At 68.6% G+C, this 55,878-nt stretch carries 55 protein-coding genes and 1 pseudogene; 27 read left to right on the top strand and 29 right to left on the bottom strand.

The features are described 5' to 3' along the window. The 6 genes and pseudogenes from KW83_RS21030 to KW83_RS16415 form a co-directional block, all read left to right on the top strand. Nucleotides 1-508: pseudogene (locus tag KW83_RS21030) on the top strand (hypothetical protein); the annotation flags it as partial. Then, entirely contained in the window at nt 505-1,203 is a 699-nt protein-coding gene (locus tag KW83_RS16435; RefSeq protein ID WP_051928595.1) for a PIG-L deacetylase family protein, read from the top strand. The pseudogene KW83_RS21030 and the gene KW83_RS16435, both read left to right, overlap by 4 nt. Continuing rightward, the gene (locus tag KW83_RS16430) at nt 1,200-1,781 is read left to right on the top strand and encodes an SAM-dependent methyltransferase (protein WP_081904662.1); all 582 of its coding nucleotides are present in this window, start codon (nt 1,200-1,202) and stop codon (nt 1,779-1,781) included. Before KW83_RS16435 ends, KW83_RS16430 begins: the two co-directional genes overlap by 4 nt. Then, the gene (locus KW83_RS16425; protein ID WP_051928594.1) at nt 1,778-2,602 is read left to right on the top strand and encodes a glycosyltransferase family 2 protein; all 825 of its coding nucleotides are present in this window, start codon (nt 1,778-1,780) and stop codon (nt 2,600-2,602) included. The genes KW83_RS16430 and KW83_RS16425 overlap by 4 nt, the downstream gene beginning before the upstream one ends. Then, nucleotides 2,571-3,398 (top strand): manganese catalase family protein, encoded by an 828-nt coding sequence (locus tag KW83_RS16420; protein WP_036181126.1) that lies wholly within the window; start codon nt 2,571-2,573, stop codon nt 3,396-3,398. Before KW83_RS16425 ends, KW83_RS16420 begins: the two co-directional genes overlap by 32 nt. A gap of 52 nt (nt 3,399-3,450) precedes the next feature. Further along, a complete protein-coding gene (locus tag KW83_RS16415; RefSeq protein WP_036181124.1) occupies nt 3,451-4,629 on the top strand; it encodes a zinc-dependent alcohol dehydrogenase in 1,179 nt (392 codons plus the stop codon). A 184-nt stretch (nt 4,630-4,813) separates the two neighbouring features. On the opposite strand, the gene KW83_RS16410 is transcribed toward KW83_RS16415, so the two are convergent. Beyond that, a complete protein-coding gene (locus KW83_RS16410; protein ID WP_051928593.1) occupies nt 4,814-5,437 on the bottom strand; it encodes a recombinase family protein in 624 nt (207 codons plus the stop codon). 71 nt (nt 5,438-5,508) lie between these two features. Between KW83_RS16410 and KW83_RS16405 the strand changes: the two genes are divergently transcribed. Next, entirely contained in the window at nt 5,509-5,850 is a 342-nt protein-coding gene (locus KW83_RS16405; protein WP_036181122.1) for a type II toxin-antitoxin system RelE/ParE family toxin, read from the top strand. Further along, nucleotides 5,847-6,143 (top strand): helix-turn-helix domain-containing protein, encoded by a 297-nt coding sequence (locus KW83_RS16400; RefSeq protein ID WP_200879701.1) that lies wholly within the window; start codon nt 5,847-5,849, stop codon nt 6,141-6,143. Before KW83_RS16405 ends, KW83_RS16400 begins: the two co-directional genes overlap by 4 nt. 310 nt (nt 6,144-6,453) lie before the next feature. On the opposite strand, the gene KW83_RS16395 is transcribed toward KW83_RS16400, so the two are convergent. The 12 genes from KW83_RS16395 to KW83_RS16340 all read right to left on the bottom strand — a co-directional run bounded on the left by KW83_RS16395 (nt 6,454) and on the right by KW83_RS16340 (nt 20,689). Then, nucleotides 6,454-7,659: an amino acid ABC transporter permease gene (locus KW83_RS16395; RefSeq protein ID WP_036181120.1), complete on the bottom strand. Its 1,206-nt coding sequence runs from the start codon at nt 7,657-7,659 to the stop codon at nt 6,454-6,456. A 36-nt stretch (nt 7,660-7,695) separates the two neighbouring features. Next, nucleotides 7,696-9,120 (bottom strand): hypothetical protein, encoded by a 1,425-nt coding sequence (locus KW83_RS16390; protein ID WP_051928592.1) that lies wholly within the window; start codon nt 9,118-9,120, stop codon nt 7,696-7,698. 79 nt (nt 9,121-9,199) lie between these two features. Beyond that, a complete protein-coding gene (locus tag KW83_RS16385; protein ID WP_036181118.1) occupies nt 9,200-11,107 on the bottom strand; it encodes a TRAP transporter permease in 1,908 nt (635 codons plus the stop codon). Continuing rightward, entirely contained in the window at nt 11,104-12,084 is a 981-nt protein-coding gene (locus tag KW83_RS16380) for a TAXI family TRAP transporter solute-binding subunit (protein WP_036181116.1), read from the bottom strand. Before KW83_RS16380 ends, KW83_RS16385 begins: the two co-directional genes overlap by 4 nt. A gap of 317 nt (nt 12,085-12,401) precedes the next feature. Further along, a complete protein-coding gene (locus KW83_RS16375) occupies nt 12,402-12,929 on the bottom strand; it encodes a MarR family winged helix-turn-helix transcriptional regulator (RefSeq protein WP_051928591.1) in 528 nt (175 codons plus the stop codon). A gap of 73 nt (nt 12,930-13,002) precedes the next feature. Beyond that, entirely contained in the window at nt 13,003-14,736 is a 1,734-nt protein-coding gene (locus tag KW83_RS16370) for a thiamine pyrophosphate-binding protein (protein WP_036181114.1), read from the bottom strand. Next, nucleotides 14,733-16,208 carry an aldehyde dehydrogenase family protein gene (locus tag KW83_RS16365; RefSeq protein ID WP_036181113.1) on the bottom strand — a complete coding sequence of 492 codons (1,476 nt, stop codon included), beginning with the start codon at nt 16,206-16,208 and terminating at the stop codon, nt 14,733-14,735. The genes KW83_RS16370 and KW83_RS16365 overlap by 4 nt, the downstream gene beginning before the upstream one ends. Nucleotides 16,209-16,265: 57 nt before the next feature. Then, nucleotides 16,266-17,141, bottom strand: a complete 876-nt coding sequence (locus tag KW83_RS16360) for a DMT family transporter (RefSeq protein ID WP_036181111.1) — start codon at nt 17,139-17,141, stop codon at nt 16,266-16,268. Further along, nucleotides 17,142-17,579 carry a hypothetical protein gene (locus KW83_RS16355; RefSeq protein ID WP_036181109.1) on the bottom strand — a complete coding sequence of 146 codons (438 nt, stop codon included), beginning with the start codon at nt 17,577-17,579 and terminating at the stop codon, nt 17,142-17,144. An 11-nt stretch (nt 17,580-17,590) separates the two neighbouring features. Then, the gene (locus tag KW83_RS16350; RefSeq protein ID WP_235191452.1) at nt 17,591-18,583 is read right to left on the bottom strand and encodes an ABC transporter substrate-binding protein; all 993 of its coding nucleotides are present in this window, start codon (nt 18,581-18,583) and stop codon (nt 17,591-17,593) included. Next, nucleotides 18,580-19,761, bottom strand: a complete 1,182-nt coding sequence (locus tag KW83_RS16345) for a Gfo/Idh/MocA family oxidoreductase (RefSeq protein WP_081904661.1) — start codon at nt 19,759-19,761, stop codon at nt 18,580-18,582. Before KW83_RS16345 ends, KW83_RS16350 begins: the two co-directional genes overlap by 4 nt. Next, the gene (locus tag KW83_RS16340; protein ID WP_036181107.1) at nt 19,751-20,689 is read right to left on the bottom strand and encodes a PDR/VanB family oxidoreductase; all 939 of its coding nucleotides are present in this window, start codon (nt 20,687-20,689) and stop codon (nt 19,751-19,753) included. The genes KW83_RS16345 and KW83_RS16340 overlap by 11 nt, the downstream gene beginning before the upstream one ends. Nucleotides 20,690-20,859: 170 nt before the next feature. On the opposite strand from KW83_RS16340, the gene KW83_RS16335 reads away from it, so the two are divergent. The 7 genes from KW83_RS16335 (at nt 20,860) to KW83_RS16305 (ending at nt 26,641) form a co-directional block, all read left to right on the top strand. Then, entirely contained in the window at nt 20,860-22,143 is a 1,284-nt protein-coding gene (locus KW83_RS16335; protein WP_036181105.1) for a Rieske 2Fe-2S domain-containing protein, read from the top strand. Nucleotides 22,144-22,222: 79 nt separating this feature from the next. Continuing rightward, on the top strand, nt 22,223-22,597 hold the full coding sequence (gene pcaC / locus KW83_RS16330) for a 4-carboxymuconolactone decarboxylase (protein WP_036181103.1): 375 nt from the start codon (nt 22,223-22,225) through the stop codon (nt 22,595-22,597). 8 nt (nt 22,598-22,605) lie between these two features. Then, complete coding sequence (gene pcaH / locus KW83_RS16325) at nt 22,606-23,340, top strand: protocatechuate 3,4-dioxygenase subunit beta (RefSeq protein WP_200879702.1); 735 nt, start codon at nt 22,606-22,608, stop codon at nt 23,338-23,340. Further along, on the top strand, nt 23,337-23,930 hold the full coding sequence (gene pcaG / locus KW83_RS16320) for a protocatechuate 3,4-dioxygenase subunit alpha (protein WP_036181099.1): 594 nt from the start codon (nt 23,337-23,339) through the stop codon (nt 23,928-23,930). Before pcaH ends, pcaG begins: the two co-directional genes overlap by 4 nt. Further along, nucleotides 23,923-24,783: a BKACE family enzyme gene (locus tag KW83_RS16315; protein ID WP_036181097.1), complete on the top strand. Its 861-nt coding sequence runs from the start codon at nt 23,923-23,925 to the stop codon at nt 24,781-24,783. The genes pcaG and KW83_RS16315 overlap by 8 nt, the downstream gene beginning before the upstream one ends. Before the next feature lie 8 nt (nt 24,784-24,791). Next, complete coding sequence (gene pcaD, locus KW83_RS16310) at nt 24,792-25,571, top strand: 3-oxoadipate enol-lactonase (protein WP_036181095.1); 780 nt, start codon at nt 24,792-24,794, stop codon at nt 25,569-25,571. Next, on the top strand, nt 25,568-26,641 hold the full coding sequence (locus tag KW83_RS16305; protein WP_036181093.1) for a 3-carboxy-cis,cis-muconate cycloisomerase: 1,074 nt from the start codon (nt 25,568-25,570) through the stop codon (nt 26,639-26,641). The genes pcaD and KW83_RS16305 overlap by 4 nt, the downstream gene beginning before the upstream one ends. On the opposite strand, the gene KW83_RS16300 is transcribed toward KW83_RS16305, so the two are convergent. Together KW83_RS16300 and KW83_RS16295 are read right to left on the bottom strand one after the other, a co-directional pair. Next, nucleotides 26,629-27,123 carry a YbhB/YbcL family Raf kinase inhibitor-like protein gene (locus KW83_RS16300; RefSeq protein WP_036181092.1) on the bottom strand — a complete coding sequence of 165 codons (495 nt, stop codon included), beginning with the start codon at nt 27,121-27,123 and terminating at the stop codon, nt 26,629-26,631. The genes KW83_RS16305 and KW83_RS16300 overlap by 13 nt on opposite strands. A gap of 88 nt (nt 27,124-27,211) precedes the next feature. Next, nucleotides 27,212-28,666, bottom strand: coding sequence for an amidase (locus KW83_RS16295; RefSeq protein ID WP_036181090.1), 1,455 nt, complete (start codon nt 28,664-28,666; stop codon nt 27,212-27,214). Between the two features lie 85 nt (nt 28,667-28,751). On the opposite strand from KW83_RS16295, the gene KW83_RS16290 reads away from it, so the two are divergent. After that, nucleotides 28,752-30,143 carry a M20/M25/M40 family metallo-hydrolase gene (locus KW83_RS16290; RefSeq protein ID WP_036181088.1) on the top strand — a complete coding sequence of 464 codons (1,392 nt, stop codon included), beginning with the start codon at nt 28,752-28,754 and terminating at the stop codon, nt 30,141-30,143. Nucleotides 30,144-30,182: 39 nt separating this feature from the next. On the opposite strand, the gene KW83_RS16285 is transcribed toward KW83_RS16290, so the two are convergent. The 6 genes from KW83_RS16285 to KW83_RS16260 form a co-directional block, all read right to left on the bottom strand. Continuing rightward, complete coding sequence (locus KW83_RS16285; RefSeq protein WP_268745550.1) at nt 30,183-31,301, bottom strand: MFS transporter; 1,119 nt, start codon at nt 31,299-31,301, stop codon at nt 30,183-30,185. 134 nt (nt 31,302-31,435) lie between these two features. Then, nucleotides 31,436-32,434, bottom strand: a complete 999-nt coding sequence (locus tag KW83_RS16280) for an LLM class flavin-dependent oxidoreductase (protein WP_036181086.1) — start codon at nt 32,432-32,434, stop codon at nt 31,436-31,438. Between the two features lie 86 nt (nt 32,435-32,520). Next, entirely contained in the window at nt 32,521-32,961 is a 441-nt protein-coding gene (locus KW83_RS16275; protein WP_200879700.1) for a pyridoxamine 5'-phosphate oxidase family protein, read from the bottom strand. A gap of 383 nt (nt 32,962-33,344) precedes the next feature. Further along, complete coding sequence (locus tag KW83_RS16270; protein ID WP_051928589.1) at nt 33,345-35,591, bottom strand: type IV secretory system conjugative DNA transfer family protein; 2,247 nt, start codon at nt 35,589-35,591, stop codon at nt 33,345-33,347. 17 nt (nt 35,592-35,608) lie between these two features. Beyond that, the gene (locus tag KW83_RS16265; protein WP_036181082.1) at nt 35,609-37,498 is read right to left on the bottom strand and encodes a relaxase/mobilization nuclease domain-containing protein; all 1,890 of its coding nucleotides are present in this window, start codon (nt 37,496-37,498) and stop codon (nt 35,609-35,611) included. Then, complete coding sequence (locus KW83_RS16260) at nt 37,491-38,027, bottom strand: helix-turn-helix domain-containing protein (RefSeq protein WP_036181073.1); 537 nt, start codon at nt 38,025-38,027, stop codon at nt 37,491-37,493. The genes KW83_RS16265 and KW83_RS16260 overlap by 8 nt, the downstream gene beginning before the upstream one ends. Nucleotides 38,028-38,783: 756 nt before the next feature. Here KW83_RS16260 and KW83_RS16255 point away from each other — a divergent pair. Continuing rightward, nucleotides 38,784-39,602, top strand: a complete 819-nt coding sequence (locus KW83_RS16255; protein ID WP_036181071.1) for a nucleotide-binding protein — start codon at nt 38,784-38,786, stop codon at nt 39,600-39,602. 103 nt (nt 39,603-39,705) lie between these two features. Then, entirely contained in the window at nt 39,706-40,347 is a 642-nt protein-coding gene (locus KW83_RS20735; protein WP_152563628.1) for a hypothetical protein, read from the top strand. Here the strand turns inward: KW83_RS20735 and KW83_RS16245 are convergent. Next, nucleotides 40,344-40,760 (bottom strand): hypothetical protein, encoded by a 417-nt coding sequence (locus tag KW83_RS16245; protein ID WP_036181068.1) that lies wholly within the window; start codon nt 40,758-40,760, stop codon nt 40,344-40,346. The genes KW83_RS20735 and KW83_RS16245 overlap by 4 nt on opposite strands. A gap of 416 nt (nt 40,761-41,176) precedes the next feature. Between KW83_RS16245 and KW83_RS21025 the strand changes: the two genes are divergently transcribed. Further along, nucleotides 41,177-41,338: a hypothetical protein gene (locus KW83_RS21025; protein ID WP_161785520.1), complete on the top strand. Its 162-nt coding sequence runs from the start codon at nt 41,177-41,179 to the stop codon at nt 41,336-41,338. A gap of 20 nt (nt 41,339-41,358) precedes the next feature. Here KW83_RS21025 and KW83_RS20730 read toward each other — a convergent pair whose 3' ends face one another. The 3 genes from KW83_RS20730 to KW83_RS16230 form a co-directional block, all read right to left on the bottom strand. Beyond that, nucleotides 41,359-41,586, bottom strand: a complete 228-nt coding sequence (locus KW83_RS20730; protein WP_152563627.1) for a hypothetical protein — start codon at nt 41,584-41,586, stop codon at nt 41,359-41,361. A 146-nt stretch (nt 41,587-41,732) separates the two neighbouring features. Further along, entirely contained in the window at nt 41,733-42,251 is a 519-nt protein-coding gene (locus KW83_RS16235; RefSeq protein WP_081904663.1) for a hypothetical protein, read from the bottom strand. Between the two features lie 163 nt (nt 42,252-42,414). After that, the gene (locus tag KW83_RS16230; RefSeq protein ID WP_036181063.1) at nt 42,415-43,326 is read right to left on the bottom strand and encodes an ArdC family protein; all 912 of its coding nucleotides are present in this window, start codon (nt 43,324-43,326) and stop codon (nt 42,415-42,417) included. A gap of 571 nt (nt 43,327-43,897) precedes the next feature. On the opposite strand from KW83_RS16230, the gene KW83_RS16225 reads away from it, so the two are divergent. The 8 genes from KW83_RS16225 (at nt 43,898) to KW83_RS16195 (ending at nt 50,714) form a co-directional block, all read left to right on the top strand. Beyond that, entirely contained in the window at nt 43,898-44,590 is a 693-nt protein-coding gene (locus tag KW83_RS16225) for an SOS response-associated peptidase (protein WP_036181061.1), read from the top strand. A gap of 75 nt (nt 44,591-44,665) precedes the next feature. Then, nucleotides 44,666-45,127, top strand: a complete 462-nt coding sequence (locus KW83_RS16220) for a thermonuclease family protein (protein ID WP_152563626.1) — start codon at nt 44,666-44,668, stop codon at nt 45,125-45,127. Further along, nucleotides 45,121-45,339, top strand: coding sequence for a BrnA antitoxin family protein (locus KW83_RS20135; protein ID WP_235191451.1), 219 nt, complete (start codon nt 45,121-45,123; stop codon nt 45,337-45,339). The genes KW83_RS16220 and KW83_RS20135 overlap by 7 nt, the downstream gene beginning before the upstream one ends. Nucleotides 45,340-45,843: 504 nt before the next feature. Continuing rightward, on the top strand, nt 45,844-46,086 hold the full coding sequence (locus tag KW83_RS16215) for a hypothetical protein (protein WP_036181059.1): 243 nt from the start codon (nt 45,844-45,846) through the stop codon (nt 46,084-46,086). Nucleotides 46,087-46,097: 11 nt separating this feature from the next. Next, nucleotides 46,098-47,882, top strand: a complete 1,785-nt coding sequence (locus KW83_RS16210) for an L-lactate permease (RefSeq protein ID WP_051928586.1) — start codon at nt 46,098-46,100, stop codon at nt 47,880-47,882. After that, nucleotides 47,879-48,646: a (Fe-S)-binding protein gene (locus KW83_RS16205; protein ID WP_036181057.1), complete on the top strand. Its 768-nt coding sequence runs from the start codon at nt 47,879-47,881 to the stop codon at nt 48,644-48,646. Before KW83_RS16210 ends, KW83_RS16205 begins: the two co-directional genes overlap by 4 nt. Next, nucleotides 48,643-50,070, top strand: a complete 1,428-nt coding sequence (locus KW83_RS16200) for a lactate utilization protein B (protein WP_036181055.1) — start codon at nt 48,643-48,645, stop codon at nt 50,068-50,070. The genes KW83_RS16205 and KW83_RS16200 overlap by 4 nt, the downstream gene beginning before the upstream one ends. After that, nucleotides 50,067-50,714, top strand: a complete 648-nt coding sequence (locus tag KW83_RS16195) for a LutC/YkgG family protein (RefSeq protein ID WP_036181053.1) — start codon at nt 50,067-50,069, stop codon at nt 50,712-50,714. Before KW83_RS16200 ends, KW83_RS16195 begins: the two co-directional genes overlap by 4 nt. A gap of 592 nt (nt 50,715-51,306) precedes the next feature. Here KW83_RS16195 and KW83_RS16190 read toward each other — a convergent pair. The 4 genes from KW83_RS16190 to KW83_RS21020 form a co-directional block, all read right to left on the bottom strand. After that, nucleotides 51,307-51,960, bottom strand: a complete 654-nt coding sequence (locus tag KW83_RS16190; RefSeq protein ID WP_235191450.1) for a GNAT family N-acetyltransferase — start codon at nt 51,958-51,960, stop codon at nt 51,307-51,309. Nucleotides 51,961-52,119: 159 nt separating this feature from the next. Continuing rightward, a complete protein-coding gene (locus KW83_RS16185) occupies nt 52,120-52,752 on the bottom strand; it encodes a tyrosine-type recombinase/integrase (protein ID WP_036181051.1) in 633 nt (210 codons plus the stop codon). A gap of 311 nt (nt 52,753-53,063) precedes the next feature. Next, nucleotides 53,064-53,774 (bottom strand): hypothetical protein, encoded by a 711-nt coding sequence (locus KW83_RS16180; RefSeq protein ID WP_036181049.1) that lies wholly within the window; start codon nt 53,772-53,774, stop codon nt 53,064-53,066. A gap of 3 nt (nt 53,775-53,777) precedes the next feature. After that, nucleotides 53,778-55,878: hypothetical protein (locus KW83_RS21020; RefSeq protein WP_036181047.1), on the bottom strand; the 2,101-nt coding region annotated here is incomplete at its 5' end.

Here is a 55,878-nt window from a genome sequence, read left to right as displayed (position 1 = left end):
GGTGGGGGGGGGGGGGGTGGTCGGCCCGGCCGGCGGGCTGATGGTCGGGCCGTGGTTCGGGGGGGGCGGCTGGCGCTATTGCGCCGCGCATGTGGGCGGCGCGGAAGGGCTGRTCGGGSGCTGGACCGACCKCTTGGGCCGCATGGACCGCCTGGACGACCCGGTGCAGCGCGACCGGCTGGGCCGCGCCACGGCCGAGGCCGTCGCCGCGCGCGCCGCAGTGGAGGCCGCCGCTGAGGCCGTCGCCGCGGCCGCCGAGGCGCCCCCCGACGCGGTCGAGCGCGCGGTGGCGCACGGTCTGATGGTGCGCGAAGCCGTGGAGGGCGCCTGCACGCGTATCCTGACCCTTTGCGAGCGTAGCCTGGGGATGGCCGCCCATGACGGGCGCGGGCCGGTCGACGCGATGCGCCGCGACCTGTCGCTGTTCCTGCGCCAGGCGGCGCCGGACGCCAAGTTGGACCGGGCGCTTCGCTGCGCGGAGACCGTCGGGCCGGGGGGGCTCAGATGACCGGCGACCTGGCGCCCCTGATCGAGGGCCGCGCACCCGTCCTGGTGCTGGCGCCCCATGCCGACGACGAGTCGCTGGCCTGCGGGCTGATGCTGGCGGCGCGGTGGGGCAAGGGCCTGCCCGCGCATGTCGCCTGCCTGACCGACGGCGCGGCGTCGCATCCCCGCTCTCGCCGATGGCCCGCCCCCCGTCTCGCCGCGCTGCGCCGCGCCGAGCTGGAGGCGGCCGTGACCCGCCTGGGCGGCCTCCCCGCGCGCGATCTGACCTGGCTGAGCCATCCGGATGCCGGACTGCACCGCGTGCACGGGCCGGGCGCCGACCTCGGCCGCGACGTGGCGCGGCTGGTCGACCGGCTGGGCGCGCGCGTGCTGGTCGCGGCCTCGGGCGCGGACCCGCATTGCGACCACGAGGCCTGCGCCGCGGCGGCGCGCCGCGTGGCCGCCGCGCGGCCGGGCCTCGCGCTTTACGATTACCCGGTCTGGTCGCGCTGGCAGGGATGGAGCGCGGGTCGCCGCGTGCCGGGGCTGCGTTTGGACCTGCCCGAATGGCGCGCCGCCAAGACCGATGCCGTCGCCGCGCATCGCAGCCAGATGGGGCTGGTGGTCGACGACGACCCGGACGGCTTCGCCATGCCGCCGGGCTTCGCCGCGCGCTTCTGCACCGCGCCCGAGGCCTACCTGCCGGTGCCCGCATGAGGGCCGCGGACCTGGCCCACCTCGAAGGCCTCTATGCCGGAACGGACGACCCCTGGAACTTCCGCACCGCGCCCTACGAGGCGGAGCGCCTCGACGCCGTCGCCCGCGCCCTGCCGCGCCCGCGCTACGCCGCCGCGCTGGAGCTGGGATGCGGCAACGGCGAGCTGGCTCGCCGCGTCGCGCCGCGCTGCGACACCTACACCGGGCTGGACGCGGTCCCGACCGCGCTCGCCGTCGCGCGTCGGGCCGTGCCGAAGGGACGGTTCGCCCAGGGCTTCCTGCCCTGCGCGCTGCCGCCCGCGCCGTCGCAAGCGGGCTACGACCTCGTGCTGCTGAGCGAAGTGCTCTACTTCCTCGACGCGGACGGCGTGGCCGAGATCGCCGCGCGCATCGACCGGGGTCATCCCGACGCGGACGTCGTCACCGTCACCTGGCGCGGTCCGACCGGCCACGCGCTCGACGGCGAGGGCGCGCTGGCGGCCTTCATGCGCGCCACGACCCGGTCCTGGCGCACGGCGCGCCTGACCGAGGGCTATCGCATCGTCGTCTTCTCCCCGCTCTGCCGGGCCGCCCGATGACCCGTCCGATCGCCGTCGTCCCCGCCCGCGACGAGGCCGCGCGCCTGCCCGCCGCGCTGGCCGCGCTGCGCCGCTCGGGGCTGGCCGCGATCGTGGTCGCCAATGGCTGCACCGACGCGACGGCCGAGGTCGCCCGCGCCCACGGCGCGACGGTGATCGAGACGCCCGCGCTGCCGGGCGGCGTGGGCGCGGCCCGGCGGATCGGACTGGCCGCGGCGATGGCGGCGCGCCCCGACTGGCTGATGACCACCGATGCCGACTGCGTGCTGGCCCCCGGCGCGGCGGAGGCGGTGGCGCTCGGCCTCGCCCGCGCCGACGCCGTCTTCGGCCGCGTCGAGCCCGACCCGGACGAGTTCGCGGCCCTGCCCGAGGCGGTCCGCGTCCACGGCGCGCTGGAGGACCGCCGCGACGCGTTGCGGGCCGCCCTCGCGGCCCGGCGGGCCAGCCTGCCCTGGAACCCCGCCCCCTGTCACGACCAGTCGCCAGGCGCGCTGATCGCCTGGCGGCCCGGGGCCTATGCCGCCACGGGCGGCATCGCGCCGATGCCCTGCCACGAGGACAGGCGCATGGCCGCCGCCCTCGTCGCGACCGGCGCCCGCGTGGCGCGACCGTGGGACGCGGTCGTCCACGCCTCCTGCCGTCTGACGGGCCGCGCGCCCGGCGGCATGGCCGACACCATCGCGGCACGGACGGCCATGGACCTGCGCGCCGAGACCGCCGCGCTGGCCACCGAGGTGCGCGCGCTCGCGCGGGACCTCTCCAACCCCAACCTGCGAACGGGAGAAACCCATGTTCCTGCACCAGTCCAAGCTTCAGTATGAGGTCCGCGTCGATACCCCCGACCCGGTCTTCGCCAAGTACCTCCAGCAGGCCATCGGCGGCGTCGAGGGCGAGATCCGCGTGGCCATGCAGTACATGTTCCAGGCCATGGGCGCGCGGGGCGACAAGCGCTTCCGCGACATGCTGATGATGACCGCCACCGAGGAGCTGTCCCATATCGAGTTCCTGGGACACGCCGTCGCGCTGAACCTCGACAAGGCGCCCCTGGATGCGCAGGAGGCCGCGGCCGAGGACCTCGTGGTCGGCGCCATCATGGGCGGGATGAACCCGCGCCACGTCCTGTCCTCGGGGCTGGCGGCGATGCCGGTCAATTCGAACGGCGTGCCCTTCGACATGAGCCACGTCTACGCGACCGGGAACATCGGCGCCGACATGCTGGCCAACGCGATGGCCGAGTCCTCGGGCCGGGTGCTGGCGTCCAGGCTCTACAACATGACGGACGATGCCGGGATGAAGGACATGCTGTCCTTCCTGATCGCGCGCGACACCATGCACCAGCAGCAATGGCTCGCCGTCATCGAGGAGCTGGGCGGGGTCGAGGCGGTCATGCCCATCCCCAACTCCACCCCCGAGGATCACGAGGCGATGGCGCACAGCTACTACTTCCTGAACACCTCCGTGGACGAGCCCACGCCCCAGGGCGTCTGGACCAATGGCGGCCCGGCCATGGACGGGCGCGGGACCTACACCGCGAAGGACAGGGTCGAGCCCGAGGGCCAGGCGCCCGATCTGGGCAAGGCGCGCGAGAAGTCCGGCGCCCAGACCCAGCAAATGTGACCCTCGCGCGGGGGCTCCGGCCCCCGCGCCCAGTGGCAAAAGGAGCCGACCCATGCGCGCCGTTACCTATCACGGGACCCACGACTTCCGCGTCGACGAACACCCCGATCCCGGCATCGAGCACCCCCGCGACGCCGTCATCCGCGTCACCACCACCGCGATCTGCGGCTCGGACCTGCACCTCTACGACGGCTTCGTGCCGGGCATGGAGAAGGGCGACATCCTGGGCCACGAGTTCATGGGCGTGGTCGAGGAGGTCGGCCCCGAGGCCGCCGCGCGTGGCGGACTGAAGAAGGGCGACCGCATCCTGGTCCCCTTCACCATCGCCTGCGGCTCCTGCCTGTGGTGCCGCAACAAGGAATACTCGCTCTGCGACGAGACCAACCGAGAGCCCGAGAAGCTTCGGACCCTGGCCGGGCAGGCGGGCGCCGGCCTCTTCGGCTTCTCGCACCTCTACGGCGGCTACGACGGCGGCCAGGCCGAGTACGTGCGCATCCCCTATGCCGACTCTACCCACATGAAGGTGCCCGAGGGGATGGCGGACGAGCAGGTCATCTTTTTAACCGACATCTTCCCGACCGGCTGGCAGGCGGCGATCAACGCCGAGGTCGGCCCCGGCGACACCGTCGCGATCTGGGGCGCGGGGCCCGTGGGCCTGTTCACCCTGGAATCGTGCAAGCTGCTGGGCGCCGAACGCATCTTCGTCATCGAGAACGTGCCGGAGCGGCGCGCACTGGCCGCCGAGCGGGGCGCCGAGGTGATCGACCCCTCGGAGACGAAGCCCTACGACGCGCTCATGGAGGCCACGAAGGGCTTGCTTCCGGGCAAGTGCATCGACGCCGTGGGCATGGAGGCGCACGGATCGGGGCTGATCGACACGGTCTACGATCGCGTCAAGACCGCCACCTTTCAAGAGACCGACCGCGGCCACGTCGTGCGCGAGGCGATCATGTGCTGCTCCAAGGGCGGGATCGTCTCGGTGCCCGGCGTCTATGCCGCGATCATGGACAAGTTCCCGATCGGCGCCGCCTTCGCCAAGGCGCTGACCTTCCGCATGGGCCAGACCCACGTGCTCCAGCACACCGACACCTTGCTGAACCACATCCGCGAGGGCGACGTCGATCCGACCTTCCTCATCACCCATCGCGGCACGCTCGCGGACGCCCCCGCCCTCTACGACACCTTCCGCGACAAGAAGGACGACTGCATCAAGTGCGTGCTCACGCCGTGACGGCCCCGTCCGGGCGCGACCGTCGCACGCCCCGACGCCCGTTCGGGTTCGCATGCCGGCCCGGGCTTGGCTGTTTCATCGTCTCGCAAACGTGCACTTCGGAAACGGCTCAGCACCGTTCCCTACGGGTCTCATCCCGTGACGCGGCCAGGACCGACCCCTGCGGAACGGTCCCGGCTTTCGATCAGGTCGCGGGCGTCGCTTCGATTGGAGCGTCGGCCGAGACAGGTCGGCTCACCCGCCAAACGCTCGTTCGGCTGATGCCGAGCTGCCGTGCGACTGCGCTCGGCCGGACGCCCTCGGCCAGCAGGCGGCGGACCTCCTCGACGTTGATCGATGCTTTCCGGCCCTTATAGACGCCCCGGGCCTTCGCTTTGGCGATACCCTCCATCTGGCGTTCGCGGCGCAGGTTGGTCTCGAACTCGGCGAAGACACCCAGCATGTCGAGGAACGCCTTGCCGGCAGGCGTGGATGTGTCGATCGGCTGCTCTGTCGCCCTGAGCGTCGCGCCCTTCGCCTTCAGCTCGCGGATGATGTCCTGCAGATCACCCATCGACCGCGCCAGCCGATCCACGCGCGTGACGACCAGTTCGTCTCCGGGCCGGATGAAGTCGAGGAGCGTGCGCAGTTCGTCCCTGCCCCGCACCGAGGTGCCGGAGACCTTCTCGGCGCGGATCACGCGACATCCCGCTTTTTCCAACGCATCGTACTGCACATCGAGATCCTGGTCCGTGGTCGACACCCTGGCGTAGCCGTAGCTGCTGCCTGGCGGGACGGGGGCATTCTCGCCGTTCCATGAAATGCTCATCGTCGGGTTCTCCTCTGGGGTTGAACCCGGATCAGCTTGCCTGATTATATCTGATTCGATATAGAGACTGCATGAAGCAGATCGTGTTCCTCGGCGACGCCCTCGACCAGGTGCGATCCTTTCCCGAAGGCGCGCGGAAGGAAGCAGGCGTGCAGCTGCACAAGGTCCAGCAGGGTCTGGAGCCAAGCGACTGGAAGCCGATGGCCACGGTCGGGTCTGGCGTCCGGGAGATCCGCATCCGCGAGGACGGCGGAGCCTTCCGCATCCTGTACGTAGCTCAGCTCGCCGACGCCGTCGTCGTGCTGCACGCGTTCGAGAAGAAGGCGCAGAAGACCCCGAAGCGCGACCTTGATCTGGCGAACGATCGGCTACGAATGTTCACCGCAATGCGGATGAAGGAGAAGAAGCGATGACTGACAACGATATGGAAGTGCAGTCCTTCAACTCCGTTTGGGATGCCATCGAAGACACGCCCGAGGAAGCGGCCAACATGCGGTTGCGCTCCGAACTCCTGACCGTCGTCGAACAGGAGGTCCGATCCTGGGGCCTGACGCAGGCGAAGGCCGCCGAGCGGCTCGGGGTCACCCAGCCGCGGCTGAACGACCTGCTGCGCGGGAAGATCGCCAAGTTTAGCCTCGACGCCCTCGTCGACCTGTCGGCTCGCGCCGGGCTCGCCGTGAAGCTCGGCGTCGAGAAGGCCGCATAGGCGTAGCGGCGGCATACTTATAGAACCGTTCCACGATACGCGTAGTCCTTCCACCTTAATGGAGGTTCCCAATCATTGCTCCTGCGGAGCGGGCGTGCGCGCCAACCTGGGTAACCTGGATGATCGGCCGGCGAACCGCGACCCGTTCGGTGCTTGCATACAATCGGTAGACTAGTCCTAGTCTATCTGATCGCCTGCCGTTCGATTACCCTATCTGCGATCCAGGGAATTGGCGATTACAAGGCGTTGACGGAATGGCTGCGCTCGGAGGTGTCGGACGCGAGCTGCCCGACCGACCCTATTTCGGCGATCAGCGCTCTGGCAGCGCAACGGACCGGCCGTAGAGGTTCATCACAGCACTGATTGCGAGGCTGACGGTCAGGTAGAAGGCCATCAACAGCAGCACGCATTCCAGCGCCCGGCCCGTCTGGTTCAGCGTGATGCCACCCAGCGTGCCTGTGATGTCGAGATACCCGACGGCCACCGCGAGAGACGAGTTCTTGACCACGTTCAGGTAGGCCGAGATCAGCGGCGGCACGATCACGCGCAGCGCCTGCGGCAGGATCACGACGCGCATGGTCCGTCGCGGGGTCAGCCCGAGCGCGGTCGCGGCCTCCGCCTGGCCGCGATCGACGGCGAGGATGCCTGCCCGCACGTTCTCGGCGATGAAGGCCCCGGTATAGAGCGACAACGCGAGCCAGAGCGCGATGAGCGAGTTGCGGAGCTGCAGGCCGCCGACGAAGTTGAAGCCCCGGAGCGCAGGCAGGTCCCAGGACAGGCCGAGCGCCCAGAGCGCGGCCGCGAGCGGCAGGGCCCAGATGGCGAGGATCGCGGGCCACGTCCGCGGGCGGAGGCCCGACACCGCCTGCCGCCTCGCGGCCCAAAGGCCGAGCGCGCGGGTCAGGAGGGCGGAGCCTGCCAGCACGCCCAGCACGACCATCCAGCCCCACCCCTGGGACTCGACCGCCGCAAGGACGGGCAGGGGCACGTAGACGCCGCGGTTGGTGACGGCGATGAGGCCCAGCAGCATGTCGGCCGCCGGGTCGTCGCCGCGAAAGGCGCTCGGGGCGGGGAGGACGTTGGCGATCACCGTGAAGACCACGATGATCCAGATCAGCAGCGGGACGTTGCGGAAGGCCTCGACGTAGACCGCCATCAGGCGCGCCACGATCCAGCTGCCCGACAGGCGCAGGACGCCGCCCACGACGCCCAACATGGTTGCGGTCGCGCAAGCCAGGACGGCGACGATCATCGTGTTGACCGCGCCGACCAGGGCCGCGCGCAGATGCGTGTCCGCCGCGTCGTAGGGGATTGGCCGCTGGTTGATGTCGTAGCCCGTCGGCCTTCCGAGGAAGTCGAAGGAGAAGCCGAGCCCCGAGCGCGCGAGGTTCTCGGTCAGGTTGGACAGCAGCCAGCCCAGGACGAGCGTCAGCCCGGCAAGCGCGAGCGCTTGGATCATCCAGCCTCGCCAGCGCTTGTCGGAGAGGAGTCGCGCCGCGCGCGCCGCCGCCGTCATCCAGGGCGGTAGGAATCGCGGGCGCGGTCGTCCGGCTCAGCCACCAGGCGTCCAGGGACGGTTATACGCCTCGACCGCCCAGGCCCCCATCTCCACGAAGCGCGGCTCGGTGCCGGTCTCGAGCGCGGCGCCGCGTGCGTTGAGCGCCTCGGGCGTGGTCTCGGGCCAGGCGCCGGTATCGAGCCGCTCCACGAGCGCTTCGACTGCGGCGCTGCTCTCGGCGGGCATGAACTCGCAATGGCCCGTGCCCTGCACGAGCGCCTGGCGGTAGAGGTCGTCCGTCCCGACCTCCTCCACGAGCATGCCGTATCCCTGCATGAGCGTGTACGGGATGGCCCAGTCGCCCAGCATGTGCAGCCGGATCGCGGGAACCTCCAGCGCGCCGGTCGTCGTGCGGCCCGGCTCGGCCCACCAGTCGAGCGCGTAATCCGAGGCGGCGATTCGGGGATGGGCGTCGACGCGCGCGATCTCGGCGGCGAGGTCGAGCCCGGCCTCCGCCATCAGCGCCTCGACCACGCCCTTCATCGCGGGCGCGGCGTTGTCGTAGAAGGCGGCGTAGTCCATGCCCTCGTTGCCCGAGAGCTGCTGGCCCGAGGCCGCGTTCTCGAACAGGAGCCGCGAGCTGCCGCCGACATTGCCCGCGATGCGCAGCGCCGAGGCGACGATCATGTCCGCCATCGCCTGCGTGTCGGCGGCATCGGGCAGTTCGGTCCCCTCCACCATCCAGGGCGACCACTGGCCGAGCGCGAAGGCAAGCGCCAGGCGCGCGCGCCCCTCGGGCGTCTCGCCCGCCGCCTCTATGGCCGCGCGCCAGGCGGCCTGGATGTCGGGCAAGGACGGGTCGCCCGCGCCCGCGTTCGGCAGGCCGACGATCCGCAGGTCGTCCGCCGCGCCCTGCCCCGAACCGACATAGGTGTCGGTCAGCAGGGCCTGCATCGCGAACCAGCCGTCGAGGAAGCTGCTCATGATCCAGACCGGCGTGTGCGCCGCCAGGACCACGGCGCCGTCGATCGGGCCGGCGAAGGCCTCGGCCGAGGCCAGCCCGTCCAGCCCGCCGCCCGAGCAGCCGTATTGCAGCACCCGGTCGGGCGCGCGCTCGGTCTCGGCGAAGATCTCCTGCACGCGCTCCAGGTTGGCGATCTCGCGCGCGGGGTCGTACTGCCAGGTGCGCAGCGGATGGCGGGCGAGCCCGGCGAAGGCGTAGCCGCGGCCCAGGAGGTCGTCGTAGCGCGGCCCGGCATTGCCGGAATCCGCGTTGCTGACGAAGTCGAGGTCGCGCAGCAGCACGCCGTTCCACTCCCCGGGCACGCGGATCATCCAGGCCGTGCCGTCCGGCAGCACGCCATCATGCTGACGGATCGCGGGGTCGTCCTGCGCGGCGGCCGCGCCGGACAGCAGGGCAAGGGTCGAGAGCGTGGCGCAGAGCCTGCGCGCCGGTCTCCGTGTGATGGGTCCGTTCATGGCATCCTCCCTTCGGATTGGCCCGACCGTCGGGCCGTGCGTCGTCGGTCTCCTCCAGCGGGCCGCCCGGCCGAAGCGGTCAGCCCATCGTCTTCGCCTGCCCCGCCTCCGCCCGCATCCGCATCGCGTGCCGCCCAAACACGGCCAGGATCGCCACGACGCCCAGGGGCGCGAGCCACGGGACCGGCGCGATGGCGGCGACGGCGGCGACGGCCAGCAGCGCCCGCTCCCATGCCGGGACGGCGCGGCCGAGATGGCCCTCGATGGCGGCGGCCACTGCGCAGGTGGCGAGCAGGCCGCAGACCACCGCCGCCACGTTGGCGAGCGGCCCGCCGAGCAGCAGCAGCGCCGGGTTCCAGACGAAGGCGAAGGGCAGGAAGAAGCCGATGGCGGCCAGCCGCACGGCGGTGAAGGCGATGCGGAACGGGTCCTCGTCGGCGATGGCGGCGGCGGCCAGCGCCGCGACCGCGATAGGCGGCGTGAGCGCCGAGAGGACCGCGAAGTAGAGCAGGAACATGTGCGCCTGCAGGATCGGGAAGCCCAGCTGCGCCAGCGCCGGGCCGACCAGCACCGCGGCCAGGATGTAGGCCGAGGGCGTCGGCATACCCAGGCCGAGCACGATGGTGACGATGGCGGCGATCAACAGCGTCACCAGCGGCTCCGCGTCCGAGATCACCAGGATGACGTTCGCGGCCTTCATGCCGAGCCCGGTCATCGACAGCCCGCCGATCACGAGGCCGGCCGCCGCGCAGGCGCCCGCGACGGGCAGGATGCGCAGCGTCGTCTCCCCCAGCCCCTCGATCCACTGCCAGAGCGTGAGCCGCGTGCGCTTGGTCAGCATCGACGCCAGCAGCATGACCAGCACCCCGATCCCGGCGGTGAAGGTCGGCGAGTAGCCCGAGAGCAGCGCCCAGACGATACCGACGATCGGGATGACGAAGACCCAGCCCTCGCGGAAGGTCTCGAGCGCGGAGGGCACCTCGTCCTCCGACGGGCGCAGGTCGTCCTTGACGGCGCGCAGATGGACCTGACCGAAGACGCCCACGTAGTAGAGGAGCGCGGGCACGATGGCGGCGAGGACGACCTCGTTGTAGGCGGTGCCCGTGTACTCGGCGAGGATGAAGGCGGCGGAGCCCATGATGGGCGGCATCGCGCTGCCGCCGGTGGAGGCCGCGACCTCGACCCCCGCGGCGAAGCGGGGCGTGTAGCCCAGGCGCTTCATCACGGGGATGGTGATCGAGCCGGTCGCCACCACGTCCGAGGTCGGGCTGCCCGACATCGTGCCGTAGAGGCCCGAGGAGATCACGGCGATCTTGGCGGGTCCGCCGCGCGCGCGTCCGGTGACGAGGGCGGCGAGATTGAAGAAGAAGTCCCCGCCCCCGGCCTTCGCGAGGAAGGTGCCGAACATGACGAAGAGGAAGACGTAGCTGGCCACGACCTGCACCGGCACGCCGAAGATGCCGTCGGTGGTGAAGACCAGGATGTCGAGCAGGTAGCTGAAATCGCTGACCCCGTGCCCGAAAGGCGGCGGCAGCAGGTAGCCGAACCAGTTGTAGGCGAGAAAGGCGAGCACGACGCCGGTCAGCCCCATGCCGGTCGAACGACGCGTGGCCTCGAGCGTGAGGAGCATCAGGGCAGTGCCAAAGGCGAACTGCGCGGGCGTGAACGGGTCGAGAAGGCTGATTCGGTCGGCGATGGCGGTCGCGTTGACGAAGAAGAAGACGCCGCAGGCGAGGCTCAGCGCGCTGAGCGCCCAGTCGTAGAACGGCACGCGGTCGGGGGCGCCCGGCGTCGCGCCGATGGCCACGAACATGATCGCGTAGACGCCGGAGACGAACAGGATCCCCAGGACGAGTGGGTCGGAGATCGTGAACAGGTTCGCGTAGATGACCCAAGCGGAGAAGGCCGCCGCCGCCAGGGTGACGCCGACCTTGGTTCCGGCCGCAAGCTTGCGCCTGCGGCCGGTGGCGACGAGCGATCCGATCAATTCAGCAAACCGGCGTCGCGGTAGACCTGGGCCGCGCCCGGGTGGATCTCCAGCACGTCGACCGAGGTCAGCAGCTCCGGCGTCAGGGACGCCATCGAGCCGTGCACGGCGCGCACCTCGTCGATGTTGTTGACGAGCGAGGTCGCGAGGGAAGCAGCCGTCGCGTCGTCCATCGCGTCCGTGGCGACCAGCACCGCACCGAGCGCGACCGAGGCCACGTCGGCTTCCTGATTGCTGTAGCTGCCCGCCGGGATCGTCATCGTGCCGGTACCGAACATCTCGTTGGTGGCGTCGATCACCTCCTGTGGGACGCTCAGCAGCACGACGTTCGAATTCTCGTCGACGGCCCGGAACGAGGAGTGGTTGATGAAGATGCCGTTGGTGATCATGTCGAGACGGCCGTCCTGGATCAGCTCGCCCTGCTCGTTGGCGCCCGCGCGCACGAACTGGCCGCCCGCCTCCGACAGCGACTCCTCGGTGATGCCGACCTGCTCCAGCATGGCGAGCGCGACGTTCGAGGTGATGTTGCCCGAGCGGTTGATGCCGATGCGGATCGGCGCGCCGGAGCCCGCGATGTCGTCGAGGCTGTCGATGCCGTATTCCTCGGCCATGCCGGCATCGAGGAAGAAGTGCATCGGCGCCCAGTTGTACATGTAGCCGATGGCCCGCATGTTCTCGATCGGCGCGTTGAACGGCTCGCCCCCTTGCAGCGCGATCTGCGCCTCGGCGTCGTGGACGAGGCCCAGGTCGGTGGCGTTGCGGCCCAGAAGCGCGATGTTGGCGAAGCCGCCCCCGGTCGCCTGATAGGTCACGACGGAGCCTTCGTCGTCGGCCTTGGCCGCACGGTCGATCCCGGCTCCGAGAAGGGACCAGAGCCCGCCGGGGTTGCCGCCGGAGAGCGTCAGGTTGACTGGCTCCGCCTGAGCGGGTGCGGCGAGTGCGGCGCCGAGCGTCGCGGCGAGAAAGAAATGTCTCATCGAGTTCCTCCCAGAACGTGGACGCGCCGGGCCTCCCGCCCTTGCGACCCGCGCGTCGAGAACCCGCGAGCGGCACATCCTTAGATAGCTACGTTTCTTAGGATGCCGGATAGGGGCCGTCAATAAATTAGATGTCTCATAATCCTTGGCGGCAGCGGCGTTCGGACCCTGCCGAGACGCTCATGGGTCTGGGTTCGTCACCGGAGGCGACCTGGCGCATCACAGGCCGGATGCACCGGTCGACCATGCAATCGATCGCCATGGGAAGCCCGTCGAGGTCGAAAGCCTTCAGGATCGTCGACCGGGTGGAGGATCGCCTAGACCGCGTTCTGCACGCGCGTTGGCGGCACGCGCTGGCCGCGGGCGGCGGCCTCGGCCTCGTCACGCTCAAGGTTGTGGATCATGACGGTGAGGGCATGGCGCAGCACCGCCTGCTCCTCGGCGTCGAGACCCTCGACTGCGAGGTCGTTGGCCTCGATCGCGAGCGGCTCAAGCACGTCCCGGAGCCGCCAGCCCTCGTCGGTCAGGAAGGCGTGCTGGCGGCGGCGGTTGCCCTCGACGTTGCGCCGGGTGATCAGTCCCATCTGCTCCAGACGCGACAACGCGGTATGCGTCGTCGGCTCCGTGAGATGGGCCCGGTCGCTCAGCTCGCGTTGCGACAGCCCGTCCTCGCGCCAGAGGATGCGCAAGAAGATCCACTGGCCGAAGGTCACGCCCTCGGTGGACAGGCGCAGCGTCAGCGACCGGTTGAAGGCGCGCGCGGCGAGACGGATCAGCCGCGCGAGCCGCTCCTCGTGCAGACGCGGATCGACGGGCTCGCCGTCCGTCCCTTGCCCGTCGCTCATGTCCCGCTCCGTCCTGCCTGCCTCCGGCAGACCGTAGCGGGAAGGCGGCCGTGTCGCAAAGGATTGCGACGGCTCAGCCCTCGGTCATGCCTTCCGACATCTCTTCCGAATAGCCGCTCGCGACGCGGATGTCGGCGACGACGACGCAGCCCGCGCGGGCCTGCGCCACGGCGTCGGCCAGCAGCGCGGGCACCTCGCCCGCCGTCATCGCGGGGCCCAGGCCCACCGCGCCCTGCGCGCGGGCCAGTGCGGCGATGTCGATGTCCGGGTCGGCGATGGCCTGGCCGACATGCTTGTTGGCGACGGGGCGGCCGCGGTCGCGGGCGACCCGCTCCTGATGGACCTCGTCGTTGAAGTAGGAGCGGTTGTTGGCGACGACGATCAGAAGGGGGACGTCGTGCCGCGCAGCCGTCCAGATCGCGGTGGCGCCCATGACGAAGTCCCCGTCCCCCAGCACTGCGAGTGGCAGGCGCCCCGAACCGTTCAGCGCCAGCGCCGCGCCGACCGACATGCCGGGACCGGACGCGATGCCCGCGCCCCCGTCGTAGCCCAGATAGTCCATCGGCCCCCGCCAGCCGCACTTGGCGCCGTCCCAGCTCAGCGGGACGCGCAGCCAGGTGACGTCTTCGCCTGCGGCGTCGGCCAGCGCGTCGGCCAGGGCCGGGATCGGGATGGGCCGGTCCGGCGCGGGGTCGGGGGAGCGGTCGGGCGCGGGGATCGTTGCCTCGGGCGCACCGACGCCGGCGGACGCGCAGAGCGCGGCGACCACGGCGTCCGGGTCGGCCAATAGGTTCAGGTCTGAGGGTGGCAGCGCCTGGTGATCCAGCGACCAGCCGTTCTGCAGCAGCGGGTCGAGCGAGACGAGCGCGACCTTGCGGTCCCCCGGCCCCATCGTGCCCGCCGGGTCGACGAAGTCGAACGAGACGATCAGGTCCGCCTCTTCCATCGCCTGCTTGGCGCCGGGAGACGGGAAGTAGCCCGGCACCCCCGCATGCAGCGGATGCTGGGGCGGGAAGGCGGCGGCGGTCTTGATGTCGGTGACGACGCGCGCGCCGAAATGCTCGGCCAAGGCAACGCGGCGGTCCCAGTCGGCCTGCTCCCGCGACATCCGGCCCATGAGGAAAACGGGCCGCTCCGCGGCGCGGAGCATGTCGAGCAGGGTGGCCACGTCCGCCGCCGCGACCTCGGGGAAGCGCGCCGGGGCGTGGCGGTCCGGGGCGGGCAGCACCGGCATGGCGTCGAGCGGCGCCTCCTGCACGGTCACGTCGAAGCAGACATAGGTCGGCGCCATCGGGGCCGTCGCCGTGATCCGCGCGGCGCGCATCATTGCGCTCAGCGAGGCCTCCAGCGAGGCGGGCTGGTCGTCCCACTTGACGTAGGGCCGAACAATGGCCCCCTGGTCGCGTGAGGTGTGAAGCCAGTCGATCCAGGGCCGTCGCTTGGCCGCGTCCACGGGCCCCGTCGCGCCCAGCACCAACATCGGCACCCGGTCGCACCACGCGTTGTAGAGCGCCATGGCCGCATGCATCAGCCCGACATTGGCATGCAGGATCACCGCCAGAGGCTTGCCCGTCACCTTGGCCCAGCCATGCGCGATGGCGACCGCGTGTTCCTCGTGCAGACACAGCAATATCTGCGGGTCGCGGTTGCCGAGGTGGTTGACCAGGCTGTCGTGCAGGCCCCGGAAGCTGCTGCCGGGGTTCAGCGCGACGAAAGGAACGCCCAGCGACCGCAGCATCTCGGCCAGCGCATCGCTGCCGTAGAGGGTCTCGTGGCCGCTCGGCTCCGGCCGGTCGATCTCGGTCATGGCTGCCCCGCTAGGTTCAGGTGGACGTTCTTCTCGTGGGTGAAGGCCAGCAGCTCCCCGATCCCTTCCTCGCGCCCGATGCCGGACTGCTTCACCCCGCCGAACGGCGCGCCGAGGAAGTGGCGTCCGACCTCGTTGACCCAGACGAAGCCCGCCTCGACGTGCATCGCGGCGCGGTGCGCGGTGGCCAGGTCGCGCGTCCAGATCGAGCAGGTGAGGCCGACATCGAGCCCGTCCACCTCGGCCAGCATCTCCGCCTCGTCGGTCCAGCGGCGGACGGCGAGGACGGGGCCGAAGATTTCCTCGCGCGCGATGGTCATCTCGGGCGTGACGTCCGCGAAGATGGTGGGCGCGACGAAGCAGCCCTGCGCCAAAGCGCCGTCTGAGACCGCGTGCCCGCCCGCGACCACGCGCGCGCCCTCGGCCTTGGCGGTCTCGATGTAGCCCATCACCCGGTCGCGATGCTCCCGGCTCACCAGCGCGCCCATCGTCGTCGCGGGGTCGGTCGGGAGGCCGGGGCGAAAACGCTGCACCGCCTCCGCCAGCCGCTCCACCACCGCATCGTGGATGTCCGCATGCAGGAAGGCCCTGCTGGTCGAGCCGCAGGACTGCCCGCACCAGCCGAAGTTCATGCCCGCCACCACCGCGTTCGCCACCGCGTCGGGGTCGCTGTCGGGATAGGCGACGAGGGCGTTCTTGCCGCCGAGCTCCAACAGCACCAGCTTCACCGTGTCGGCAGCGGCCTTCATCACGGCCTTCCCCGCGCCGACCGAGCCGATCAGCGTGACCTTGGCCACGCCGGAATGTGAGGCCAGCGCAGCCCCCGCCTCGGTCCCGCCCGGCAGGACGGAGAAGACGCCTGCGGGCAGCAGCCCACCGACCAGCTCCGCCAGGCGTAGCGCGGAAAGGGGCGCCTGCACGGGCGGCTTCACGATCACCGCGTTTCCTGCGGCCAGCGGCGCGGCCATCTTGCCGCCGCAGAACATGAAGGGATGGTTGAAGGCGAGGATGCGCGCCACGACGCCCATCGGCTGGCGGACGGTCATGTTGACCCGGTCCGGGCCCATCGGGATCGTGTCGCCCTTCATCTCGGTGACGAGGCCCGCGAAGAACTCCATCTGCGCGGCGGCAATGGTGGCGTCTCCCTTCATCTCGGTGACCGGGTTGCCGCAGTTGGCGGCGTCGATCAGGGCGAGCTCGTCGCCATGCTTGCGCAGGATCGAGGCGATCTCCCTGAGGACGCGCGCCCGCTCCAGCGGCGCGACCTCGCGCCATTCAAGGAAGCCCGCCCGGGCAGCCTTCACGGCTTCGTCGACATCCACCGCACGCGCCTCGGCCACGTGAGCGAGAACCGACCCGTCGGCGGGGTTGACCGTCTCGGCGTAGCCGCCGTCCCGCGGCGGCGTCCAGGCGCCGCCGATGTAGAGGTCGCGATGCTCGGGCAGCACCTCGCCCAGCTCCGTGTCACGCATTCGATCCTCCCTCTGCTCGCTCAGAACGTAAGACATCTAAGAACATTGCCGCAACCGCTATCCGACCGCGATGGCCGCCGCGCCAGCGAGTGCCAGCAGGGAGGACAGCACGAAGGCCGGGCCGGGCCAGGGCTCCGTCCGCAATAGGAAGGCGGCCAGGTAGGCCGAGAAGAACATCTCGCAGGCGCCGATCACGGCGACGGCGGTCACGGTGGTGAAGCTCAGCGCGAAGAACAGCGCGATCTGGCCGAGCGAGATCGCGACCGCCGCCGCGACTTGCCAGCCCGACGGCAGGCCGCGCGCCATGCCGCCCCGGAGCGCGAGCGGGAGGTAGGCCAGCGCTCCCGTCGCCGCCCCGACCAGCGTGCCGAGCAACGGATCGGGCAGCGCGGCGAGCCCCGCCTTGCGCGCGACGAAGGCGCCGCCGAAGCCCGCCGCCGATACCGTGGCCAGAACGCGCCCCCGGCCCCGCGCGGGGCCGCCCTTCTCGGGCAGGCCGCGGCGCAGGACCGTGATCGCCACGGCGGCGAAGACGAGCGCGACCCCGACGGCGGTGGCCGGGGTGATCCGCTCGCCCAGCAGCAGAATCGCGAGGATCGCGGCGAAAACCGGGATAAGGCGGCGCAGGATGCCGGTCTCGATGGCACCCGCGAGCGCGACGGAGCGGAACATCAGGGCACGGCCGATGAGGTTGGCCAACACGCCGGCCAGGACGAAGAAGGCCACGCCCCGCCAGGCCATTCCGTCCCACCCGGGCACCTCCGGCCCGAGGAGCAGCCATAGCCCGCCTGCTAGCGCCCCGGTCACGACGACCGACAGAAGCGCCGCGCCCCCGTCGTCGGGCCGCGTCTCGGAACCCTTGGCGATGGCGACGGCGCTCGCCGCGTAGAGGAAGGCCGAGGCGAGGGCGAGCGCCTCGCCGAGGAAGGGCACTTAGACGCTCTCGTCCAACTTTTCCTTGAAGCGGGCGGCGGACATGACCTCGCGCAGCGGCAGCGCGTCCCGCTCGGTGGACGGGTCGACCTCGTAGGTCAGGCCCTGCCCGTCCCAGAACCACCAGTAGACGATCTCGCCCTGCTTGTCGCGGATCGGCATCTTGAAGGTCGGGAAGTCCTCCTCCGCCGGATCGACGCGACCCGCCACCTCGTGATCGAGCCCGAGCTTCTCCAGCACGCCGCGCAGGGGGATCATGGCGGTGACGGCGGCCTCACCACCCGCGACCTCCGACAGGTCCCCGGGCCGCGCGTCCCGCGCCCCGGCGATCAGGCACACCACGACCGGATAGCTCGGATGGCGGTGGGTGACGACGGCGTAGCGCAGGCCCGCCTCGGTGCGGATCTCGACGACCTCTCCGGGTTCGAATTCGGACATCGGGGGCTCCTTCAAAGACTGTAGGCTTCGACGGTGGACGGGTGGAACAGCTCGTCCACCGTCACGCGGCGCGGCGAGAGGCGCTGCGCGGCGTGGTAGCCGAGGAAGGTGTCGAGCACGCGGGCATTCGCGTCGGTCACGCCGTAGGTCCAGGGGTCGGGGCCCATCATCGCCTGGGCACGGTTCAGATTGTCCTCGACGAAGGGCATCGTGACCTTGGTGGCGGACGTATCCTGCAAGGCTTCCTGCGCCAGCCTCTTGGCCTCGGTGAAGGCCTTGAGCAGCGCGCCGGGCAGCCACGGGTGTTCGTCGGCCAAGGTCCGGCGGACGCCGAGGACATGCATGATCGGGAAGATGCCGGTGCGGCGGTAGTAGTCCTCCGCAGCAGCGACGCTGTCGCGGAAGAGGCGGTCGACATGGGGGTGGCCCTCGGCGAAGCAGCGTGGCCATCTCGGGCCGATGAAGCCGTCGATCTCGCCGTCCATGAGCATCTGGTTCAACGTCGCGCCCTCCGGTGCCGCCTCGACGGTCACGTCGGTGGGCAGGTCGACCTTGATCTTTTCGGGCCGCCCCGGCGTGTCCATGCCGCCGCGCACCCAGGTCACGTCGGAGGGCTTCACGCCGTGGTCGTCCTCGAGGATGCCGCGCAGCCAGACGTTGGCCGACAATTGATACTCCGCGATGCCGATCCGCCGCCCCTTCAAGTCCTCCGGCCGGTCGATGCCCCGGTCGGTGCGGACATAGGCCGAGGTGTGGCGGAAGGCGCGGGAGAGGAAGACCGGCACGGCGACGTAGTGCGGATCGCCGCGGGCGACTGAGATCGCGTAGGAGCTGAGCGACAGCTCCGAGATGTCGTAGGCCTGGTGCCGGAAGGCGCGGAAGAACATCTCCTCCGGCGTCTGGAGCATCGGGATCGGATCGACTCCGTCGATCTGCACCCGCCCGTCGACGATGGCCGCCGTCCGGTCGTAACGGCCCATGGCCAGGGACAGGTTCAGGCTCATCGGGTCCTCCCTTCGGTATCGGATTGCTTGTGGAGCGCCACCGGCTGCCCCGTCTCGGCCGAGGCCAGGATCGCGTGGCAGAGCTCCAGGCTGGCCCGCCCCCAGGCGCCGGACTGGACGGGCGCGCGGTCCTCGCGCACCGCGTCGACCAGCGCGTCGACCACCTCGGCGCGGGGAACGCCCAGCGGCGCCTCCTCGAACCACCGCTCCGTGTCGGCGGAGACCTCGACGCCCGACGGCATCAGCCGCAGGTCGGCCCGGTCGCAGAGCGCAATGACGGGTCCGAAATGCTCGTGATGCGTGGCGGGCGCCGGGTCGGCCCCCTGCCCGAAGGTGCGGGTCGTCTTGAGCCGCGCCTCCGCTTCGGGGTCGAGACCCGCCAGCGCCTTGCGGGCCTTGCCGTAGGCGGTCGGGTCCTTCGGCGCGCCCAGCTCGCCCACGCCGTCCATCCAGACGTCGCTGTCGAAATGCGCGTAGCCCGAATAGGTCAGCGTCGCGAAGGCCCCGCCTTCGAAGGCGACCAGCGCGGAATAGGCACCCTCGGTCGGACGCTCCGGGTCCCAGGCGCCGGTCATCGCGAAGACGCTCCTGGCCAGCCCTCCGCATAGCAGGCGCACCACGTCGATCTGGTGGACCCCTTGGCTGAACAGCACGCCGCCCCCCTCCTCGGTCCGAAGTTCCTCGGGGCGGCGGGGACGGTAGAGGAAGTCCGTGTAGTTCAGCGCCTGGACCATCCGCACCGCGCCGTGATCGCCGCCTTCGACCAGGCGGCGGGCGAGGGCCACGGGCGCGTCGAAGCTGTGGGACGGCCCGACGATCAGATGGCGTCCGGTCCGTTCGGCGGTGTCGACCATCCGGTCCGCGTCCGCCATCGACACGGCGAGCGGCTTGTCGACGAGGACGTGCTTGCCGCCCTCGAGCGCGGCGCAGACGTGGTCGGCATGCATCTGGTGCGGCGTGGCGACGTAGATCGCCTCGACCTCCGGATCGGTGGCCAGCGCCTCGACGGTCTCGTGCCCCCGCCCACCGAACTCGGCGGCGAAGGCCTCCCGGCTCTCGGCGCGCGGCGCGGCGGCCGCGATGAGACGCACGCGCGGATCCTGGCGGAACGTGGGCAGCATCAGCATGAAGGCGCGGCCGAGACCGGCCACGCCCAGGCGAACCGGCTCAGAGGTCAAGGACCAGCTTCTCCGACTTCGCCCGAGACACGCAGATCATGATCCGGTCCGACTTCTCCTCGTCCATCAGCACCATGTCGCGGTGGTCGGCCTCGCCCTCCAGCAGGACGGTCTTGCAGGTCCCACAGGTCCCGCTCTCGCAGGAGGAGACTGTGGCGTGGCCCGCGTCGCGCAACGCCTCGAGGATCGAGCGGTCGTCGGGCACGGTGACCGTCTCGCCCGACTTGCGAAGCTCCACCTCGAAGGCCGTGTCGTCGTCGCGCACGACCTCGACCGGCTTGAAGTCCTCGAAATGGATGCGTCCCTCGGGCCAGTGCCCGGACACGGCCTCGATCTCCTCCATCAGGGGCTTCGGACCACAGCAGAAGACGTGTGTGGTCGTCGGCTCCGCGAAATGGTCCCAGAAGTCGTAGAGCTTGTCAGGGTCGCCGTCGTCGTGATGGATCAACAGGCGGTCGCCGAAAGCCTCGACCATCTCATCTAGATAAGCCGTGTCCTCCTTGGAGCGGGTGCAGTATATGATGTTGAAGCGCTTGCCCTGCTTCTCCAGCTCCTGGGCCATGGCGTAGATCGGCGTCACGCCGATGCCGCCCGCGATCAGCAGATACTCGTTGGCCTCCGACAGCGGGAAGGTGTTCTCCGGCGGCTCGATCTGCAGCGCGGTGCCGACCTGCGCGTCGTCGTGCATCGAGGCCGAGCCGCCGCGCGACTCCGCCTCGCGCTTCACCGCGATGCGGTAGCTGTCGGTGTCCTGGCCGTCGCTGACGAGGGAATAGCGCCGCATCGCGCCCGAGGGCGTGCGCACGGTGATGTGCGATCCGACCTCGAAAGGCGGCAGCTCGGCCCCGTCGGCCGGGGCGAGCGTGAACTCCGCGATCTGATCCGTCAGGTCGCGCCGATCCGCGACCGTCACCTCGATGGCGTCCATTTTTCCTCCCTCGCGTGGCCGAAACTTCTTCGATACCTAATGTTATCGCGCCGACCGACCACCCGGCAGTCACGTCGAATGGCGATGCGTCCGGCAAACTCTGTTGAAGAAGTTAGACGGCTAAGATATACAGATGCAAGCCCGTGCGGCCCGCCATCAGGAGGAAAGCGATGCTGACGCCCGAAGAGAACGACCTGCTGACCCTCGTCGAGAACGACGCGCCCATGGCGCGGCTGATGCGTCAGCACTGGACCCCCGTCTGTCTGATGGAAGAGGTGGCCGAGCCCGACGGCAAGCCGCTGCGCGTCGAGGTGCTGGGCGAGACCTACGTCGCCTTCCGCGATAGCAAGGGCCGCCTGGGGATGCTCGACGAGCTCTGCCCCCACCGGAAGGCTTCGCTGGTCTACGGTCGCAACGAGGAATGCGGCCTGCGCTGCCTCTATCACGGATGGAAGATGGACGTGGACGGCAACGTCGTCGCCATGTCGTCGGAGCCCGAGGGCTCGCCGCTGATGGACAAGGTCAAGGCGCGCGCCTACCCGGTCCGCGAATGGGGCGGCTTCGTCTGGGCCTGGCTCGGCGAGGCGGACGAGGCGCCGGAGTTCCAGCCCCCCGCCTTCGCGCCGGAGGAGGACACGCCCGTCGCGATCCTCAAGATCCGCATCCCCGCCAACTGGGCGCAGATCCACGAGGGCCAGATCGACAGCGCGCATTCGTCGTCGCTGCACTCGTCGACGATGAAGCCTGCGCGGGTGGAGGGCGCGGCGGCCGACGAGAGGTCCTGGTACCGCCCCTCGACCGACAAGTCGCCGAAGATGCAGACCGAGACCACCGCCTACGGCTTCCACTACGCGGCGATCCGCAAGCCGATCAAGCGGGCCGGGACCCACAACTACCTGCGCATCACCGAGTTCGTGGCGCCCTACTACTCGCTGATCCCGCCCAACAACAACTACAAGGTCGCCTCGGTCATCGTGCCCATCAACGACACCGAGACGGCGTTCCACTTCATCGCCTTCGGCGGCCCGAACGTGCCCTCCACCGAGGAGTGGCGCGCGTTCAACCATGCGGTGCCGGGCGTGGACGTGGACCACAAGTGGCGCACCGTGAATACGCTCGAGAACGACTTCAACCAGGACCGGGAAAAGATGAAGGAGGGGCACTTCACCGGCGTCGAGGGCATCCCCAACGAGGACATCATCATGTGGGTGTCGATGGGCGCCCGCGTCCAGCGGCATACCGACGTGCTGGGCGCCTCGGACCTGGCCATCGTGGAATTCCGCCGCCTGATGGCCGACGCCGCCGCCAAGGTGGCTGAGGGCGGACGGGCCATCGGCACGGACAGCCCGATCCCGCAGGCGCGCATCGCCTCCCACGAGGGGGTCTACCCGAAGGAGACCGACTGGCGCACGCTCGTCGCCGCCGAGGGACCGGAGGCACACGCCGCCGAGTGATCGCGACGACGATCCGAGATTGCCGGACCGCGGTCCAGCGGGCCGGCTTCCCAGGCGCTATGAAGACTGGAACAGAGAGATGACCGACCGACGCGAGGCCGGGATGTCGGTGCGTCGCGCCGTCCTGGGCGAGGCGCATGTGGACCGCGCCGAGGCGGCGAAGACCGCGCTCGACGCCCCCTTCCAGGACCTCATCACCGAGGGCGCCTGGGGCACCGTCTGGGCCTCGGACGCGATCCCGTTGCGCGAGCGGTCGATGCTGACGCTGGCGCTGCTGGCGGCGACCGGCAACTTCGAGGAGATCCCGATGCATGTCCGCGCCTGCGCACGCACCGGCGCATCGAAGCGCGACGTGATGGAGGCGTTCCAGCACGTCGCCATCTACGCGGGCGTGCCGCGCGCGAACCATGCCATCAAGCTCGCCAAGCAAGTCTGGGCCGAGGAGGACGCGTGATGCGCGAGATGACGAAGACCCCCGGGGCGAAGGGCGGCCTGATCCAGCGCGCGCGCGGCGTCCACCCGCCCGCCCACGACCCGGCCTACCGCACCACCGTCACACGCAGCCCGCGGCTCGCGCCGCTGTCCTTCCCTTCGGGCCCCGCCGAGGAGACGGGGCCGGTCTTCGGCCACGACCTCCTGGGCGAACGCGACGCCGACCTCATCACCAACTTCACCGGCGAGGAGGCGATCGGCCCGCGCATCGTGGTGACGGGCACCGTGCGCGACGAGACCGGGCGCCCCGTGCCCGGCGCGCTCTTGGAGGTGTGGCAGGCCAATGCCGGAGGCCGCTACCGCCACGCGCGCGACGGCTACCTCGCCCCCCTGGACCCGAACTTCGGCGGCTGCGGGCGCTGCATGACCGGCGAGGACGGCACGTATGCCTTCCGCACCATCCAGCCCGGCCCCTATCCCTGGCCCAACGGCATGAACGACTGGCGCCCCGCCCACATCCACTTCAGCCTGTTCGGGCATAGCTTCGGTCAGCGCCTCATCACCCAGATGTATTTCGAGGGCGACCCGCACATCCCGCTCTGCCCGATCGTGGGCACCATCCCCGACCCGGACGCGGTAGACCGGCTGACCGCTCGGCTCGACTGGCAGGCGACGATCCCGATGGACACGCGCGCCTACCGCTTCGACATCGTGCTGCGCGGGCGACGCCAGACGCCGTTCGAGAACCGCCCGGAGGCGCTATGACCCCCCCGAACACCCATCCCTACCTGCTGGAATCCGCCTCCCAGACGGCCGGTCCCTACGTCCATATCGGCTGCCTGCCCAACGATGTCGGCCTGCCCATGTATGGCGGCGCGAATCTCGGCGCCCGCATGCTGGGCGACGGCTTCGAGGGCGACCGGGTCACGGTGCGCGGCCGCGTGATCGACGGGACGGGCATGGTCCTGCGCGACGCGATGGTCGAGGCATGGCAGGCCGACGCGGAGGGCCGCTTCCCGCCCGACGCCGCCCCGGGCTTCCACGGCTTCGCCCGGTCGGGCTGCGACGCGGACGGGGTCTGGACCTTCGAGACCACCCGCCCCGGCGCGGTCCCCTTCGCCGACGGCCGCCCGCAGCACCCGCACGTGACGCTCATGGTCTTCGCGCGCGGCATCAACCTCGGGCTGCACACGCGGATGTACTGGCCGGGCGCCGACCTCGACGGCGACCCGATGCTCGCCCGCATCGAGCAGCGGGAGCGCCGCGAGACCCTGGTCGCGCGCGAGGAGGACGGCGGGCTCCGCTTCGACATCCGCCTGCAGGGTCCGGGCGAGACGGTGTTCCTGGATGTCTGATCCGGCGATCCTCTGCGTCGCGATCACCGGATCGGTGCCGCAGAAGTCCGACAACCCCGCCGTGCCGATCACCGTGGCCGAGCAGGTCGCCAGCACGCGGGAGGCCTTCGACGCGGGCGCGACCATCGCCCATTGCCACGTGCGGGGCGACGACGGCACCCCGTCGAGCGACCCCGGCCGCTTCGCCGAGCTCAAGGCGGGGATCGAGGCGGCCTGCCCCGGCATGATCGTGCAGCTTTCGACCGGCGGCCGGTCGGGGGCGGGCCGGATGCGCGGCGGGATGATCCCGCTCGGCCCCGACATGTGCTCGCTCAGCGTCGGCTCGAACAACTTCCCCACCCGCGTCTACGAGAACCCGCCCGACCTCGTGGACTGGCTCGCGGGCGAGATGGCCGCCCACGGCGTCGTCCCCGAGATCGAGTGCTTCGACCTGAGCCATCTCTACCAGGCGCACGCGATGTGGCGGGACGGCCGGCTGCCGACCGGGACCGGCGGCAACGACGCGGGCCGTCCGCCCTACGTCCAGTTCGTGATGGGCGTGCGGAACGCCCTGCCCGTCGACCGCCACGCCTTCGAGGCGATGCTCGCCACCAAGCGCCATCTCTTCGGCGATGACGCCCCGTGGTGCGCCGCCGGGATCGGCGCCGGCCAGGCCGTGCTCAACGACTGGGCGGCGGAGGCCGGGGGCCACCTGCGCACGGGGCTGGAGGACAACGTGCGGATGGACCGCGCCACCCTCGCCCCGTCCAACGCCGCGCTGGTCGAACGCGCCGCCGAGGCCGCAGTCCGCCACGGCCGCCGCCCCGCCACCCCGGCGGAGGCGCGCACCATCCTGGGGCTCCGGGCGGCGTGACCCCCGGCATGTCGTTCCAGCGCAACGGCGACGCGCTGCTCCACGTCCATTGGCGGCCCGGCGCAGGACCGGGCGTCGCCTTCGCCAACTCGCTGGGGACCGACCTGCGGCTCTGGGACGCGACCTGCGCGGCGCTGCCGCCGGACATGCCGCTCCTCCGTTGTGACATCCGCGGCCACGGGTTGTCGGACGGGCCGCCCGCCACGATCGAGGACCACGCCGCCGACCTCGCGGCGTTGATGGACCGCGCGGGGCTGGCGCGCGCGGTGGTCTGCGGCGTCTCGATGGGCGGCATGGTCGCGCAGGCCCTGGCCGCCGCGCGCCCCGACCTCGCGGGCGCCGTCGTCCTGGCCTGCACTGGAACGCGGATCGGCACCCCCGAGGCCTGGCAGGCCCGGATCGACGCCGTGCGCCGGGACGGGCTGCCCGCCATCGCGGAAGCCGTGCTGGGGCGCTGGTTCGCGCCCGCCTGGCGCGCCGCGAATCCGGAGGCCGACCGCGGCTGGCGCCTGATGCTGGAACGCACGCCGCCCGAGGGCTACGCCCGCGCTTGCGCCGCCATCGCGGCGGCCGATCTCGGCGCGGCGGCCGGAGGGCTGGACCTGCCCGCGATCTGCCTCGCCGGATCGCGGGACGGCGCGACCCCGCCCTCCGTGGTCGAGGCGCTGGCCGCCGCGATCCCCGGCGCGGTGCTGGAGGTGCTGGACGACGTCGGCCACCTGCCGCCCATCGAGGCGCCCGCCGCGATGGCCCGCGCCGTGCTCGCCGCGCGGGATCGGATCGGGTGACGGACGCGCTGGACCACCCGTGGCTCGGCGGCCTCTTCGGCGACGCGGAGGCCGCGGCGATCTGGTCGCCCGAGCGACAGCTCGGCCACATGCTCGCCTTCGAGGTCGCGCTCCTGCGCGCGCAGGCCACCGAGGGGGACGCGCCCGAGGATCGCGCCGACCCGCTCGCCGACCTGATCGAAGCGGCCGACATCGCGCCCGCGGACCTGCGTGATGGCACCGCGCGCGACGGCGTGCCGGTCCCGGCCCTCGTCGCGCGGCTTCGCGCGATGGCGGGCGCGGACGCCCCGCTCGTCCATGCGGGCGCGACCTCGCAGGACGTGATGGACACGGGGCTCGCGCTCTCGCTGCGCGAGACCGGCGCGGCGCTGGACGCCCGGCTGGCGGCGCTGACCGACGCGCTCGACGCGCTCGCGGCCCGCGACGGCGCGCGCGAGATCATGGGCCGCACCCGGATGCAGGCCGCCCTGCCGATCCGCGCCGCGCAGCGGATCGCGGCTTGGCGCCGACCGATCCCGCGCCACCGCGACCGCATCGCAGCCGCCACGGAGGACGCGGCCCGGCTGCAACTCGGCGGGCCCGTGGGAGACCGCGCGACGCTCGGCCCGAGCGCAGACGCCGTGTCCGCGCGCATGGCCGAGGCCCTCGGCCTGGCGGACGGCCCCGCCTGGCACGCCGAGCGCGACGGGCCGGTCGCCGTTGCGGCGGCCTATGCGAACCTCTGCGTTTCCTTGGGCAAGATCGGCACCGACGTCGGCCTGATGGTGCAGCAGGGCGTTGACGACGCGCGGCTGGCGGGCGGCGGTGGCTCCTCGGCCATGGCGCACAAGGCCAACCCCGTGCGCGCCGAGATCCTCGCCGCCCTCGCCCGCCACGCCGCGACCCTCGCGGGCGGCATGCTCCATGCGGGCCTCCACGAGCAGGAACGCTCCGGCGCGGCCTGGGCGCTGGAATGGCTCACCCTGCCGCCGCTGGCCCGCGTCGCGATGCGAGCGACGGCGCTGGCCACCGAGGTCGTCGGCGACCTGACCATCGGCGCCGCGGGCACCGCCTCGCCTCAGCGGGCGTAGAACGCCTCGAAGGTCGCCGATCCGAGGCTGTTCTGGTGGGTCATGAAGCCGACCATCGCTGCCGAGGCCTGATCGTCGAGTCCGAGCGACTCCACCCCGAGCGCGTGGACCGTGAACACGTAGCGGTGCGGCGCGTCCCCCGGCGGCGGCACGGGGCCGCCATAGCCCGGCGCGCCCCAGTCCGTGCGTCCCTGCACCGCGCCGTCGGGGATGCCGCCCTGGTTCCCGGCATCCTCGGGGATGCGCGTCACGTGCGCAGGAATGTCGAAAACCACCCAATGCCAGAACCCGCTCCCCGTGGGCGCGTCGGGGTCGTAGACGGTGACGACGAAGCTCTTGGTGCCCTTGGGCGCGTCCTTCCACTCCAAGGCGGGCGAGACGTTGTCGCCCGTGCAGCCCCAGTCGTCGTAGACATGGCGCTCGGGAATGGTGCCGCCCGCGGGGATGCCGGGGACGTCCAGGGTGAAGTTCGCGTCCGACATACTTAGACCTCTCAGTTTCTACACCGTGAGACGTGTCGCCAGATCCGGTTCCGTCAACTCGCGGTCTTCCAGATCGGCGGTCGAAACGTCAGGTCACCGGGTCCATCTCGTCCCCGCCGGGCATCGTTGCCAACCGGTCGAGGTCGGGGCGGGGCCGCGCCGTGTCCGGGTCCTGCGCCAGCAGCGCCTCCAGCGCGGCGGCGACGCGCAGGAGCGCGAGATCGCCATTGCGCCGCCCGACGAGCTGGATGCCGAAGGGCGTGCCGCGGTCGTCCAGCCCGCAGGGGATCGACACGGAGGGATGGTTCACCAGCGTGACCGCATAGGTCAGCCCGACCCAGTCGAAGTAGTTCGCCATCTCAGCCTCCGCGATCCGGCGGGGATAGATCTCGTGCTTCGGCCAGGGATAGGCGCCGACCGTCGGCGTGATCAGCACGTCGTGGTCGTCGAAGAAGGCCGCGACCCGGCGATATATGCGCGCCTGCTCGACATGGGCGACGGCCATCTCCTCGACCGAGAAGCGCTTGGCATGCTCCAGGTTCTGCTCGACCAGCGGGCCCCAGCGGTCTGGCTCGTCGCGGGCGCGCTCGGCATACATGCCGATGTAGTTGAATGCGCGGATCGTCTCGTAGACCTCGCGCGTCGCGCCGAAGTCGGGATGGGTCCACGCGAGGGACGCGAAGGCGTCGCCGAACACCGCCACCCGGTCTCGAAAGACCGCGCGCAGCCCGCTGTCGACGGCGGCGAAGCCCAGGTCCTCGGAGACGGCGAGGCGCAGGCCGGACAGGTCCGCCGCGCCCGGCGCCTCGACCAGAGGGGCCGCTAGCGGGTCGGACGCGTGCGCCGTGGCCATCGCGCGTAACATCAGCGTCACGTCCGCCACGCTGCGCGCCATGGGCCCCTGCACGGCGAAGTGAGACATGCCGAAGGGCCGCATCTCGGACGCGACGACCCCCGCCGTCGGGCGGTAGCCGACCACGCCGCAATAGGCCGCCGGGATGCGCAGGCTGCCGGCGTTGTCGGACCCGTGCGCCAACGGCACCATACCAGTCGCGAGCGCGATGGCCGACCCGCCGGAAGAACCGCCGCAAGTCAGTTCGGGCGCGAAGGGGTTGCCGCTGACGCCGTAGACCGGATTGAACGTGTTGCCGCCCGCGCCCCATTCCGGCGTGTTCGTCTTGGCCAACACGATGGCGCCCTTGGCGCGAAGGTTCGCGACCAGCCCCTCGTCCGCCGCCGGCACGTGATCCTCGAACATCCGAGAGCCGTAGGTCGTGCGCAGCCCCTTCGTGTCGGCCAGGTCCTTGATCCCCACCGGCAAGCCATGAAGGGGCCCGAGCGCTTCGCCCGCCATGACCGCCGCCTCGGCCGCGCGGGCCGCCGACAGCGCCGCCTCCGAGTCGATGGCCACGACGCCGTTCAGGGGCCGGTCCACCGCCTCGATCCGGGCGAGGCAGCCCTTCACCAGCTCGACGGGGGAGAGCGCCTTGGCGCCGATCATGCGCCGGGCCTCGGTCGCGTCGACGTCGCAGGGGTCGGTCATGGGTCGTCCTTAGGATGGGGCGATGACACGTCTTAGATGACTAAGCTACGCTCCACCTGCTGTCACCAGCCCGAGGGAGGACGGCATGACCAACATCGACCGCGCATCAGTCGTCGCCCGTGCGCGGGATGGGATCGACGCGTTCCTCGATACGCTCGCCCGCCTTGTGGCGATCCGGTCCGAGAGCAACCCGCCCGACCTGCCCGCGCTCGAGACCTACTGCCGGGAAGGGGTTGGGCCGCTGCTGTCGGCGATGGGCTTCGAGGTGGAGATCCACCCGAACCCCGAGCCGCAGGCCGGTCCCTTCCTGGTCGCCCGCCGCCACGAGGGGACGGGTCCCACGGTGCTGGTCTACGGCCACGGCGACGTCGTGCGCGCCATGCCCGAGCGCTGGCGCGACGGGCTCGACCCCTGGACGCTCACGCGCGAGGGCGACCGCATCTACGGGCGCGGCACCGTCGACAACAAGGGCCAGCACCTGATCGCCATCGAGGCCCTGCGCGCCGTGATCGGGGCGCGGGGGCGGCTCGGCTTCGACGCGACCGTGCTGATCGAGATGGGGGAGGAGGCGGGCTCGCCGGGGCTGGAAGCCTTCGTCGGGGCCAACCGCGACCTGCTCGCCGCCGACGTCATGGTCGCGCTCGACGGGCCGCGCCAGAGCATGGAGGTGGCCGACATCACGCTGGGCACGCGGGGCGGGCTGGCGATGGACCTCGTGGTCGACCTGCGCCCGGGCAGCCACCATTCGGGCCATTGGGGCGGACTGCTGAAGGACCCCGCCGTGGTCTTGGCCCATGCCCTCGCTTCCATCGTCTCGCGCGACGGGCGCATCCTGGTCGAAGGATGGCGCCCCGAGGTGCCGGACGCGGTGCGTGCCGCCGCCCGCGCCGTCTCGGTCGCGCCCGCCCCCGGCACGCCCGAGCCGGACGCCGATTGGGGCGAGCCGGGCCTGTCCCGGACGGAGCGCATCTCGGCCTGGAACAGCGCCATCGTCCTGGCCATGATCGCCGGCCAGCCGGAGAACCCCGTCCCCGCCGTGGCCGGGACGGCCCGCGCCCGGCTGCAGCTGCGCCATGTCGTCGATACGCCGCCTCGGGACGTCGTCCCCGCCCTTCGGCGCCATCTCGACGCGGCGGGCTTTCCGGAGGTCGCCGTGGAGCCCGTCGAGGGCCGCGACGCCTTTCCCCCGTCCCGCACCGACCCGGAAGACCCTTGGGTAGCTCGCGTCGCCGCCTCCATCGCGCGGACCACGGGCCGGGCCCCGAACGTGATTCCCACCATCGGTGCCTCGGGCCCGTCCGAGATCTTCCGCGCCGCGCTCGGCGTCCCGGTCCTGTGGCTGCCGCAGAGCTACGGAGGCTGCGGCCAGCACGGGCCCAACGAGCACGGTCTGATCCCGCTCTTCGAGGAGGGGCTCGCCATGATGGCCGGGCTGTTCTGGGACATCGGCTCGCAGGACGGCGGCGGGCCGGGATAGGGACGACCTTCGCCGTGACGCGCCCGGCCCGGCGGCGCCCTACCGCCGTGCCCAGAGCGCCAGCAGCCCGGCGACGGCCGTCGCGAAGACCCCCATCGCGAGGTAGACGAAGTCGAGCCCGCCCCACGCGACGAGGGCGCCGCCGACGAAGGCCGAGGAGAACTGCGCCAGGAACAGGCACATGGTCATGCCGCCCGAGGCGCGCCCCCGCATCGCGTCGGGCACGCGCGAGAGCAGCCAGGCGTTGTTGGTCGGCATCAAGAGCCCTAGCCCCGCCCCGATCCCCGCCAGCGCGACGGCGAGCGGGAGGATCGACAGGTGCGTGGAGATCGCGAGGTAGCCGATCGCCACGATCCCGAAGGAGATTGCGCCGATGGCCTGGGGCGCGAGCCGCCGGCGCAGCCGCGCCACCTGCGTCGAGGCGAGCGACGAGGCGACCATCGCGGCGGCGACCACCGCGCCGGTCCAGGCCGAGGCGCGCGCGACGCCCACGAGGTCCGCGACGTCGAAGGGGATGAGCGTCGGGATCACGTAGAAGGTCAGCATCCCCGCGGCGGCCACCGCGTAGATCGGCAGCGCATGGCGCCAGGGGAACGGCGCGTCCGTCGCGTCGCCTTCGCCCCGTCGTCGCGGGGCCTTCGCGGGGACGGCCTTCAGCACGATGGGGAGCAGGGCGAGCGGCGCGAGGTAGACGGCGAAGGGCTCGCGCCAGTCGAGCTGACCCAAGAGCCCGCCCGCCCCGATGAAGAGGATGCCCCCCACCCCCATCGACGCGGCCTGCCAGCCGAGCACGCGCTGCCGCGCCTCGCCCTCCCAGACGTCGGCGATGAGCGCCATCGACGCCGTCATCACCGCGCCGACCGCGAGCCCGAGGAAGAGGCGCCCCACCAGGATCGCGTCGAGCGAATCGAGGTAGAGCCCCGACGATCCCGCGAGGACGTAGAGGACGATGCCCGCGAGCAGCACCCGGCGCTTCACCGTCCGGTCGACCAGCACGCCCGAGAGCGGCGCGGCCACCGCGATGGCGAGGCCCGGGGCCGTGAGGATGAAGGGCACGAGCCATTCGGCGCGGGGATCGTCCGCGAAATGCGCCACGAGGCCCGGGAGCGATGGAGATATGGTCGCGCCCGCCATCACCGTCAGCGTGGCGGAGGCCAGGAGCGCGAAGAGCGTCAGCCGGGTCGGGCCGGCTTCGGACGGAGCGGGGGCGCGGGCGATGTCGGTCAGGGCGGCGATCCTTCGCGGGACCGGGAGGGGCCCGGAGGACGACCTAGTCGTCCGGCAGCCCCGGTCTAGGCCGCGTCCCGCGCGTCCGGGCCGGCCAGCGCCTCTGCCGCGATCTCGAAGGAGCGCAGCCGTGCGGCGTGGTCGTGAATCTGCCCTGTGATGATGAGCTCGTCCGGCCGATGGCGGGCGACCAGAGCGGCCAGGGCGCACTGCACCGTCTCGGGCGACCCCACGGCGGAGACGCGCAGCGCGTGGTCCACCATGCGCCGCATCTCGGGCCCGATCGCCGCGTCGATATCCTCGACCGGGCGCGGCAGCTTGCCGGGACGCCCCGTCCGCAGCCGCGCGAAGGCCTGCTGCATGGAGGTGCGCAGGAAGGCCCCCTCCGCATCGGTCGCCGCGGCGAAGACGTTGACGGCGAGCATGAAGTGCGGCCGGTCAAGCTGTGCGGAGGGCTGGAAGCGGTCCCGGTAGATCGCGGCGGCCTGCTCCAGCGCGTCGGGCGCGAAATGCGAGGCGAAGGCGTAGGGCAGGCCCAGATGCGCCGCGAGCTGCGCGCCGTAGAGCGACGAGCCCAGGATCCAGACGGGCACCTTCGTCCCCTGCCCCGGATGCGCGGCCACGGGCGCGCCCGGCTCGGCCTCGCCGAGGTAACTCATCAACTCGACCACGTCCTCGGGGAAGCGGTCCTCGCCCAGCCCGCGCCGCAGCGCGCGCGCCACTGCCAAGTCCCCGCCCGGTGCGCGGCCCAGCCCGAGGTCGATGCGCCCCGGGTGGATCGTGGCCAGAGTTCCGAACTGCTCGGCGATGGCGAGCGGCGCGTGGTTCGGCAGCATGATCCCACCCGCGCCCACACGGATCGTGCGCGTCGCTCCGGCCACGTGCCCGATCAGCACGGAGGTCGCGGCCGAGGCGATGCCGGGCATGTTGTGATGCTCCGCCAGCCAGTAGCGGTGGTAGCCCCAGCCCTCCGCATGCCGCGCGAGGTCGACGCTGTTGCGGATGGCCTGCGCGGCGTCGGCCCCCTGGGGCACGGGGGCGAGGTCGAGCACGGAATGGCGCATGCGGAGGATCCTCGTTTACATGATGGAGATGGGAATGCGGGAGCGGTCTCGCAATCGCGTCGCGTCCGCGCGGGCGGGTGCGCGACCTAGAGGACGATCTCGCCTTCGTCCTCGCCGTCCCAGTAGTGGATGCGCTCGGCGTGGACCTTGATGAACACAAGGCCCGGCGTGTCGATCCCCTGCCCGAAGTAGCGCTCCATGTCGGGCGCCCAGTGCCGCTCGAAGGCGGCCTTGTCGCGGATCAGCTCGGCCTTGCCCTCCATCGCCAGAAAGAGCGGCGGCTTGCCCATGACCTCGGCCACGCCCGCGACGGGCGAGCCCTTGTAGGTCACGGCCACGTTCGGGTCGCGCTTGATGTCATCCACCGTGCGCGTGTCCTCGTCCGAGAAGAAGTACGAGTCCCCCGCGTAGGCGACCTCGCGGTTGTTGCTCATCGGCCGGCTAGCGACGCCGCCGCCCTCCGTCTTGGTCGAGAGCATGCCGAAGTCGATGTTGCGCATCGCCTCGGCCACGTCTTCAAGCGTCATGTCTGCCATAGTTCCTTTCTCGTGCTGGCTGGTGAAGGTGCGCCTACTGGTACGAACGGGCGACAGGGTGATGCGGTTGCCTCGCCTCAGACCGGCCGCGGCCGCATCGCTGTCCCTTTCAGCTGCGCCCATGCGGGACGACCGGATGAAACGCTTCGGTCGTTGCAATAGCGTCCTCGTAGGCGTTCGGAACACTCCCTTTTGCAGGTCTAGGAACATATGGAACAGTGTGCTGCCGCCGCAGCGCGGTCCGCCAGAGCCGCTGTTCATGCACTGCGCAGCATTCGGCAAAGTGGGCTCTAAGCCAGCTTTCGCCGCGCGCTGACCGAACGACTGCTCTCGGGTTGCCGCAAGTCTTCAAACCCTTTTGCATCTGGCCCAGGTCAGGAAGAGCCCGCGATCCTTCTGGGACGAGAACGTGTTCCGGCGGGTCGCGAAGGATCTCTTTCAATCGTCGTATCTGCCGCGCCGCTTTCTCTGACGGCTTCTCGCTTATCGCGCCTCTGCCCTTCTGTCTCGAACGGCGCCGCCACTGTCGCGGCGCTCGGTGCATCGGCCCGCTTTGAAGGCGGCCGGCGGCCTTTGTGAGTTGCCGGGGTCGGACGTGCTAACGGTTGTGCGCGCTCGCTCTGAACAGGAGACGACGACGGACGAGTCTCACTCTCTCGCGCGTCCTCGAACTCGGCAGCGACTTCTTTTGCGTTAGGGGCATCGACTCGCTTGGTTGGTGCGGTACGCCCAGCTGAGGCGGAGGATGTGAGCCGCTGCTTCTGCTCCGCCCGACCGGCGAGGCTGGCGTAGCCGCTTTGCTGTTCGGCGAGACCGGACACCATCTGCTCCTGCGTGAGCGGTTTCGTCTCGGCAGGCGCTGCGGTGACAATCTTCTTGGCCCGCTTGGCGGGTTCGGTGAGCGGCGGATAGGGCAGTTCGTGGCCGACCCGGGCCGCATAGATGCGCTCGAAGTGATGATCCTCGAAATACCGGATGTGGTGGGCCAGGATCGGGTATTGTCCCTCGGGCAGCACCAGGACGCGATCGAGCGGGAAGCGCAGGATTTCGGCTGGCGAGATCAACGGGCGTTCCTCCGACCGACGGCTGACATTACCGCTCTCGTCGAACTTCCGAATGACCGATTGCGATCGGGTGGTGCTGACGGTCGTCCGCTTGCCGAGCGCATCGGACAGAACCTGAGCGGTCCGGTCGTCCTGTGGCGTCATGTAGATCTGCACCCCGGCCCCCGCGAGAAGCGCTCGGCGGTCGGTCTCCCCGTAGATGCTCTCGAGACCGGGGATCGACTGCGTGATGATGAAGAACCGGCCGCCATATTGCCGGATCGTCTTGATGCTGTTGAGGACCATCGGCTGGCGGCCGAGCTGGTCGAACTCGTCCATCAGGAACATGACTGGATGCGGTTCGTCCGGCCCTGGCAGCTTGCGTTGCAGGCTGGCGATCGCATCGGCGAAGAGGAGGCGGATGAGCGGCGCTAGCGTCTTCAGGTGCTCGGGCTGCACGACGATGTAAAGCGACTGCGGCTCGGATCGGAACGTCGAGAAGTCGAAATCGCTCTCGCTCGTGGCCCGATCGACGGCGGGGTCAAGCCAGAGCTCCAGCCCTGCCCCGCGGATCACGCTGACATAGCTGTCGAGGATCTTGTCGGTCTCGTCCGCCATCGTCAGGAAAATTTCCGCAACGGTCGGGTTGGACGTGGACTCGGCGATGGCGACGTAGCTGTCCTTCTTCAACCCGCCCCCGGTCATCAGCCGCAACGCCTCGCCGATCGTGGGTCGGCCCTTTTCGATCGCGTAGAGGCAGGCGCCGACAAAGAGGCTGCGGCCGGCCTGGAAGAAGCTCTGCGCGTTCACACTCTCGACGATGAGGAACAGGTCGGCCATCGCGTTGATCGCGGTGTATTGCTGCTCCCAGCTCGGCAGCGCGGCGATGCGGGCGAGCGGATTGAACCGGTGCGTGCGTGTATAGACCGGGGTCGTGTCGTCGGTCCCTTCGGGCATCACGTAGTCGAAGGGCGAGAAATACCAGATCCTGTTGCCCAGCCCGCGCTCCCGATGGATCGCGGTGTTCTCGAAATTCTCGCCTTTCTGGTCGAGGACGATCGCGCTGCCACCGAACTTCAGGAGGTTCGGCGAGACGAACCCCACGCCCTTACCGCGGCCGGTCGGACCGATCATGATCGCGTGCGGGAACCGGTTCGGCTCTGCCGACACGAACGGCCCCGGCCGCTGCGGCTTCGTCATCTTCGCGTAAACGAACCCGGGACGCTCCACCGGCGCGGTCATCTTGTTCCGCTTGAGTTCGGTCCGGGTCTGAAAGTGGGAATCGTCGTAGGACGAGAGGCGCCCGCGCTGGACCGAGTTAATGCCGACGCCTGCCAGCACGACGGCCGGAAAGGCCGTGATGAGCCAAATCGTGTATCGAACATCCGGATTGGCAGCGATCCGCGCCGGCGAATATCGCAGGAACCAGGGCTCCAGCACATTCCACGTGTTCACGCCGTCCCCGAAGACGAAAATCGCGTAGAGCGTGGCGAGGACCGCTCCGATATAAGTGCCGGCGGCCAGTCCGACCGTGGCGGCGATCGGGAACCGCCAGGCGCTGTCCATGGATTGCAGCATGTCGCGGCTCCTTCGCCCTAGAAGTCGATCACGTGGTCCATGTCCTCGTCACGCCCCCTGCCCCGCTCGGCCCGATGGGCCGCGCGTTCATGGACACTCGCGAGATCACGATACCGTCCGACCGGTTCGCTGTCGCGCACGTCGAGGTCCTGGCCATCTTCGACGCGCCCCATGTTCCGCAGCTCCGATCCGACGGCGGCGCGTAGACCCGGATCGTTGATCTTCTCGATGAGCGGGTCCATTTCCCCTCGCCCCACCCGGTCCAGATCGCCGTCGCTCATGTCGGCGCGAACCTCCTTCGCCAGGCGGTCAAGCGCGGCGATATCGGACAGACGGTCGGTCCGCTCGGCCTCCATCAGCTCCTGCCGCGCCAAGTCCTCGAGAAGGTCGCGGCCGACGGGGATGGACGCGACGACCTTTTCTGCCTCGGCGCGCATCTCGCGTTCCATCTCGAGCCATTCGGCCCGGCGATCCGGATCGTCCGGGCGCCACTCATGGATCTGCGCTGCGCTCCGATCGGCGGCGGCGAAGCGCGCCGCCATCTCCTCGGCATTGGTGTCGCCCCACTCGAACCTGCTCTCGAACCGCTCGAAGGCGTCGGCGAGCCGGTCCCGGATGGCATCGAGCGCCGCATCGGCCTCGGCCGCGAAGCGTCCGTCACCTCGCGCGCGCTCCTGAAGAAGCGCAACCGGCGCGACGGCGTAGGGATCGACCTCCCTGCCCGGGCCCCGGGCGTGGGACTGGAAGAACGCGTCCTGCCCGATGAGCTGCGTGGTGGACCGTGCCTGGTCCGCGAACTGTCCTTCAAGCTCTACACGCTCCGGACCCGGCTCCATGTTCCGAATCTTCGTCCAGGCCATCTGCGCCTCGGAAATCAGCGCCTCGCGCGCGGCCGCGATCCTGCCCGCCGGGTCGATCGTGTCGGCGGGAATGTCGTTCACATCGGCAAAATCGGACACGATCGGTTCTCCTTTCAGAAGATGCGCGGCGGCCGCGCTGGCGCCCTGGAACAGGCGGGCCGCGAACCCGTCGCCTTCAGTGTCGTCCAGCATCGACGCGATCCCGGCCAGCGATCGGTAGTCGGCCGCGTAGGACCGAAGGGATGCCTCGCGCTGGATGCGCTGGACGAAGGACAGCGGCTCGACATAGGGCTCCCGTCCCTCTTGCAGCGCAGCCTGCACATCCGTCTCACGAGGCGCGTTCTCTATGAGCCCGCGCGACAGGCGGGGCGTCGCATTGAGCGCCAGACCGTGCTCGGACGCGATTTGCGCGTGCAGCTCGCGCATCATGTCGTAGTTGATCTCCGAATGACGGCTGATCGACAGGAACGCTTCATGATCCATGCCCACCTTGTCCACGACGAAATGCGCGTGGACGTGCTCGGTGTTGTGGTGCAGCGCGGCTACGTAACGGAACCGATCGGCGTAGAAGCCGCTCCCGAACACCTCCTGCCCCCATTCCCGCGCGATCTCCTCGGCCAGCCCGGCATCGGTGCCCTTCGGGAACGACAGGATGATGTGGTCGGTATGCCCACGCTTCGGCGCACCGACCCAGGATCCGGTCCAGTCCGCGACGACGCGCGCGATCCCGTCTTCCTCAAAGCTCCGCTCAATGCCGATCTGGTTCGACCAGGAGGCCGTCAGCGCCTCGTCGCGGAGGATATAGGACATCTGCCGGGTGAGCTCCTTGCGGCTGTGGCAGCCGCCGGCGGATACGCGCTTCACGACGCTCTGGGGCACCCGCGCGACGTTCTTGGTCAGCCCGACGGCCTTGTCTGCCCTGCCCCGACCGGCATCGGACTTTCTATATCGGGGCTTCGGGAACGCGCCCATCGAGCGATTGCGCCGGCCGATATCGGGCAGAACCTCTCCGATGACGGCCTGCTGGACTGTTCTCCAGTCAGGCATCGGCCCCCTCCCTTACGTCTTCAACGCGTCTGACGGCACCCCGCGCGCCGGCCGCCTTCACAACCTGGAGGTCTCTTGCCACGTCCTCGACCCGATCGAGAAGCCTGACGACAAGCTCGCCGTCGCGACGATTCCAGCGCAGCCGGCCCGCCCGCGCGAGCTGGAGCATCTGCACGAGGTTCCGCGCCAGCGCGTTCATTTGGTTCGAACTCTGACGCAGCGCGTCGATTTCCTCGCGGCGGAAGTCGGCAAGCCCGGCCGAAAGCCGCATCAACCGGCGAAGCATCTCCGATGCGGACATGTCTTCTGCGTCGAGCACGGCATCGAAGGCGTCGGCCTCCCGCTGCGAGACCCGAACCTGAAGGACGCGGCCGCGGGTGGTGCGATCCGTCGAGATCCCGCGCCGACGCAGCCGCGAGACCGTCGGCCTTGAACATCCGACGATGTCGGCGACCTCCGCGTCCTTCCGCCCCTCGGCGACCAGACGCAGGATGTCTTGCTTCGTCTTGAACGTGAAGCGTTTCGGCATGGTATGACCGGAAGTGACGAGCGTTCATAATATGTCATACAAAATACTGTTCCTGTCAACGTTCTTTCAGTCCGTTGTCGCTCCTTCGGAGAAGGATGGCGTGCGACAGCGAACAGACTGAAGGGACTCCACCAGCGCCCGGCGTGACCCGCTCGTGGGGCACTCGGATGCCGGGCGGCAAGTCTCGCCAGATGGCGAGGCGCGCAGACGGACCATAGGTCCGTCGGAGAGAATGCCCCTTCCGGCTCCTACGGAGGCCGGTGGAGGGCGCCATACATCTTCCTCACCCTTTCACGCCCAGAAACTTTCTGGGCCCTCCAGCGCCGTCGTTGCAAAGCCAACCCTACTAAACGGCCACGCGTCCATGATGACAACCTATCAACCATGCTACACGGACGTTGGGCCACACGGCCAATCGGCCATATTTCATATCGCAACTCGGGGCCACCCAGCATAGGCGGCCATCACGCCAACGCGCCAAATGCACTTTGTGACCATATCGAACATCGCGCCAAGCGAATATCTCACCAAGATGCCGAAGGGCCGACATGACAAGCGGCAAATGGGCCACGCGGCCATACGACCGAGAGCCCGGGCGGCCAAACTGCCTAGACCGCCGCACGGCCAACTAGATATCCTGCCATCACGTCAAGATGCCGGGCGGCCATTCAACTACGCGGCCATGAGAACAACCGGCCAACAATACGCTGCACCGATCGGCCAGACCCGCTCGGTGAGAAACGATGAGGATGAGCAATGATCGTAGTGACCGCGATGTCCACCAAGGGTGGATCAGGCAAGACGACGCTGATGATGGCGCTGGCCACGGGCCTTCTCGAGAGAGGGATGCGCGTGCACATCATGGATTTCGACAACGACAGCCAGATCGCGCTTTGGGAACAGAACTCGGACAGGTTCGCCTGGGACGAGACGGCCCCGCGCGTGTCTTGGCCCGACGCGCTGACGCTCTCTGTCGCGCCGGTGGCCATCGAGGATGTCTACTCCCAGTTGAACGAACTGGAGAGCAGGGGCGTCGATGTGGTCCTTCTCGACAACCGTCCCGGCAACCTCGAAGAGAACGAGGACGTGGTCCTGGCCGCGGACATCGTCCTGCTTCCGGTCCGCCCGGAGCACACGGACTATCAGATGGCGGAGCGCACGCTGCGATGGGCCGAAGCGACGGTGGCCACCCTCGAAGAAGGACAGCCCGCGCCGATCTTCCGGTGCGTCGTAACCCAGCTCTCGACGCCGTTCTACAACCTGCTGACGGCCGGAACGCCGGAGGAGATCGCACAGGCGACCGCCAAGGTCGCCAATGCCGACCGCGCGATGATCGACTTCCTGCGCCAACTGCCATGCCTTCCGACGCCGATCAGGGACACCAAGCAGCTCTTCCGGATTTCGGCGACGGGACCGCTCACGGTCGCGCGCGACACGTTTCTGAGCGGGCAGGGGACCGCCCGGCACGCGCATGTCTTCAAGGAGGACATCGAGATGTGCGCCGACCTTGCCGACGACGTGATGGATGCCGTGAAAGCCACAAACAAGGCAGCCGAGGAGATGGCCGATGCCTAGAGTCCCGCCTGCCCGGAAGAGCCCGACGCCACAGGACCCCGAGCATCCCACGAAAGAGAAGAAGAAGCGGGCGAAGCTCGCACCTGTCTCCCGGACAGGCCCCTTGCCGATCGCGACGCTAGTGGATCGAAACGACGTGGAGCCAGACACGCCGATCGCGCCGAAAGGCAGGCGTACCCAGGCGGCACCCGCATCCGAGCAAGAGCTTCCGGTTGAGACAATTTCGGAAGCGACGGTCGAGACATCATCCCCGGCCGTGGCGCCGCCTCGAACGGAGGTGGACGAGAGGGCAGGGGAGGCGATGACGCCTGCGCCGGCCGAACCTGAACCCGAAACACGGCAACCGCAGAGTCGGAAAGCGGCCGGGCCCCGCAAGCCACGCAGCATCCGCCTCTGGTTGACCCGGATGCAGGAGGCGCAGCTTCGCGAGCTGGCGAAGGAGCTCGACATTGACGTCGATTACCTGATCGACGGTCTCGCCACCCGCGCGCGGCATCGCCTCGCCGCCCTCCGCGATGCCTCCAAGTGGCGGGAGCTTTCCGGTGCCCTGATCGTGACGAGCCGCCGGACCGACGACGGCAGGCGGGCGAAGCACTCGTCGATCGCGCTGAGCGACGCCGAGTTGCGGGAGGCCACGGCCCCCATCCGTGATCCTCTCGGGGTGCTGTCCGACACGCTCGTCCTCAACGCCTATTTCGACGCGGCGTTCGCGGCGGAGACCGAGATCGTCCGCAACGATGCCTAGTCGCAGCGCAGTTCCGGCATGGGATCGGCCGTCACGGTGAAGCTGTCATCTTCGGTGACGACGGCGATCCGTCCGCCGGCCTGCGCCATCGCGATCAGATCCGACCATTCCTCCGCGTCGGCATCCTGCTGGGTGGCGATGCCTTCGCGGGTCGTGAACGCGGCCTGCTCGCCGGTCTCCGCGAGGAACACGACCTGCGTGACATCCCGGGCGACGGGCATTTCCACCACGAAATTGGCGTAGCTCTTGTCCGGGTTATAGGCGCGGTCCGGGTCGCAGACCAGGACGACGGCGCCGCCATCGCCCGTGATCGTGTAGGAGTCGAGACCGCGCTCGAGGTCATAGATCCACTCCGCCGCCGTTGCCGAGGCGGCGACAACGATCGCAACGGCGATGGCGGTAAGCCGGATCATGACAGGACACCTTCTCTTGATTGCAAACGATACGTCATGGCATTGCTGCTTGCGAGAAGAATATCGACGGTGAACGGCGCATGGCGCCGTTCGATGAGAAAAGACAGGCGATCGATCGCCTGACGACCCTTCTCCTTTATGGGTCCGCTGCCATCCCCCCGGCTCCGAGAAAAGGGGCAAGCGCCCGCGTGCCGCGGTCGGCTCTACCGGCCCCGTGTCCTCGGCTACGCCTGCGGGCCGCGCCAGGGCCGGCTCCGCCCCCTTGTCTCGCATCCGGGGAGCCGTCAGTCGGGCGTCGCCCTCCCTCCTTTGTCCGGTCCGATGCATGGGAGCATCGGCCGACCAAATCGGGCGGTCTTGCCATGGCGGACGGTCTGGGGCGGACGGCTGGTGTCGCGCCTCTCTTGGGAAGGGCGATGAATATGAGATGGTTCGGGATGCCGGTGGCGGCAGTCGTGGGAATGGTGGACGGCCGGTTCGTGGAGATCGCGACGGTCTATGAATGGTCGGACGGAACCCGAAGGATCGTTTGGCTGGATCGTGAGGCGGCACGCAGCGTCCGGTCCACCGCGCGCTGACGGCGAACGCCGATACCGGGCTATCGGAAGTTGGCTGGGCAGATACTCCGCAGCGCAGCGAGCCCGGCCGTGGCCGTCTCGGGGTCGATGGCCTGGAACGTCTCGATGGTCTCCGCCATGTTCCGCACCGCTTGTCGGGTCGCCGGGGACGCCGCCTCGTCGAGCGTGGCGAACAACTCGACCTGTCGCGTCATGATCGCGCGGCCGAGCGCCAGGTTCGCGGCGTTGGCCATGGTCATGTCCGTCATGGCCGCGACCATGGCGTTGCAATCGGCCTGGGAGACGTCGGCACTTTGCGCACGGGCGGAGGCGGGCGCGAGCGCGAGGCCGGCCGAGAAAGCGACGCAGGCGATGGCGGATAAGCAAGGGGGTCGCATCGGTATTGGTCCTCCCGTCACCGGCGGCGGCTCACCACACCGTCTTCGGTAATGGCGTCGAGTCGACGATCGGTCCGGCGCGACAGCCGCGCCCCGTCGCCGGTCACGACGATCTGAGCGTCCGGTGCGATGCGAATGAACGAGCCATCGGCCTCCATCCAGCTCGTATCGTCGGCGTTGCCGTCCACCTGCCGCCGGATCGAGCCGTCGCCCTGCACGGTGATCCAGACAGTCCCGACGAGGACCGAGACGCCATGATGGTCCGCCTGGATTCCGGTCCACCCGAGCGCCTCGTCGTCCCGGCGAAGGATGATCTTGTCCGGGTGCATCCTGATCTGGACGTCGCCGGCATCGCCGTCGCCGCGCAGGACGACGAAGGCCTCTTTCTGCCTCGGGTCGTCGGGCAGCCCGGCGCAGGCATCGTTCGGACGCCACAGGCGCGGCTCGTCGCGCTGGGTGCCATGCCGGTCCCGATGAAAGGCGATCAGGAGCTGGGCGGATTTCCATGCCGATCTGACGCGGGCGGGAATGGTCACGGCGATCACCTTTCGACGGCGTTTGCGTGTTCACAGCATAGCATCCGGCCCGTGTCCTTACCCAATGAAAACAGGGTTTTGAGAGAATTTCCGTCAATCCGGCCGGCGCTGAAAAGCCAGCCGGATCGTGTTCCCCGCCTTCGGGACGGATGACGCACCGCGCCTAGGCGGCCACTCCCTCGGCCTTCGCCTCGATGGTCTCGCCGCACCGCTCGGTGATGTAGTCCACCGCCTTCTGCGCTTCCCGCGCGGCCTTGAAGATCGCCTTCTTGTCGTTCTTCAAGGCGGCGAGCCAGCTTTCGACGTAAGCCGCGCTCTGGTCGATGGTCGGCTGAAGGCCGATGCTCGCGAAGAGCAGGCATTGGCCGATCTCCGCGACGAGCTCTTCGCGCGCCCGGTCTTCCTTGGTCGGGAACTTCTTGATCCGGTTTAGTCGCGGGCTCCCGCCGACATAATGGATCGCTTCATGCCCGAGGGTTTCGTAATAGCCCTGCGCCTCGTGGAAGGTAGCGATCGGCGGCATGTGAATCACGTCGCGGCCCGTGTGGTAGTAGGCTTGCGGCTCGTCGGTGGTCTCGATGGTCGCGCCCAGCTTCGCGAAATATGCCTCGATCTCGGCAATCGGCTTCGTCCCGAGGTCGGCCGCCGCCTCGCGCTCGCGGTAGTAGCTGTCGCGCAGACCGTCGATCTGGTCGGCGCAAAAGACGCGGTAGGCTTTGAGATAGGGGCGCTTCACCTCCTCGCCGGTCTCGTCCTCTTTCTCGATGGTCCCGTATTTGACGATCATGGTGGAGGTCTCGCCCTTGCGGACCTGCGCGCCCATCTCCTGAGCCTGCCGGTAGGTCATCCAGTAGGGCGAGACGTAGCCCTTTTCGCTCGCGGTGAGCCACAGCATCAGAACGTTGATGCCGCGATAACCTTCGCCACCATGCCGGAGGGGGAAGGGTGCGCCGCCACCTTGGCCGGTCCACGGGCAGCGCCACGGCGGGGTGCCCGCCTCGATGGCGGCGATGATCTTCGAGGTGATCTCGGCTTCGGGATCGAACTTCGCGGTGGTCTTCCTGCGGGTCGCCATGTCTGGCCCTCCTTCGTCGTGGTGCCCCGGCTCCGGTCTGGTGCCGAAAATCGGGGCGGGGGTTCTGGCGAGGTCCGCGAACGCGGCGCCTCTCCTGAAACCCTGCCTCCCGGCGAGGGCAGGAGGGGGGCCCGGGCAAGGCTGTCCGTAGGGGCGAAGGGGAGGGGGATCGCCCGGCGACGCAGCCCGACCGGAGGGAGGGACCGTCGTCGGGGACACCCCTTCGCCCCGTGAAGCGGACGGCCTTGCCCGGGGGAACCGGCGGTTCCCGATCGTCCCGCAGCGGCGTTCGGCTTGCCCGAACCCCAAGGGACCGGAAAGGACAGGATCGAAGATCCGACCCGCCCCAGCGATCGTCACCCGGACGGGCCGAGAGCCGGCGGCCGGAACGACCATGCGGGCCGCGCCCGGATCCGGCTCGGTCAGAGACGGGGCCGGGCGCTCTTCAGGCCGCAGGGAGGGCAGGGGGCCGGGGCTCGGGGAGGGCCGGACCCGGCCCGACTAGAGCGCGGTGCTGCCAGGCGATAGGCTGGCGGCAGGGGCCAGTCAGGTCCGATGTCGAGGCAGGCGCATGTGCAATCTCTTCGCGAACACGATGCCCCAGGAGGCAATGCGCCGGCTCTTCCAGGTCGACCCCGGCAACGACCGCCTCGGCAACGCCGAACCGCTTCCCGCGATATTTCCAAAAGGCAGAGCCCCGGCAGTCATTCTCGACGACGATGGGACGCGCACGCTCCAGAACACCCATCGGGGCTTCGTTCTCCCGCAGGTGTCGAAGAAGACCGGCAAGCCGATCCAGCCGAAGGCGGTGAACAACGCCCGGGACGACAAGCTGCGGACGTCGCGGTTCTGGAAGCCAAGCTTCAAGGAGCGCCGATGCCTCGTCCCGGCGACGAGCTTCTGCGAAGCGAAAGGCCGCAACCCCGCGACCTATGTCTGGTTCGGTCTGAAAGGCGACGAAGATCGGCCGCCCTTCGCCTTCGCCGGCATCTGGCAGAGGTTCCAAGGCGATTACGGCGGCGAGTACCGCGAGCTCGTGACCTCCTCGATCGTCACCACGACACCGAACGACCTCGTGCGCGATACCCACCCCGACCGGATGCCGGTCATTCTCCGGCCGGAGGATTACGATGGGTGGCTCGCTGGCAGCGCAGAGGCAGCGTTCGAGTTGATCGCGCCGTTCCCCGCCTCCGAGATGACGGTCCATCAACGGGGAGAGGACGTGAAATCGGATCGCGCCTGGTCGGAGGCATCGGCGGCGTAGGGTGGTGATCAACACCGGGCCCGCGGCCGCACGGCCGAGTATCGGAACCGCCTTCACGAAAAGGCAGGAGGCATCGTGCAGTATGCCCTGATCTGCACGTTGTGTTCGGAAGCCGGGAAGCCTGCACGTGGTCAATCGAAGATGTGGCTGAAACGGCCGATTGCCTTGGCGTGCCTGTGCCTGATGGTGTCCTGCGGGCCGGAGGGCGAGCGCATCGATCCAGCGTCGATCCGTGTCATCGACGGCGATACGATCGAGCTCTCAGGCGAGCGCTTGCGGCTCATCGGCTACGACACACCGGAGGCATCGGAACCGCGATGCATGGGTGAGAAACACAAGGCCCGGCGCGCCACGCGACGGCTCGAGGACTTCCTGGCGTCCGGCGAAGTCGTTCGGCTTGCCCGAACGGGCGAGCGCGACCGCTACGATCGCGGGCTGGCCCGGCTTTTCATCGGAGCCAGCGACGTCGCGGAGCTGATGGTGGATGAGGGATTGGCCCGGCCCTACGATGGTGGCCGCCGCCTGTCTTGGTGCTGAAAGCGCTGGAGTGCCCGACGTCACCGGAATGGTCGGATGCCCTGAATAAGACGCCGGTTCGCCCGGGGCGGCACACGTCACCGGCACCGAAAGTCTCGACGATGCTCCGCCTCGATCTGGACTTGGTCACGCATTTTAGGGCCTGCGGTCCTGGTTGGCAGACCCGCATCGACGCGACATTTCGGAAGGCTGCCGGCCTGCAGGATCGGTAGATCGCATAGAGGCCGATTATCGGACTACTCTGGCTGGTGATGGCCGCATCTCAGCGCAATAAAGGCTGACACCAGTCATTCGCTGCGGCCTGCCCGAGCGACAGGACTGCGGACTATACGGTCATCCGGCGATCAACCGATGCAGTTGCAGCATGAAGATCGAGGGGCTCGCAGATGCAGCGACAGAGGTTCTGCGCCGCCGCGCAGATCGCGAAAGCGGTCTTTCAAGGCTGCGCCAGACCGGGAAATCTAAACCCAACATTCGCTGCGGCTCGACGCAGCGCCGCCGATGCGGACTTTTCTGCCGTTCAGCCTACTGTCGGTTTAGAACCACTTGGCGGTTGGTCGGTTGACGTGGCGGCATTCGCCATGCACCTTATTGAACGAGAGCTTCGTCGTGGAAAATTGCGCATTAGTAGAAAAGCGCGCGCTCGATGAAATTCTCGGACGGTCCGGTCGGGTGAAACCGATTTTGAAGCTGTCCGAAGAACAGGGAGGAGCGTGATGCAGGGACAGTTCGAAGTCTCCGCAATCGATCTGTCGATTCTGATCGGCTACCGTATTCTGAGTCGGGTTCTAGCGCTCTGGCTCACCCGCGGCGGCGCCAAGGACACCGATGGCTTCTTCCTCGGCGGACGCAATTTCATCTGGCCGATGATCGGCTTCTCGCTCTTCGCGACCAACATGTCGGGGCCGCTGCCCAATTCGAGGTTGACGCAATTCCGGCGCGCGCCTCGCGCCCGATGAGGGAGGAAGACATGCCAGGCCCAATCACGTTCCTGCTGGCGCTGCTGCCGATCGCGACGGTGTTCGTGCTGTTGGTCGTGCTCGCGCGATCGGCCAAGTTCTCGATGCTCGTCGCCTATGTCGTCACCGCGCTGACCGCGCTGCTGATCTGGGGCACGGAGCCGGCCAAGGTGCTGGGCGCCACGGTCAACGGCGTGGTCACGGCCACCAGCTTGCTCTACATCGTCTTCGGCGCGATCCTGATGCTCTACACGCTTGAGGAAAGCGGCGGCATCCGGTCCATTCGCAGCGGATTCACCCGCATCTCCCCCGACCGCCGCGTGCAGGCGATCATCATCGCCTGGCTCTTTGGCTCGCTGATCGAGGGCGCGTCAGGCTTCGGCACCCCGGCGGCGATCGCGGCACCGCTTTTGGTGGCGATCGGTTTCCCGGCCATGGCAGCGGTCATGGTGTCGCTGATTATTCAAAGCACGCCGGTGTCCTTCGGCGCGGTCGGCACCCCGATCCTCGTTGGCGTCCAGACCGGCCTGTCGGGGCAAGATCTCGTCGAATCCACGATCGGGATACCGTTCTTCGAGTATCTGCTGGGCATAGCGACCAAGGTCGCCATGATCCACGGCCTGATCGGGTTCCTGATCCCGCTCATCATGGTCGGCATGTTGACCCGCTTCTTCGGCGCGAACCGGTCCTTCTCCGAGGGCTTTCGGGTCTGGAAGTTCGCGCTCTTTGCGGGCCTCGCCTTCACGGTGCCCTACTATCTCGTCGCGTGGCTGCTGGGTCCGGAATTTCCCTCGCTGGTCGGCGGCATCATCGGACTGGCGATCGTCATACCGGCGACGCAGCGCGGTTTTTTCATGCCGAAGGATTCCTTCGCCTTTCCGGTCCGCGACGAGTGGGATCCGGGCTGGATCGGCAAGCTCGACGATCTGGAGGACCACCATCGCGACTCGCCCAACATGGCGCTGCTGAAAGCCTGGGCGCCCTATATATTCGTGGTCGTGCTGCTTGTCCTGACCCGGACCATTGCGCCGGTGAAGGCCTGGCTGACCTCGCCCGCGGCCACCATCGCCTTTGAGGATCTGTTCGGCTCGGGCATCACGTCGAGAGTCCAGATCCTCTACCTGCCGGGCACCGTCCTGATCCTCGCCTCGCTCTTCACCTTCTTCCTGCACAGGATGTCGATGAGGGATTACGGGCAGGCGCTGAAATCGTCGGGATCGACGATGATCGCCGCCGCCCCGGCGCTTCTGCTTGCGGTGCCGATGGTGCAGGTCTTCCTGAACTCCGCCTCGGAGCGCCTGGCCAGCATGCCGATCGTCCTCGCCGAGGGCATGTCGGCGGCCGCCGGAGAGGCCTGGCCGCTCTTCGCGCCGCTGATCGGGGCGATGGGGGCGTTCATCGCCGGGTCGAACACGATCTCGAACATGATGTTCTCGCTGTTCCAGTTCTCGACGGCCGAGCAGATCGGACTGGGTTCGGCGGGCGCCGCGATCGTCGTCGCCGCACAGGCGGTCGGCGGCGCTGCCGGCAACATGATCTGCGTCCACAATGTCGTCGCGGCATCGGCCACTGTCGGCCTTGTGGACCGTGAAGGCGAGATCATACGCAAAGTCCTGATCCCGCTCGGCTATTACGTCGTTCAGGGCGGTCTGATCGCGACGGCGCTGATCGCCGGCGGGTTCAATCTGTGGTGGATCGCAGCGATCGTCTGGGCGGCCGGCGTGCTCACCGTCATGGCGATGAGCGGCGGCCGGGCGGGCGGCAAGGCGAAGCACACGCAGGCGGCGGGATCATGACCCGGGCAACCCGTCCCCGCGTCGGCCTCTTCGTCACCTGCCTGGTCGATGCGATGCGGCCCGAGATCGGCTTTGCCGCCATACGGCTTCTGGAAGATGCCGGGTGCGACGTGGAGGTACCGACGCGGCAGACATGCTGCGGGCAGCCCGCCTATAACAGCGGTGACGACGCGAGCACGGCGGCGGTGGCCCGGCAGGTGATCGCGGCGTTCGAGCCGTTCGACCATCTGATCGTGCCCTCGGGATCCTGTGCGGGAACGATCCGGCACGGCTACCCCGCCCTGCTCGCCTCGGATGCCGACTGGGGGCCACGAGCCGCCCGCCTTGCCGAAAAGACGCACGAGATCATGAGCTATCTGGTCGATATCCGCGATTATACACCGGGCGGGCTGCGGCTGGAGGGGAGCGCCACCTATCACGACAGCTGCGCCGGTCTGCGGGAGCTTGGCATCCACGAGCAGCCCCGCCGCCTTCTGGCGGCGGTCGACGGCCTGGAGATGCGACCGCTTGACGGTGAGAATGTCTGCTGCGGCTTCGGCGGGACGTTCTGCGTCAAGTATCCCGCGATCTCGGACGCAATCGTCGGCGAAAAGGCCGATACCGTCGAGCGGAGCGGCGCCGACATGCTGCTTGCGGGCGATCTCGGATGCCTGATGAACATGGCGGGCAAGCTCAACCGGCGCGGATCGAAGGTGCGCTGTTTCCACACCATCGAAATCCTTGCGGGTGGCGGGAACGGACCGGCCATCGGAGAAAAACCATGAACGCCACGACCCGGCCCGGCTTCAAGGCCCGCAGCGACGCCGCCCTCGCGAACCCCACATTGAAGACCGCCATCGACCGCACCACCGGCACCGCCGAGCGCAAGCGCGCCGCCGCGCTGGCCGGGTTTGCCGAATATGAGCCGGCGCGATCCCGCGGCAGCGCGATCAAGGACCATGTGATTGCCAATCTCGATCACTACCTCGAGATGTTCGAGCGCAACGCCACCGCATCGGGCGCCGAGGTCCATTGGGCAGCCACCGATTCCGAGGCCTGCGACATCGTCATCCGCCTCTGCCGGGAGGCCGGCGCGAAGCGCGTCACCCGCTCGAAATCCATGCTGGGCGAGGAGATCGGCCTGCCCGACGCGCTCGGCTCGGCCGGGATCGAGCGGGTCGAGACCGACCTTGCCGAACACATCATCCAGCTGGCCGGCGAGCATCCCTCGCATATTATCTGGCCGGCGATGCACCGCACTCGCGAACAGGTGGCCGAACTCTTCAACGCCGACCACAAGCCGCCCCCGGCCGATGACGAGGCGGCCTCCATGGTTCAGAGTGCGCGCCATGTGCTGCGCGGGAAGTTCCTGAGCGCGGATGTCGGTATTTCCGGCGCCAATTTCCTGATCGCCGACACGGGCGCAACCTGCACCGTCACCAACGAAGGCAATGCCGAGCTGACGACGACACCCCCGCGCGTCCATATCGTGACCGCGGGCATCGAGAAGCTGGTCCCAAGCACGTCGCACGCCATGGCGCTGCTCCGGCTTCTGGTGCGCTCCGCCACCGGGGGCGAGTTGACCCAATACACCACGTTTCACTGCGGCCCGAAGCGTCCCGGCGACGCCGACGGCCCCGAGAAGATGCATATCGTCCTGGTGGATAACGGCCGATCGGAGATGATCGCAAACGAGTTCCGCGACATGCTGCGCTGCATCCGGTGCGGCGCCTGCATGAACCACTGCGTTGTCTACCGGCAGATCGGCGGCCACGCCTACGGCGGCACCTATCCGGGCCCGATGGGCGCCGTACTCACCCCGGTCCTCGACGGGCTGGCACAGTCTCGCGACCTGCCCTTCGCCTGCACCATGAACGGGCGCTGCGCCGAGGTCTGTCCGGTCGAGATCCCGCTTCCCACGCTGCTGCGTGCCTGGCGGGGCCGAAGCTGGCGCGCGGGGCTGGAGGGCGCGACGATGCGTGCTGGCCTTGCGGCCTGGGCGGGCCTTGCCCGTCGGCCGGGTCTCTACCGAATGGCCAGCGGGATCGGCGTGCGCGCATTGCGCCTGCTCGGTCGCAGCGGGTGGATCGGATCTCTGCCTTTCGCCGGTGGCTGGACCCGGCACCGCGACCTGCCCGGTCCTACCGGGGGCACCTTCATGGAGCGCTACAAGGCCGAACGCGGCAAGCGATCGGAGGATCGACGATGAGGACGCGCGACAGCATTCTGTCGGCCATACGCACGGGCCTTGGCGGAAGTCGAAACGACCCGGCCGCGATCGCCGCGGAGGCCGCGGAACTTCTTGCCGCGCCCGAGACGATCCGCCCGCCTCTGGTTGCCGCGACGCCGGTCGACGCGTTCTGCGAAAAGTCCGAGGCGCTCGGGACCACGCTGGACCGGATCGGGAGCATCGATGAGGTTCCCGCTTCGATCGGACGCTATGTCGAGAGCCATGGGCTGTCGACGGAGATCGCCGTCGAGTCCGCCGCGCTGTTCCGCGATATGGACTGGGGAGAGATCCGACCGCGCCTTGCCGTGGCGCCGGATGCGCCCGCCGCCGTCGGGCTCGCTCGCCACGGCATCGCCGAGAGCGGATCGCTCGTCATTCACTCCTGCAAGGAGACGCGGATCCTGCTCGCATTCCTGCCACTTCATCACATCGTCGTCCTGCGCGCGGCCAGCATCGTTTCCCATCTGGAAGATTACGCCGCCCTGCTTGTGGGACACGAAACCTCGCCCCGCAATGCCGTCCTCATCACCGGTCCCAGCGGGACGACCGACATCGAGGGAAGCTACGTCCGCGGGGCGCATGGTCCCGGGTTCGTGCACGTGATTCTTGTCTTTGATGCATGAAACGTTGGTCGGCCACTGAACGCAGATACTACCGGCCAGCAGTGGCAAGCGAGCGGAGATCGGGAGCGCGGTTTGCATGAAATTGAAACCGGTCGCTTGCCAATACCGACCGAACGCCCGGTTCGTCCCGCGGTGCAGTCGCTGCTCCTGAGGAATTCGCTGCGCGGCGCTCGAACGACCGGATTTACAGCTGCGATGCGGCATGAAGATCTGCCGCACCGCGACAGGTGTTCTTCTGCGAGCGCGCGCAGCGAGCATTTGACACTTCTGCAATGGGCTCGGCCGGTACCTTCGCCGCAGGCGTCACCAGCGGCCGCTTCAGCGCTGACGGCCCTTCGCTGCACCTGCCACCGACAGACGCAAGGCGGACTTTCCGGTTGTTCGCCAGCCAAACGATGCAACTGCAGCATGAAGATGGAGAGGGTTGCGACCGCAGCAAGCGGAGTTCTGCGCCGCGGCAAAGATCACGGAAGCAGTCGTTGAATGTTGTGCCGGGCCGGGAAATCTAAACCCACCATTCGCTGCGCTTCTACCCAGCGCCGCCGATGCGGACAAAGCCGACCTTACCCCAGTCGGGACGGTCGCTACACAATCAGATTTGCAGAGCTTTCCGCTGATGTCCTTTGGTATCAAAATTGTCGGGCGACAGCCAAGTTTCGTAAATGGGCTTCATGCGCTGCCAGTCACCGTCCGTCATCGCGAACCAAGCGGTGTCACGGTTTGCGTTCTTCACGACCATGTGCTGGCGAAACACTCCTTCTGGATGAAAGCCGAAGCGCTCGGCCGAGCGCTTCGAAGGGTCATTCAGGTCATTGCACTTCCATTCGAAGCGACGATACCCAAGGCCGAAAATGTAATCTGCGAATAGAAATAGAGCTTCGGTCGCCATCCGGGTCCGTTGCATAGCCGGGCCCCACATGATGTTACCGATCTCGGCGACACCGTTGGCCCGGTCGATCCGCATCAAGGCCTGCCGTCCCTCCGTGCGCCCGCTTGCCTTGTCTATTACGGCAAAGAACATAGGATCGGTCGACGCTGCAGCATTGTCGAGCCACGCGTCGAACTCCATGCGGCTCTGAGGACTCTCGGGAAGCCAGCGAAATCGGTCTTCCAATCCGGGTGCCGAAGCTGCGGCGAACAATGTATCGGCATGGGCAAACCCAAGAGGTTCGAGCCGCACGTAACGCCCCTCCAGCGCAATGTGCGCGGGTTGCGGGCGGACGGTCCAATCTACCAATTCGATCACAGAATGCGCTCTCTTCTGATCAGTGTTCGAAACTGGTAACACCACCCGCTAGAGGGTGATACCGCTCTCGGGCCAGTTTGGGCTCAATCCCGTCGCCGGTCCACATCTCGCGCGCGTCCGGTCCTGGGAGGCGAACGGCAGGGCCGTTCGCCCCGGCGTTCAGATATCGACGCCCTCGGCGATGCTCAGGGCATCTTCAAGCTCGACGCCCAGATATCGCACCGTGCTGTCGACCTTCGTATGGCCAAGCAGGAGCTGGACCGCGCGCAGGTTGCCGGTCTTGCGATAGATCTGCGCGGCCTTGGTCCGCCTCAGCGAATGGGTGCCGTAGCCGCTCGGCTCGAGCCCGATCGCCGTCACCCAGTCTCGGACGAGGCGCGCGTACTGGCGGGTCGATACGTGCGGTCTGTCGTGGAAGCGGCTCGGGAACAGGAAGGCACAGCCGATCATCTCTGGCCGCGCCACCCAGGCCGAGATCGAAGCACGGGTGTTTTCCGTGACTTCGAACTGAACTGGACGCTGCGTCTTGCTCTGGATCACTGTGACGCGCTCGCGGACGCGGTCGCCGACGATCAGGTCGGCGACTTTCAGCCGGACAAGATCACAGCCGCGCAGCTTGCTGTCGATCGCGAGGTTGAAGAGCGCCAAATCGCGTAGATTGCCGGAGAGCTCGAGGCGGGCTCGGATCGCCCAAACCTGCTTAGGCAGCAAGGGGCGCTTTTGCCCGACGAGCCTACCGCGGTTCCAGGGGCGGCGCTTCGACTTGACGGCGGGGAGTTGGATTCTGGACATGAGGTTTCCTCCATCCATCCCTCCCCGCCCAAACGTCGACACCATGCGACCCGTCGAGTTTACCCGCAGTCGCGAACGACCGGTCAGGAATCCCAGACGCAGGGCGCACTCGCCGCAAGGCGGCAGGCGGCTTTGAGCCCTATTCACCTGATGCTACACGATGCACGAATGACGGCTTAAAGGGAATACTCTGCTGTGGCAGCACTGTGCTCGAATAAGTTTGGACCTGCCCAACTGTATGCTTCGAAATCCAGAAGGGAGGCCGTTGAAACGGCTGACATGGTCCAAAAGATCCTCCCATACGGCGCAACCTAAGGACGCATGCCATCGAAAGGAAGTCCGAGATAGGCACGAAGAGTGCACAATAGTCTAACGAGATCCAGCAGATCCTCCATCAGCGCCTCGCGCTTCGCATGATCGCGCAGGAGCCGCTTGCCTTCGGGGGTCAGATCGCGATGCACGCGACCGGCTCTCTCGCGGCGACTTGTTACCACTCCTGGATTGGCGTGCTCAAACTCGCGCAGCAGGTCCTCAGACAAAAGGTCCTCGATCTCATGATCAAGGCCCTCAAAGGGTCGATTGTCCCGCAGTGTGTTGTTCCTCAAGGCCTGCCAGTCAGATGTTCGAACGGTAGGCATCACCGGATGCAGGAGAAAGACGTCTCGGTAGGGCTTGATCCGAAAATCTAGCTGACAGACCAGATCCATCTGCTTTCGTCCGGCGTGGTCGTCGTCGAACAAGCCAACAATGCGGCGTTCCCCCATCCGATTCTCGAAGTCTCTGCGGGCGAGGTTGTGGCAAGTCGTCAGCTCACGAGTGACACCCTGCACCCCGCCATCGTCCTTCAATCCGGCTGCGAATACGGCGAACCCGTCGCCGAAGAGGTCATGTCCGCTCTCGCGCTGCCAAGCCTCCTTGGCCAACTGGAGATAGGCGACGTCGGTCGTACCCTCGACGAGGACGTTAGCCGTGCCCGGTGTCCATTTTTTGTCCGCGGCGTATCGCTCGAACTGCCCAGCCATGGATCAGCGCGCCGTAAGGGGGCGAAGCAGCGGGCCGTTGTGGCCGAAGGAGACGCGTCCGGTCATCATTGCGCCTGGCTTAAGCGCCCTATCCTCGATCTCGCCCGGACGATAGGGTATCCGCTCGTTAGCAAGCTCCGCGACGTTCGCGAAGCCCCTTACGCCATCGCTGCCCGATGCGACCCGGGCCCGTACCTCTCGCGGTTGTCCCGTCGCCGGGTCCACTAGCCAATGGAGATGACTAGGCACCTCGACGAAATGGGCCCCCTGCCGCCAGAGCCGTCTGAGGCCGGAGAAACGTCGGGCGGCTTCATGATGTCGGCCGTTCTGATGCTCAAGGATGGCGAGCTCGAGACGAAGCTGCGGTGTCAATACCGTGTTCGTACCGTCGAGCATCTGCAGCAACTCGAGCTGAATGGCGAGGTCCTTGGGACGGTCCAGTCGCGTGAGGACGTAACGCAGACGAACGGCTTGGGGATTGGTGCGCAGTAACCCATTTCCCAGCCGTTCAGCAGCCTCGATCCTGTTGGGCCGGGGGAAATCCTCCAACGTCATCCCCATTCGGTGAGGCATGTTCCGCGTTAGGGCAGAAATTGCTTGGACGATCGCTTCTCCAGGGTCCCGGGGCTCAGTATCGGGCAAGGTCCGCGTAGTGCGGATCATGAGGTCGAACGCCCGATCAGCGAGCGCGGAAAGCGCGTTGCGCCTAGCGCTGGCGGTCTCGCGAGCCATGGTGCCATAGACGATACCCAGCACTTCGAGCGCGACGCTCGCCGCGCCGTCGGGATCATTCTCCGCCCCCTCGAGCCGGTCCCTGGCATAGAGTTCGATAACGAAGGAGTTGTCCGGATCGAGGGCATAAGCCCTCCCCGTCGCGCGATGAGCTTTGATACGGAGTTCGGCGACGACGTCCGGAGCCGCGCCGCGAGCCGTCTCGACTTCGGCAAGGTCGTGATAGGCGTGAGCAAGGGAGTTGAAGAGATTGAGGTCGGTCTCGCCGCCAGGCTCAGCCTCAATGGAAAGTGCCCGTTCGATGTCTACCGCCGCCCTCGTCAGGAGCGTGGCGCGCTCCTCTATATCCACGGGGAAGAGACCCTCGTCCTTCGCGATCCTCCGACGTGAAATAGCGCTGTGATGGAGGAAGGTCCGGCTCGTCAGACGGACGGTCTCCGGCATTGCATCCAGGGCGGCGAGCGCAGCGCGCCACTCTTGAGCGAACTGTGAATAGCCCTGTCCCGGATCTATCTTGAACACGCTGGTGGCAAAGGCTTCTGCCAAGGGCCTGAGGTCAGGATGAGCGATCCGGGGGTCGACCGCGATCTGGGATAGCACCTCGAGCCTAAGACTGTCTGGGTCCTGCATGCCGCCCAGGCCCATCGCCTCGACCGTAGTCGCGTCGTGGAACAGCTCGATCAGTAGGTATCGTCCCATCTCAGCGTGGATCATCGCCCAATGGCTAATTGTGCCGTCCCGCTGCCGGGTAACGCCAAGGGCTCCAATGACCGATTGCAAGTCGCCGAGCTTGTCGCGTGTGGGAAAGTCTGACGACGGGGGCAAGAGCGTCTCCGGAAGTAGCCTCCGAACGCTGCTCATCGCCGCGATATCGACGATCGCTCGCCGGCAGGTTTCGTCTGCGACACCTTCTGTGAAGCGGGCGTAGAGCCATCCCTGCAGGGTCTCGTTCATGTCGACCTGACGCCGCAGCCAGAAGGCCAGGGCGATCCAGAACACGGACCGCCCCAGACCTGGCGCTACGAGCGACGTCTCCAGGAAGCTCTGCCACTCGTGATCCGACCGAGCCGAGCCCTTCGGTCGGAGAAACCTGTTGAGATGCCTCCCTAGAGCAAGCGCGTCACTCTGTTCGATCTCATGTGACAGGGTGCAAAGCTCGATGAGCCGCCGCTCGGAGTGAACGGCAAGTGGGAGGAGCGCGTCCGTGACCAGAAGGATGCAGACTCGCCGTCCGGCCGCGGCGATCTGAGAAGCAAACGTGCTGATGTCGCGTTCGTAACCGTCCCAGTGGGACCGGTCGAACACGATGAGCCATGGCACCTCGTAGAGCTTGGAGTCGTCCCCCAATTCGGCCTCATCAATGGCCTTGAGG

Source organism: Palleronia rufa, from assembly GCF_000743715.1.
Classification (GTDB): Bacteria; Pseudomonadota; Alphaproteobacteria; order Rhodobacterales; family Rhodobacteraceae; genus Palleronia; species Palleronia rufa.
Note: the sequence above shows the minus strand (reverse complement) of the source record. Positions and strands in the feature narration are given on the sequence as shown.

Excerpts from the sequence above, each read along its gene's own strand:
- KW83_RS16435 (WP_051928595.1), top strand. The coding sequence starts at position 505 with ATGACCGGCGACCTGGCGCCCCTGATCGAGGGCCGCGCACCCGTCCTG.
- KW83_RS16430 (WP_081904662.1), top strand. The coding sequence starts at position 1,200 with ATGAGGGCCGCGGACCTGGCCCACCTCGAAGGCCTCTATGCCGGAACG.
- KW83_RS16425 (WP_051928594.1), top strand. The coding sequence starts at position 1,778 with ATGACCCGTCCGATCGCCGTCGTCCCCGCCCGCGACGAGGCCGCGCGC.
- KW83_RS16420 (WP_036181126.1), top strand. The coding sequence starts at position 2,571 with ATGTTCCTGCACCAGTCCAAGCTTCAGTATGAGGTCCGCGTCGATACC.
- KW83_RS16415 (WP_036181124.1), top strand. The coding sequence starts at position 3,451 with ATGCGCGCCGTTACCTATCACGGGACCCACGACTTCCGCGTCGACGAA.
- KW83_RS16410 (WP_051928593.1), bottom strand. The coding sequence starts at position 5,437 with ATGAGCATTTCATGGAACGGCGAGAATGCCCCCGTCCCGCCAGGCAGC.
- KW83_RS16405 (WP_036181122.1), top strand. The coding sequence starts at position 5,509 with ATGAAGCAGATCGTGTTCCTCGGCGACGCCCTCGACCAGGTGCGATCC.
- KW83_RS16400 (WP_200879701.1), top strand. The coding sequence starts at position 5,847 with ATGACTGACAACGATATGGAAGTGCAGTCCTTCAACTCCGTTTGGGAT.
- KW83_RS16395 (WP_036181120.1), bottom strand. The coding sequence starts at position 7,659 with ATGACGGCGGCGGCGCGCGCGGCGCGACTCCTCTCCGACAAGCGCTGG.
- KW83_RS16390 (WP_051928592.1), bottom strand. The coding sequence starts at position 9,120 with ATGAACGGACCCATCACACGGAGACCGGCGCGCAGGCTCTGCGCCACG.
- KW83_RS16380 (WP_036181116.1), bottom strand. The coding sequence starts at position 12,084 with ATGAGACATTTCTTTCTCGCCGCGACGCTCGGCGCCGCACTCGCCGCA.
- KW83_RS16375 (WP_051928591.1), bottom strand. The coding sequence starts at position 12,929 with ATGAGCGACGGGCAAGGGACGGACGGCGAGCCCGTCGATCCGCGTCTG.
- KW83_RS16370 (WP_036181114.1), bottom strand. The coding sequence starts at position 14,736 with ATGACCGAGATCGACCGGCCGGAGCCGAGCGGCCACGAGACCCTCTAC.
- KW83_RS16365 (WP_036181113.1), bottom strand. The coding sequence starts at position 16,208 with ATGCGTGACACGGAGCTGGGCGAGGTGCTGCCCGAGCATCGCGACCTC.
- KW83_RS16355 (WP_036181109.1), bottom strand. The coding sequence starts at position 17,579 with ATGTCCGAATTCGAACCCGGAGAGGTCGTCGAGATCCGCACCGAGGCG.
- KW83_RS16350 (WP_235191452.1), bottom strand. The coding sequence starts at position 18,583 with ATGAGCCTGAACCTGTCCCTGGCCATGGGCCGTTACGACCGGACGGCG.
- KW83_RS16340 (WP_036181107.1), bottom strand. The coding sequence starts at position 20,689 with ATGGACGCCATCGAGGTGACGGTCGCGGATCGGCGCGACCTGACGGAT.
- KW83_RS16335 (WP_036181105.1), top strand. The coding sequence starts at position 20,860 with ATGCTGACGCCCGAAGAGAACGACCTGCTGACCCTCGTCGAGAACGAC.
- pcaC (WP_036181103.1), top strand. The coding sequence starts at position 22,223 with ATGACCGACCGACGCGAGGCCGGGATGTCGGTGCGTCGCGCCGTCCTG.
- pcaH (WP_200879702.1), top strand. The coding sequence starts at position 22,606 with ATGACGAAGACCCCCGGGGCGAAGGGCGGCCTGATCCAGCGCGCGCGC.
- pcaG (WP_036181099.1), top strand. The coding sequence starts at position 23,337 with ATGACCCCCCCGAACACCCATCCCTACCTGCTGGAATCCGCCTCCCAG.
- KW83_RS16315 (WP_036181097.1), top strand. The coding sequence starts at position 23,923 with ATGTCTGATCCGGCGATCCTCTGCGTCGCGATCACCGGATCGGTGCCG.
- pcaD (WP_036181095.1), top strand. The coding sequence starts at position 24,792 with ATGTCGTTCCAGCGCAACGGCGACGCGCTGCTCCACGTCCATTGGCGG.
- KW83_RS16300 (WP_036181092.1), bottom strand. The coding sequence starts at position 27,123 with ATGTCGGACGCGAACTTCACCCTGGACGTCCCCGGCATCCCCGCGGGC.
- KW83_RS16295 (WP_036181090.1), bottom strand. The coding sequence starts at position 28,666 with ATGACCGACCCCTGCGACGTCGACGCGACCGAGGCCCGGCGCATGATC.
- KW83_RS16290 (WP_036181088.1), top strand. The coding sequence starts at position 28,752 with ATGACCAACATCGACCGCGCATCAGTCGTCGCCCGTGCGCGGGATGGG.
- KW83_RS16280 (WP_036181086.1), bottom strand. The coding sequence starts at position 32,434 with ATGCGCCATTCCGTGCTCGACCTCGCCCCCGTGCCCCAGGGGGCCGAC.
- KW83_RS16275 (WP_200879700.1), bottom strand. The coding sequence starts at position 32,961 with ATGACGCTTGAAGACGTGGCCGAGGCGATGCGCAACATCGACTTCGGC.
- KW83_RS16270 (WP_051928589.1), bottom strand. The coding sequence starts at position 35,591 with ATGCTGCAATCCATGGACAGCGCCTGGCGGTTCCCGATCGCCGCCACG.
- KW83_RS16265 (WP_036181082.1), bottom strand. The coding sequence starts at position 37,498 with ATGCCTGACTGGAGAACAGTCCAGCAGGCCGTCATCGGAGAGGTTCTG.
- KW83_RS16260 (WP_036181073.1), bottom strand. The coding sequence starts at position 38,027 with ATGCCGAAACGCTTCACGTTCAAGACGAAGCAAGACATCCTGCGTCTG.
- KW83_RS16255 (WP_036181071.1), top strand. The coding sequence starts at position 38,784 with ATGATCGTAGTGACCGCGATGTCCACCAAGGGTGGATCAGGCAAGACG.
- KW83_RS16245 (WP_036181068.1), bottom strand. The coding sequence starts at position 40,760 with ATGATCCGGCTTACCGCCATCGCCGTTGCGATCGTTGTCGCCGCCTCG.
- KW83_RS21025 (WP_161785520.1), top strand. The coding sequence starts at position 41,177 with ATGAATATGAGATGGTTCGGGATGCCGGTGGCGGCAGTCGTGGGAATG.
- KW83_RS20730 (WP_152563627.1), bottom strand. The coding sequence starts at position 41,586 with ATGACGGACATGACCATGGCCAACGCCGCGAACCTGGCGCTCGGCCGC.
- KW83_RS16230 (WP_036181063.1), bottom strand. The coding sequence starts at position 43,326 with ATGGCGACCCGCAGGAAGACCACCGCGAAGTTCGATCCCGAAGCCGAG.
- KW83_RS16225 (WP_036181061.1), top strand. The coding sequence starts at position 43,898 with ATGTGCAATCTCTTCGCGAACACGATGCCCCAGGAGGCAATGCGCCGG.
- KW83_RS16215 (WP_036181059.1), top strand. The coding sequence starts at position 45,844 with ATGCAGGGACAGTTCGAAGTCTCCGCAATCGATCTGTCGATTCTGATC.
- KW83_RS16210 (WP_051928586.1), top strand. The coding sequence starts at position 46,098 with ATGCCAGGCCCAATCACGTTCCTGCTGGCGCTGCTGCCGATCGCGACG.
- KW83_RS16205 (WP_036181057.1), top strand. The coding sequence starts at position 47,879 with ATGACCCGGGCAACCCGTCCCCGCGTCGGCCTCTTCGTCACCTGCCTG.
- KW83_RS16200 (WP_036181055.1), top strand. The coding sequence starts at position 48,643 with ATGAACGCCACGACCCGGCCCGGCTTCAAGGCCCGCAGCGACGCCGCC.
- KW83_RS16195 (WP_036181053.1), top strand. The coding sequence starts at position 50,067 with ATGAGGACGCGCGACAGCATTCTGTCGGCCATACGCACGGGCCTTGGC.
- KW83_RS16185 (WP_036181051.1), bottom strand. The coding sequence starts at position 52,752 with ATGTCCAGAATCCAACTCCCCGCCGTCAAGTCGAAGCGCCGCCCCTGG.
- KW83_RS16180 (WP_036181049.1), bottom strand. The coding sequence starts at position 53,774 with ATGGCTGGGCAGTTCGAGCGATACGCCGCGGACAAAAAATGGACACCG.